Origin of the sequence: Povalibacter uvarum (genome assembly GCF_014202975.1) — a bacterium.
GTDB lineage: Bacteria > Pseudomonadota > Gammaproteobacteria > Steroidobacterales > Steroidobacteraceae > Steroidobacter > Steroidobacter uvarum.
The window spans coordinates 403,700-461,370 of record NZ_JACHHZ010000006.1; the positions used below are offsets into that span (position 1 = coordinate 403,700).

47 protein-coding genes and 1 riboswitch (2 of these 48 running past the window's edge) are annotated in these 57,671 nt (G+C 63.0%); of the genes, 23 read left to right on the forward strand and 24 right to left on the reverse strand.

Features of this window, described 5'->3' with window-relative positions:
• The 3 genes from ptsP to HNQ60_RS24100 form a co-directional block, all read right to left on the reverse strand.
• On the reverse strand, window positions 1–442 hold the 5' portion of the coding sequence (gene ptsP, locus HNQ60_RS24090) for a phosphoenolpyruvate--protein phosphotransferase (protein ID WP_184335333.1). The gene continues 2,078 nt to the left of window position 1, outside the view; only the first 442 of its 2,520 coding nucleotides appear in the window; its start codon is at window positions 440–442; its stop codon lies beyond the left edge, outside the window.
• A gap of 2 nt (window positions 443–444) precedes the next feature.
• Complete coding sequence (locus HNQ60_RS24095; RefSeq protein ID WP_184335334.1) at window positions 445–2,574, reverse strand: family 20 glycosylhydrolase; 2,130 nt, start codon at window positions 2,572–2,574, stop codon at window positions 445–447.
• Window positions 2,575–2,688: 114 nt separating this feature from the next.
• Window positions 2,689–5,382, reverse strand: coding sequence for a TonB-dependent receptor (locus HNQ60_RS24100; protein WP_184335335.1), 2,694 nt, complete (start codon window positions 5,380–5,382; stop codon window positions 2,689–2,691).
• Window positions 5,383–5,632: 250 nt separating this feature from the next.
• Between HNQ60_RS24100 and HNQ60_RS24105 the strand changes: the two genes are divergently transcribed.
• From HNQ60_RS24105 to HNQ60_RS24120, 4 genes are all read left to right on the forward strand, one after another.
• Window positions 5,633–6,367 carry a GntR family transcriptional regulator gene (locus HNQ60_RS24105; protein ID WP_407676466.1) on the forward strand — a complete coding sequence of 245 codons (735 nt, stop codon included), beginning with the start codon at window positions 5,633–5,635 and terminating at the stop codon, window positions 6,365–6,367.
• Window positions 6,368–6,381: 14 nt separating this feature from the next.
• Window positions 6,382–7,389 carry an SIS domain-containing protein gene (locus HNQ60_RS24110; RefSeq protein WP_184335553.1) on the forward strand — a complete coding sequence of 336 codons (1,008 nt, stop codon included), beginning with the start codon at window positions 6,382–6,384 and terminating at the stop codon, window positions 7,387–7,389.
• On the forward strand, window positions 7,389–8,549 hold the full coding sequence (nagA, locus tag HNQ60_RS24115; RefSeq protein WP_184335337.1) for an N-acetylglucosamine-6-phosphate deacetylase: 1,161 nt from the start codon (window positions 7,389–7,391) through the stop codon (window positions 8,547–8,549). The genes HNQ60_RS24110 and nagA overlap by 1 nt, the downstream gene beginning before the upstream one ends.
• 83 nt (window positions 8,550–8,632) lie before the next feature.
• The gene (locus HNQ60_RS24120) at window positions 8,633–9,364 is read left to right on the forward strand and encodes a DUF3025 domain-containing protein (RefSeq protein ID WP_184335338.1); all 732 of its coding nucleotides are present in this window, start codon (window positions 8,633–8,635) and stop codon (window positions 9,362–9,364) included.
• A 2-nt stretch (window positions 9,365–9,366) separates the two neighbouring features.
• Here the strand turns inward: HNQ60_RS24120 and HNQ60_RS24125 are convergent, their stop codons facing one another.
• Both HNQ60_RS24125 and HNQ60_RS24130 read right to left on the reverse strand, forming a co-directional pair.
• Window positions 9,367–10,221 (reverse strand): DUF2182 domain-containing protein, encoded by an 855-nt coding sequence (locus tag HNQ60_RS24125; protein WP_221304419.1) that lies wholly within the window; start codon window positions 10,219–10,221, stop codon window positions 9,367–9,369.
• Window positions 10,172–10,939, reverse strand: coding sequence for a DUF899 domain-containing protein (locus HNQ60_RS24130; RefSeq protein ID WP_184335339.1), 768 nt, complete (start codon window positions 10,937–10,939; stop codon window positions 10,172–10,174). The genes HNQ60_RS24125 and HNQ60_RS24130 overlap by 50 nt, the downstream gene beginning before the upstream one ends.
• 149 nt (window positions 10,940–11,088) lie before the next feature.
• Between HNQ60_RS24130 and HNQ60_RS24135 the strand changes: the two genes are divergently transcribed.
• The 3 genes from HNQ60_RS24135 to HNQ60_RS24145 all read left to right on the forward strand — a co-directional run bounded on the left by HNQ60_RS24135 (window position 11,089) and on the right by HNQ60_RS24145 (window position 13,855).
• Complete coding sequence (locus HNQ60_RS24135) at window positions 11,089–12,306, forward strand: helix-turn-helix domain-containing protein (protein ID WP_184335340.1); 1,218 nt, start codon at window positions 11,089–11,091, stop codon at window positions 12,304–12,306.
• 13 nt (window positions 12,307–12,319) lie between these two features.
• Entirely contained in the window at window positions 12,320–12,949 is a 630-nt protein-coding gene (locus HNQ60_RS24140; protein WP_184335341.1) for a Vgb family protein, read from the forward strand.
• A 69-nt stretch (window positions 12,950–13,018) separates the two neighbouring features.
• Complete coding sequence (locus HNQ60_RS24145; RefSeq protein ID WP_184335342.1) at window positions 13,019–13,855, forward strand: DUF3828 domain-containing protein; 837 nt, start codon at window positions 13,019–13,021, stop codon at window positions 13,853–13,855.
• Between the two features lie 8 nt (window positions 13,856–13,863).
• Here HNQ60_RS24145 and HNQ60_RS24150 read toward each other — a convergent pair whose 3' ends face one another.
• Complete coding sequence (locus HNQ60_RS24150) at window positions 13,864–15,132, reverse strand: hypothetical protein (RefSeq protein ID WP_184335343.1); 1,269 nt, start codon at window positions 15,130–15,132, stop codon at window positions 13,864–13,866.
• Between the two features lies 1 nt (window position 15,133).
• Window positions 15,134–15,949, reverse strand: a complete 816-nt coding sequence (locus HNQ60_RS24155) for a hypothetical protein (protein ID WP_184335344.1) — start codon at window positions 15,947–15,949, stop codon at window positions 15,134–15,136.
• Between the two features lie 132 nt (window positions 15,950–16,081).
• Here HNQ60_RS24155 and HNQ60_RS24160 point away from each other — a divergent pair, with 132 nt between their 5' ends.
• A complete protein-coding gene (locus HNQ60_RS24160; protein ID WP_184335345.1) occupies window positions 16,082–16,411 on the forward strand; it encodes a hypothetical protein in 330 nt (109 codons plus the stop codon).
• Between the two features lie 100 nt (window positions 16,412–16,511).
• Here HNQ60_RS24160 and HNQ60_RS24165 read toward each other — a convergent pair whose 3' ends face one another.
• Both HNQ60_RS24165 and HNQ60_RS24170 read right to left on the reverse strand, forming a co-directional pair.
• On the reverse strand, window positions 16,512–16,898 hold the full coding sequence (locus HNQ60_RS24165; RefSeq protein ID WP_184335346.1) for a bleomycin resistance protein: 387 nt from the start codon (window positions 16,896–16,898) through the stop codon (window positions 16,512–16,514).
• Window positions 16,899–16,914: 16 nt separating this feature from the next.
• Window positions 16,915–17,448 (reverse strand): GNAT family N-acetyltransferase, encoded by a 534-nt coding sequence (locus tag HNQ60_RS24170; RefSeq protein WP_184335347.1) that lies wholly within the window; start codon window positions 17,446–17,448, stop codon window positions 16,915–16,917.
• Between the two features lie 120 nt (window positions 17,449–17,568).
• On the opposite strand from HNQ60_RS24170, the gene pgm reads away from it, so the two are divergent.
• Window positions 17,569–19,212, forward strand: a complete 1,644-nt coding sequence (gene pgm, locus HNQ60_RS24175; RefSeq protein ID WP_184335348.1) for a phosphoglucomutase (alpha-D-glucose-1,6-bisphosphate-dependent) — start codon at window positions 17,569–17,571, stop codon at window positions 19,210–19,212.
• 4 nt (window positions 19,213–19,216) lie between these two features.
• Here pgm and HNQ60_RS24180 read toward each other — a convergent pair whose 3' ends face one another.
• Window positions 19,217–19,678, reverse strand: coding sequence for a helix-turn-helix domain-containing protein (locus tag HNQ60_RS24180; protein WP_184335349.1), 462 nt, complete (start codon window positions 19,676–19,678; stop codon window positions 19,217–19,219).
• Window positions 19,679–19,754: 76 nt separating this feature from the next.
• On the opposite strand from HNQ60_RS24180, the gene HNQ60_RS24185 reads away from it, so the two are divergent.
• Entirely contained in the window at window positions 19,755–20,252 is a 498-nt protein-coding gene (locus HNQ60_RS24185; RefSeq protein WP_184335350.1) for a DUF2938 domain-containing protein, read from the forward strand.
• Between the two features lie 37 nt (window positions 20,253–20,289).
• Here the strand turns inward: HNQ60_RS24185 and HNQ60_RS24190 are convergent, their stop codons facing one another.
• The 5 genes from HNQ60_RS24190 to HNQ60_RS24210 all read right to left on the reverse strand — a co-directional run bounded on the left by HNQ60_RS24190 (window position 20,290) and on the right by HNQ60_RS24210 (window position 30,364).
• Window positions 20,290–22,839, reverse strand: coding sequence for an endo-1,4-beta-xylanase (locus HNQ60_RS24190; RefSeq protein WP_184335351.1), 2,550 nt, complete (start codon window positions 22,837–22,839; stop codon window positions 20,290–20,292).
• A gap of 261 nt (window positions 22,840–23,100) precedes the next feature.
• A complete protein-coding gene (locus tag HNQ60_RS24195) occupies window positions 23,101–25,152 on the reverse strand; it encodes a glycoside hydrolase family 97 protein (protein WP_184335352.1) in 2,052 nt (683 codons plus the stop codon).
• A 79-nt stretch (window positions 25,153–25,231) separates the two neighbouring features.
• On the reverse strand, window positions 25,232–28,816 hold the full coding sequence (locus HNQ60_RS24200; protein WP_221304420.1) for a TonB-dependent receptor: 3,585 nt from the start codon (window positions 28,814–28,816) through the stop codon (window positions 25,232–25,234).
• A 100-nt stretch (window positions 28,817–28,916) separates the two neighbouring features.
• On the reverse strand, window positions 28,917–29,876 hold the full coding sequence (locus HNQ60_RS24205; protein WP_184335353.1) for a FecR family protein: 960 nt from the start codon (window positions 29,874–29,876) through the stop codon (window positions 28,917–28,919).
• Window positions 29,873–30,364, reverse strand: a complete 492-nt coding sequence (locus HNQ60_RS24210) for an RNA polymerase sigma factor (RefSeq protein WP_184335354.1) — start codon at window positions 30,362–30,364, stop codon at window positions 29,873–29,875. Before HNQ60_RS24210 ends, HNQ60_RS24205 begins: the two co-directional genes overlap by 4 nt.
• A gap of 189 nt (window positions 30,365–30,553) precedes the next feature.
• Between HNQ60_RS24210 and HNQ60_RS24215 the strand changes: the two genes are divergently transcribed.
• The 5 genes from HNQ60_RS24215 (at window position 30,554) to HNQ60_RS24235 (ending at window position 39,149) form a co-directional block, all read left to right on the forward strand.
• The gene (locus HNQ60_RS24215) at window positions 30,554–31,279 is read left to right on the forward strand and encodes a DUF6445 family protein (protein ID WP_184335355.1); all 726 of its coding nucleotides are present in this window, start codon (window positions 30,554–30,556) and stop codon (window positions 31,277–31,279) included.
• 279 nt (window positions 31,280–31,558) lie between these two features.
• Window positions 31,559–34,918 (forward strand): TonB-dependent receptor, encoded by a 3,360-nt coding sequence (locus HNQ60_RS24220; protein ID WP_221304421.1) that lies wholly within the window; start codon window positions 31,559–31,561, stop codon window positions 34,916–34,918.
• A gap of 157 nt (window positions 34,919–35,075) precedes the next feature.
• Window positions 35,076–36,626 (forward strand): tryptophan halogenase family protein, encoded by a 1,551-nt coding sequence (locus HNQ60_RS24225; protein WP_184335356.1) that lies wholly within the window; start codon window positions 35,076–35,078, stop codon window positions 36,624–36,626.
• Window positions 36,623–38,122, forward strand: coding sequence for a tryptophan 7-halogenase (locus HNQ60_RS24230; protein WP_184335357.1), 1,500 nt, complete (start codon window positions 36,623–36,625; stop codon window positions 38,120–38,122). Before HNQ60_RS24225 ends, HNQ60_RS24230 begins: the two co-directional genes overlap by 4 nt.
• A 13-nt stretch (window positions 38,123–38,135) precedes the next feature.
• The gene (locus HNQ60_RS24235) at window positions 38,136–39,149 is read left to right on the forward strand and encodes a cupin-like domain-containing protein (RefSeq protein WP_184335358.1); all 1,014 of its coding nucleotides are present in this window, start codon (window positions 38,136–38,138) and stop codon (window positions 39,147–39,149) included.
• Between the two features lie 125 nt (window positions 39,150–39,274).
• Here HNQ60_RS24235 and HNQ60_RS24240 read toward each other — a convergent pair whose 3' ends face one another.
• Window positions 39,275–40,009, reverse strand: coding sequence for an extensin-like domain-containing protein (locus HNQ60_RS24240; protein WP_184335359.1), 735 nt, complete (start codon window positions 40,007–40,009; stop codon window positions 39,275–39,277).
• A gap of 234 nt (window positions 40,010–40,243) precedes the next feature.
• On the opposite strand from HNQ60_RS24240, the gene HNQ60_RS24245 reads away from it, so the two are divergent.
• The gene (locus HNQ60_RS24245; RefSeq protein ID WP_184335360.1) at window positions 40,244–41,227 is read left to right on the forward strand and encodes a transporter; all 984 of its coding nucleotides are present in this window, start codon (window positions 40,244–40,246) and stop codon (window positions 41,225–41,227) included.
• Between the two features lie 13 nt (window positions 41,228–41,240).
• Here the strand turns inward: HNQ60_RS24245 and HNQ60_RS24250 are convergent, their stop codons facing one another.
• Window positions 41,241–41,741, reverse strand: coding sequence for a Cif family virulence factor (locus tag HNQ60_RS24250; RefSeq protein WP_184335361.1), 501 nt, complete (start codon window positions 41,739–41,741; stop codon window positions 41,241–41,243).
• Window positions 41,742–41,924: 183 nt separating this feature from the next.
• Here HNQ60_RS24250 and HNQ60_RS27720 point away from each other — a divergent pair, with 183 nt between their 5' ends.
• A complete protein-coding gene (locus HNQ60_RS27720; protein ID WP_184335362.1) occupies window positions 41,925–42,368 on the forward strand; it encodes a DUF411 domain-containing protein in 444 nt (147 codons plus the stop codon).
• Between the two features lie 180 nt (window positions 42,369–42,548).
• Here the strand turns inward: HNQ60_RS27720 and rlmE are convergent, their stop codons facing one another.
• Window positions 42,549–43,169 carry a 23S rRNA (uridine(2552)-2'-O)-methyltransferase RlmE gene (gene rlmE, locus HNQ60_RS24260; protein ID WP_184335363.1) on the reverse strand — a complete coding sequence of 207 codons (621 nt, stop codon included), beginning with the start codon at window positions 43,167–43,169 and terminating at the stop codon, window positions 42,549–42,551.
• Window positions 43,170–43,315: 146 nt separating this feature from the next.
• Here rlmE and HNQ60_RS27725 point away from each other — a divergent pair, with 146 nt between their 5' ends.
• Together HNQ60_RS27725 and HNQ60_RS24270 are read left to right on the forward strand one after the other, a co-directional pair.
• Window positions 43,316–44,923, forward strand: coding sequence for an NAD(P)/FAD-dependent oxidoreductase (locus HNQ60_RS27725; RefSeq protein ID WP_184335364.1), 1,608 nt, complete (start codon window positions 43,316–43,318; stop codon window positions 44,921–44,923).
• Window positions 44,924–44,963: 40 nt separating this feature from the next.
• The gene (locus tag HNQ60_RS24270) at window positions 44,964–45,683 is read left to right on the forward strand and encodes a TrmH family RNA methyltransferase (RefSeq protein WP_184335365.1); all 720 of its coding nucleotides are present in this window, start codon (window positions 44,964–44,966) and stop codon (window positions 45,681–45,683) included.
• Window positions 45,684–45,696: 13 nt separating this feature from the next.
• On the opposite strand, the gene HNQ60_RS24275 is transcribed toward HNQ60_RS24270, so the two are convergent.
• The 6 genes from HNQ60_RS24275 to HNQ60_RS24300 form a co-directional block, all read right to left on the reverse strand.
• On the reverse strand, window positions 45,697–46,581 hold the full coding sequence (locus tag HNQ60_RS24275; RefSeq protein ID WP_184335366.1) for a methylenetetrahydrofolate reductase: 885 nt from the start codon (window positions 46,579–46,581) through the stop codon (window positions 45,697–45,699).
• Between the two features lie 12 nt (window positions 46,582–46,593).
• Window positions 46,594–47,472 (reverse strand): bifunctional 5,10-methylenetetrahydrofolate dehydrogenase/5,10-methenyltetrahydrofolate cyclohydrolase, encoded by an 879-nt coding sequence (locus tag HNQ60_RS24280; protein ID WP_184335367.1) that lies wholly within the window; start codon window positions 47,470–47,472, stop codon window positions 46,594–46,596.
• A gap of 80 nt (window positions 47,473–47,552) precedes the next feature.
• Window positions 47,553–48,464 (reverse strand): formyltetrahydrofolate deformylase, encoded by a 912-nt coding sequence (gene purU, locus HNQ60_RS24285; protein ID WP_184335368.1) that lies wholly within the window; start codon window positions 48,462–48,464, stop codon window positions 47,553–47,555.
• A 168-nt stretch (window positions 48,465–48,632) separates the two neighbouring features.
• Window positions 48,633–50,048 carry an adenosylhomocysteinase gene (ahcY, locus tag HNQ60_RS24290; RefSeq protein ID WP_184335369.1) on the reverse strand — a complete coding sequence of 472 codons (1,416 nt, stop codon included), beginning with the start codon at window positions 50,046–50,048 and terminating at the stop codon, window positions 48,633–48,635.
• 16 nt (window positions 50,049–50,064) lie between these two features.
• Window positions 50,065–50,141: riboswitch (S-adenosyl-L-homocysteine riboswitch) on the reverse strand.
• Window positions 50,142–50,239: 98 nt separating this feature from the next.
• A complete protein-coding gene (gene metK, locus HNQ60_RS24295; protein WP_184335370.1) occupies window positions 50,240–51,427 on the reverse strand; it encodes a methionine adenosyltransferase in 1,188 nt (395 codons plus the stop codon).
• A gap of 87 nt (window positions 51,428–51,514) precedes the next feature.
• The gene (locus HNQ60_RS24300; RefSeq protein ID WP_184335371.1) at window positions 51,515–52,480 is read right to left on the reverse strand and encodes a carbohydrate kinase family protein; all 966 of its coding nucleotides are present in this window, start codon (window positions 52,478–52,480) and stop codon (window positions 51,515–51,517) included.
• Window positions 52,481–53,153: 673 nt separating this feature from the next.
• Between HNQ60_RS24300 and HNQ60_RS24305 the strand changes: the two genes are divergently transcribed.
• The 4 genes from HNQ60_RS24305 to HNQ60_RS24320 form a co-directional block, all read left to right on the forward strand.
• Window positions 53,154–54,164, forward strand: coding sequence for a diguanylate cyclase domain-containing protein (locus HNQ60_RS24305; RefSeq protein ID WP_184335372.1), 1,011 nt, complete (start codon window positions 53,154–53,156; stop codon window positions 54,162–54,164).
• Between the two features lie 91 nt (window positions 54,165–54,255).
• The gene (locus tag HNQ60_RS24310; protein ID WP_184335373.1) at window positions 54,256–55,806 is read left to right on the forward strand and encodes a malonate--CoA ligase; all 1,551 of its coding nucleotides are present in this window, start codon (window positions 54,256–54,258) and stop codon (window positions 55,804–55,806) included.
• A 58-nt stretch (window positions 55,807–55,864) separates the two neighbouring features.
• Entirely contained in the window at window positions 55,865–56,749 is an 885-nt protein-coding gene (locus HNQ60_RS24315; protein ID WP_184335374.1) for a pirin family protein, read from the forward strand.
• 164 nt (window positions 56,750–56,913) lie between these two features.
• On the forward strand, window positions 56,914–57,671 hold the 5' end (the start) of the coding sequence (locus tag HNQ60_RS24320) for a SulP family inorganic anion transporter (protein WP_184335375.1). It continues 907 nt past the right edge of the window; 758 of the gene's 1,665 nt are visible here — the first part of the coding sequence; it begins with the start codon at window positions 56,914–56,916; the stop codon falls past the right edge of the window.

The window sequence follows — 57,671 nt, forward strand, 5'->3', positions numbered from 1 at the left end:
GCAACGCATCGCCGGCCATGAGCTCGCAGTCGGTGTGCGCTCTGACGATCTCGAACCGGTCGCCGTTCGTCACGATGACCGGCGTCACCAGGCTGGTTGCTTCCCGCGCCAGCAACGCGAGATCGAACGTCAGCAGTCGATCGCCCTTGCAGACTTTCGCGCCGGGTGCAACGTGCAGCTCGAAGCCTTTGCCGGCGAGAGCGACAGTGTCGATACCTACGTGCAGGAGGATCTCGGCGCCGTTTGTCGCACGCACTGCGATCGCATGATGCGACGCCGCGATGGAGACAACTTCACCGTCGCAGGGAGCGACGAGTTGGTTGCCCGTGGGGTCGATCAGGACGCCATCGCCCAGCATTTTCTGGGCGAAAACAGCGTCGGGGGCCTCGTCGAGAGGCGCGCTCCAGCCGGACAGCGGCGACGACAATGTCAGTCGGGACATCGTCACTCCCCGGTGGCTGCCAGCTCGATGCTGTCGATCACCCAGATCGGATCGACGGTCTTGCGCGTGAAGATGAAGCACAGATCATGCTGGCCAGCGCGCGGCGCGATCTTCGCCGGCGGCAGAGAAGTCAGAGTCTGGCTCGTCGCGGGCGCGAGCGGCAATGTCGCCAGCTTCTCGCCTTCACAGCTGTCGAGCCGCACTTCGAGCTCACCCTCCGGCGTTTGCGGCTTCGGCAACGGAATGCCTTTCACATCGTTGCCGATCTGGAAATTGAAAGGCACCTGCCCCACGACCGCGGTCAGGTCGCTGGCCTTCGAAAGGTCCGCGCCCTGGTAGATCCAGCACGGATTCATGATGTCGACGAGGAACACGGCGCGCTCGCCCTGCAGCGGCGCATCGTCTGTCAGCGAAAGCACGAGCTTGTCGCTGCACATGTTCAGCTGATGGCTGTTGCGGCGCTGCGAACCGGCAGCAGCTGCGTTCAACGCCATATCGGTCGGCGCATAGTGAATTCCCAGCGCATCGTAGCGGCCCAGCTGGGCAGGCAGCCGCGTCTGGAAATCCGCCCAGTCGCGCCGCTCGGCCGGCGACCAGGCGACCTCGGCCAGCGCAGCGGCACGCGGGAAGGTCATGTATTCGACCCGCTGTTCGGTTCGCATGTGCTCGGTAAAGATGGGAGCCTGAAGCCCAAGGATATGCTTCAGCTGATCCGGTTGCAGCGCGGCCGGTGCCGGGTCGAACTTGTACACCGACTCCACGCTGATCACCCAGCCGCGGCCGGGCGATGGATCGTTCGGACCGTTCTGTCGATTGTCGAAATACAGTGCAGGCTGCGGCGCCAGCACAGCGTCATGCCCGGCAGTTGCCGCTGCAACCGCGCCATCGATGCCACGCCACGACATCACTGTCGCGTTGGGCGCAAGGCCGCCTTCGAGAATTTCGTCCCAGCCGATCAACCTGCGTTGATGCTGGTTGAGGAATTTCTCGATGCGGTGAATGAAGTAGCTCTGCAGGCCATGTTCGTCCTTGATCCCGAGCTTGCGCATCTGCGCCTGGATTTTCGGCGAGCCCTTCCACTCGTCCTTCACGGCTTCATCGCCGCCGACGTGGATGTATTCGCCCGGGAACAGCGCCATGACTTCGGTCAGCACATCCTCGAAAAACGAGAACGTCGCGTCGTCGACATTGAAGAGCGTGGAGTAGACACCCCAGTCCGCCGGAACCTGCGGCACTTTGGTGCCGGCAACGCCCAGCTCAGGATACGCAGCCACGGCGGCGCTCGCGTGTCCGGGCATCTCGATCTCCGGCACGATCACGATGTGGCGCTCGGCCGCGTACGCGACGATGTCCCGTACTTCTTCCTGTGTATAGAACCCGCCGTAGACGCGCGGCTTGCCGGTGGCAGGATCGATGTCAGCTGCTGCTACCGGACCGGCGGGCACCCGCCATCCGCCGACACTGGTCAGCTTCGGATACTTTTTGATCTCCAGTCGCCAGCCCTGATCGTCGACGAGATGCCAGTGCAGGACGTTGAGCTTGTGCAGCGCCATCCAGTCGATGAACTGCTTGATGAACTGCGGCGACTGAAAATGCCGTGCCGAGTCCAGCATCAACCCGCGCCAGCGAAAGCGCGGCGAATCGTTGATGGCAAGTGCCGGCAGCGCGATCGAATCCGCGGCCGCGCCCGGCGTCATGAGCTGCCACAACGTGACAGCCCCGTAGAAAAGGCCGCGAGAGTCGGCGGCGGACACGACGATTCGCTGGGGGGAGATGCTTAACGAATAGCCGTCCTGTCCGTCCCGGCTCTCGCCAGCCGTGAGCTCGAAACGAATGATTCCGTTCGCATCCGGTTTCGCGGACGCATCGGGTCGCAGCGCGAAGCCGCGGGTACGCTGCATGAGATCGGCGAGATAGCGGGCGGCCGCTTCACCGCCCGAGCCGCTCTCGAATGACACCGGCGTATCCGCAGTGACGACGAACTGCCCGTCCGCCGCCGTCAGTTCCCGGGGTGCCGGGATGATGGCTGCCGGCTTTGCCGGAGCAGGTGCAACTGGTTCAGGTCGCTTGCAGCCCCCGGCCAGCGCAAGAAACACACCGCAAGTCAGGGCGAAGAGTTTGTATTGGTGCATGAGTCATGATCACACGGGATCGACGACCGCGAGATCCCCCTGCGCGATCGCATCCTGACGCACTCGACGTTCAAGAAAAAGGCCCGCAGCCCGGACAGGCTGCGGGCCGGCGGGTCAGAACTTGGCCCGGACGTTGAGGTAGTACTGACGACCGTTGCTGTAGAACGAGCTCGGAATGAACGCGCTCTGGTAGTACGTCAGCGTCGGGTCGTTCAGGTTCAACGCGTCCACGCTGATGTTCAGCCACTCGGTCGGCTTGTAGCTCAGCGCTACCGACAGCGTGCCGAAATCATCCTGGTAGTACGGGTTGGCGCCCGACAGGCCGATCAGGAAGTCGGTGCGGTAGGAGTAGTTCACCCGCGCACCGAACATCTCGTTCTCGAAGTAAGCACCGACGTTGTAGGTGTCCTTCGACGTGCCCAGCAGATTGTGGCTGCCATCCGCCCAGGTGTGCGAGGTCTTGCCATCCGCGTAGGTGTAGTTCGCATTGAAGCCGAACCACTCGCCGATGGGCTGCTCGTACACCAGCTCGAGGCCCGTCACCTGGCCGTTCGAGTTGACCGGCACGGAGACGAGGTACTCTTCGAGCTGATTCGTCAGCTCGCTGTACAGCATCCGCGTTTCGGTACCGAAGGCCACGTAATCCTTCAGGTCCATCGCGAAGGCACCGACGGACACGAGGCCGCGCGGCATGAAGTACCACTCGATGTTGCCGTCGAAGTTGGTGGACAGCACCGGCTTCAGGTTCGGGTTGCCGCCGCCGCCGGTCTTGTTCAGATCCGAACCCCAGCTGGAGGCGCCCAATGCCGAGTAGTCAGGCATCGTCATGGTCTGCGAAGCAGCGAAGCGGAACACCACATCTTCGCTCATGTTGAACTTCAGGTTCGCGCTCGGCAGCACCTTGTTGTGCTCGTTCTTGGTGTCCTGGTAGATCCAGTTGCCGAAGAGGCTGCTCACGTCGGCATTCGCTGCAGACGCGACCGCCTGATACGAGTTGATCTCCTGGTCGACGTTCACGTAGCGCAGGCCGAAGTTGCCGCTCCAGGCGTCGCCAGCAAAATTCGCTTGCACGTAGGCGGCAAGGTTCTGCTCGGTCACCTTCCATTCGCCACCGTAGTTGTGACGGCCGGTCGGGCCGTCGTTGTCCGACAGCCACGTGGAGTTGGCGAGGATCGCTTCCTTCAACGCGGCTGGCGTGAAGTACCACAGGTCGCGCGGGAAGCTGCCGCCGATAGTGCTGCCGAAGTCGCTCGGGTAGGCGGCGGTTTCACCGTTCTGGAGGTCTGACCAGATGTCCCCCGGCGTAGCGCCTTCCGGTGACTGGGTCTCACGCTCGTGGTCCGCGAAGCGGGCGCCGAAGTCGAGGGAGGTCAGCGGTCCGGCGTCGAGATCCTGGCTGAAATCCAGGTTGATCCAGTCTTCCTGATCCGTCGCGATGACTTGCTGGTTACCCCAGGTACCGAAGCTGGTAACGCCGGCGGGCGTGCTGTTGCCGCCGATGTTCCAGTCGAGCGGCGAGCCGATGCCATGAGTCGTCCAGCTGGCGCCGCCGCCGGCGTTCGTGGTCACTTCGGCGATGAACTGGCGATCCGTCGTGCCCTTGCCTTCGGTCGTACCGACCATGACCTTCGAGCGCAGGCTGTCCGTGATCTGCCAGTCCGCATCGAAGGTGATGTAGTTGCTCTTGGCCGTGGCTTCGCGGTAGATCATGTCGTACACCGCGTAGTTCCTGCCGGCGACGCCCGCATACGTTGCGTTCGTCAGCACGCCGTTCTCGACCGTGTAACCGGGCTGAGGCGACTGGATGTTGACGAAGCTGCCGCCCCACAACATGAAGTTGCGGTTGTAGTTGTTGGCATCCATGTCCGAAAGGAAGCCGCTCAAGCCCAGGGTGAGGTTGTCTGACGGCCGGAACTGCACTTCCAGCAAACCACCCGTGCGATCACGAACCTGCTCGAACAGCGTCGAACCCACCAGGCCGGGCGCATACACGCCGACGAGGTCAGGATTGTTGATGCCGACTTCGCTGAGCGTCCCGTCGGCGTTCCGGCCGGTGATGCGGGCGAAGCCGCCCGGAATCTCCTGCGCATCGCGACGGAGCGAGCGCTCCTGCTTGAAGACCTGCAGCAGCACGCCGAAAGTGCCGTCGTCGTTCTTGTAGTTGAACAGACCCGAGAGCTGCGGATCGTACTGGTCGGCCTGGTCGGAATAAACGCTGCCGACGGATGCCTCAACCGTGAGCGAGTCGGAGAACTGCAACGGCTTGCGCGTGCGGATGTTCACGGTGCCGGTGGTGCCGCCTTCCTGGAGCTTCGCGTGCGAGGACTTGTTGACCTCGACCGAGCTGACCAGCTCGGAGGGCAGCAGGCTGTAGCTGACGCTGCGGCCGACGTTGTTGCCCTGGCTCAGAACGAACCAGTCAGCGGAACCGACGCTGTGGCCGTTGATGAGGGTCTGGGTCAGGCTCGGGCTGGTGCCGCGCAGGCTGACGCGGTCGGCTTCGTCGAAACCGCCTTCATCGGCGCTGGACGAGCTGATGTTCACGCCCGGCAGGCCGCGGAGGGCATCGGCCACGTTGTGGGCCGGCAGCTTGCCGACTTCCTCGGCGGTCACGACTTCCAGACGCGCATCGGCGTCGCGCTTCACTTCGAGCGACTGCTGGATGCTTGCGCGGATGCCCGTGACGATGATTTCCTCAACGACGCCTTCGGCTGCCGGTGTGGCCGTCTGAGCCAGCGACGGTGCAGCCTGTTGAAACAAGGCGACCGCAATCGCCGTACCGATCAACGTTGAACGCTTGGTGTTCATGTGCGACCCCTACCCCTGTTGTTTTGTCAGCGGACCAATTGCGGGCCAATATAGTACCAATCGAACGCAAAAGCCAAGCCGGTTCGATACCATTATTTTTCTGGGGCGTCTTTGCATTGTTTTTCAGCAAGTTAACTATCAGGATGCACCACCTTGAGACTATATTGGTATTGCATTGGTAATAAGTTCGGTGGCATCTTCACGCTCGCGTAGACACAACAACAAGGCACCGGAGAATCGCTTGGCATCGCTGTCGCAATACCTTCCGAAGCTCGACGAAAGCCACGATCTGCCGCTGTATCAGCAGCTGCAGCGGGCCCTGCGCGAGGCGATCGAGAAGCGCGTACTGGGACCGGACGATGCGCTCCCGCCGGAACGCGACCTCGCCGACGACCTTTCCGTATCGCGCATAACGGTGCGCAAGGCGATCGACGGCCTGGTCGATGAGGGCCTTTTGGTGCGCCGGCAGGGTGCGGGCACCTTCGTCTGCGCCAAGGTCGAGAAGAATTTCGCGAAGCTGACCTCGTTCTCGGAAGACATGCGGGCCCGCGGACGCAAGCCCCGCAGCGTATGGCTCAATCGCGCGGCCGGCACGGTCACCCCCGAAGAAGCGCTCACATTGAGATCGAGCCCCGGCACGCCGGTTTATCGCTTTCATCGTATTCGTTATGCGGACGACGCCCCCATGGCGCTCGAGTACGCGACTGTGCTCGCTTCGTGCCTGCCTTCCGTCGAAGCCGTCGAAAGTTCTCTTTACGAAGCGCTGGAGAAAAACGGTTCGCGGCCGGTGCGCGCATTGCAGCGCCTCCGCGCCGTGCTTCTGACGGCCGAGCAGGCACAGTTGCTCAAAGCGCAGGAGAAGGAAGCGGGATTGCTGGTCGAACGGCTCGGCTTCCTGAAAGACGGCCGCGCCGTCGAGTTCTCGCAGTCCTACTACCGCGGCGACATCTATGACTTCGTCGCCGAACTCAACGCCAGCACGTGAACAACGACACACGCATGTATCGCGAAGCGGCGCAGGCCCCCGAGGTCGTGCGTCGCCAGACCGAGTCGAACGCGGCGAGCCTGCGCGCGCTGGGCGAAAAGCTTCGCGAACGAGCGCCACGTGCAGTAGTGACGTGCGCGCGAGGCAGCTCCGATCACGCTGCGACATTTGCGCGCTACCTGATCGAAACGCATCTCGGCATTCTCACCTCCTCCGCGTCGCCTTCACTGAGCTCGGTCTATGAGACCGATACCAATCTCGCGGACGCCGTCTTCCTCGTGATTTCGCAATCGGGGAAGAGCCCGGATCTGCTCGCCGCCGCCGAGCGGGCCAAAGCATCCGGCGCTTACGTCGTCGCCCTGTGCAACACGCCGGATGCTCCGCTGACGAAGCTCGCGCATCACTCGATCGATCTTCGCGCCGGCGCGGAAACCAGCGTGGCTGCAACGAAGTCGTACATCGCCTCGCTCAGCGCGATCATCCACGTCGTTGCCGAGTGGACGCGAAATCAGGAACTGATCGCTGCGCTCGCCGCTGCGCCCGCGCAATTGCAACAAGCCTGGGCAGCCGACTGGTCAGCCGCGATCCCCCACCTCCGCTCCGCGATCAACCTCTTCGTCGTCGGGCGAGGCTACGGCCTGGGCATCGCACAGGAGGCTGCGCTCAAATTCAAGGAAACATCCGGCCTGCATGCCGAAGGGTTCAGCTCCGCCGAAGTACAGCATGGACCGATGGCGCTCGTGCGCGCCGGTTTTCCAGTACTCGCGTTCTCGCAGTCGGATGAAACCCGCAAGGGCATCGAAACGCTTGCCAAGGACTTCCTGGGCCGCTCGGCGACCGTGCTGCTCGCTGGAGGCAACGCTCCCGGCGCGGTGCAACTGCCTGTCGTCGCGGCGCACCCCGTCATCGAGCCGATGCTGATGATCCTGAGTTTTTACCGCATGGTCGCGAGCCTCGCGATCGCGCGCGGTTTCGATCCCGATGTGCCGCCGCATCTGCGCAAAGTGACCGAGACCGTGTAATGACGACCGCCCTGATCAACGGCCGAGTGCTGCAATCCGCGGGGTTCGTCGAAGGCCTTGCGGTGCTCGTGCATGCTGGAAAGATCGTGGACGTGTTGCCGGCCACTCACGAGCGCGCACGCGGTGCGGCGCCCCACGATCTTCACGGTCAGCTGCTGTTGCCGGGCTTCATCGACACGCAGGTGAACGGCGGCGGCGGTGTGCTGTTCAACGACAACCCGGGCATCGAGTCGATCCGCGCGATCGGTCAGGCTCATCGCCGCTTCGGCACCACCGGCTTTCTGCCGACGCTGATCAGCGATGACCTGCATGTCGTCGAGAACGCGATCGCTGGCGTACAGGCCGCAATCGACGCCGGCGTTCCCGGCGTGCTCGGCATCCACATCGAAGGCCCGTTCCTCAACGTGCAGCGCAAGGGCGTGCACGATGCAACCAAGCTGCGTGAGCTCGATGAAACCGCGATCAAGCTGCTGACGTCGCTGCACGGCGGGAAGACGCTGATCACGCTCGCGCCCGAGATGACGACGCCCGACATCATTCGCAAGCTGGCGGGCGCGGGCATGATCGTTTCAGCCGGCCACAGCAACGGCACGTACGCCGATATCCGGGCGGCACTGGACAATGGACTGAGCGGCTTCACGCACCTGTTCAACGCGATGTCCCAGCTCACGGGGCGCGAGCCCGGTGTCGTGGGCGCAGCACTCGACGATCAGAAGAGCTGGTGCGGCATCATTCTCGACGGACTGCACGTGGACCCCGTCGTTCTGCGAATCGCCCTTCGCAGCAAGCCTCACGATCGCTTCATGCTCGTGACCGATGCGATGCCGAGCGTCGGCATCGACGGCGACGAATTCATGCTCCAGGGCCGGCGCATCGTCGTGCGCGACGGCAAGTGCCTCGACGAAGCAGGCACGCTCGCCGGCTCGCACCTGAACATGGCCGAAGCCATCGCCAATGCGGCCCGGCTGCTGGATATCGATCTGGCGCAGGCAGTGCGCATGGCGAGCCAGTATCCCGCCGCGTTCCTCGGACTCGATAACGAGCTGGGCAAGATCCAGCGCGGCTACCGCGCGAGCTTCGTCGTCGCCGACGACGAGATGAACGTGATCGAAACCTGGATCGACGGGGTGCGGGCGGATCAGAGCAGCCTGGCGGCGTAAGGCCGCTGTGTCATTCCCGCGAAAGCGGGAATCCATCTTGCTCGAGACATGGATTCCCGCGTTCGCGGGAATGACAATGAGACATGCCCTCTCCCGCTCAACTCCTGGCTGGGATACACCGCCCCCCTCCCTGGCTGCTGCCGCACTGGCATCTGCTGGAACGGGTCATCAGTGATTCAACTTCGCAGTCCGTTGCCGCCGCGCTGAACTCCGCGCGAACCGAGCCCGTCCCCGTACGCTTCGTCGACCCTTCAGCTCATCTCACCAGCGAAGCCTACGAAGCGTTCATCGCACGCACGGCAACCGTACCGACCCGCGACAACCAGCACGATCTGTTCAACGGCCTGCTGTGGCTCACGTATCCACAGACGAAGCGCCGGCTGAACTTGCTTCAGGCGCAGGAGATCGAACTGCGCGGCACGCCAGGTCCGCGCGGACCGTTGCGGGATGCGCTGACACTGTTCGACGAGAACGCAGCGCTGCTGAAAGCACCAGTGGAATTGATCGACTCGCTGCGTCGTCGCGACTGGCAACGGCTGTTCGTGAGCGACCGCTCGCTGTGGCAGCAGGCACGCGTGTCGCTCTTCGGCCATGCGCTGCTGGAAAAACTGATGCAGCCACGAAAGGCGATCACCGCGCACGTCTGGGTCGTCGACGACATGACGGATGAAACGCTCGCATCCAGCCTGACACCGGAGCGGCTGACAGACAGACCGTTCCTGCCCCTTCCCGTGCTCGGCATCCCGGGCTGGTGGCCCGACAACGAAGGGCCAGCCTTCTACGACGATCCAGAAGTCTTTCGACAGCGCCGCTGAAGTCAGGTGGTCGCGGCAACCAGCGCGTCGAGCGTCAGGAACCATCCGGCAACGACCGCAACGACCCCGTTGACCTGCGCCGCTCGCTTTCCCGAAGGCGCAACACGCTCCGACGTGATGGCAACAGTGACGATGGCCATCGCAACCAGATCCATCACGCCGATCACGAGCAGGATGAGCATCAGGTTCGCGCAACAGGCGGCGCAACGCACAGCCAGCTTCACGCCGTCTCGCCAGGCCGAGTCCTCACCGGCGGTCGAAAGGCAACGCGGCGCGGCGCGGCAACAGGCAAGACAGCGTTGCTTGATGGCGGTGAACTGAAACGCCCCGCACAGCACGAGAACTAACCCGGTCAGCGCAGGAACTGCCTGCGCCAGCGATGCGTGCTGCATCTGCGCCTGTGCCAGCCCGATACCGAGCGGGAAGATGATCGCGCCGGAAATGCTCCACGCAATGAAGTACGCGGTGCCGGCTGTGAACGTCTTTCGCCCGAGGTCCGCCACGCCTCTTCCGACCAGAGCGCGGCGATAACGCGACAGCATCGGCATCAGTGACGGCAGCATCATCGCGACCATCATCACGCTCCACATCGCGATGAACGAGAGCGCGGCGCCGGACCATTCCTGGCCCGGCATCCGCATCCACGTCATCGACATGGTCCAGTCTCCTGGCATCGGCATTCCGCTCATGCCCGCCATCGATCCGCACCACACGATCGTCGTCGCCGCGCTGGCGAGGAATGCCAGCGCAGCAACGCCGACGAAGGCACGGTCCGAGACCTGCGACTTCACATGCAACATGGCCAGCTCACGCGCGACCGTATTCATCGTTGCGACGCCACCAGACGCCTGTTTCATTGCGACCCTTCGGCGCACGGTCGAGCCACTGATACATGCCCCAGAGACCATCGAGTCCGCGGGCATACGTCGAGTAGGCGTGATACACGACGCCGCCCTCAAGGACGAACGCGCTCAGGCCGGGGCGATCGCGAGTGAAGGCAGCGGCGTCGGTGCCGCAGCTGGCAGCAATTTTCACTACCGGCTCGGGCACATCGGTGAGCTCGTCCATCGCGTGGCCGTTGCGACGATAGTTGTACTCGATCGTCCCCGCCCGCTGCTGCTCCTGGCGGAAGGACACGTTGAAGTCGAAATTGAAATCGTTGCTGAGCGAGGAGACCCAGGGAAAACTCCAGCCGAGGCGCCGCTTGTAACCCTGCAATCTTTCGAGCGGCGCACGCGATGCCGCGATCAGCCGTACATCGTGATTCTCCAGATGGACAGCAGTGCCGTTGAACCCGTCGGCGATTGCCGAACACGAAGGGCACCCGGCCTTGTAGTCGGGGCCGAACATGAAGTGATACACCATGAGCTGCGAGCGTCCTCCGAACAGGTCCACCAGGGTCGCGCCGCCCTCGTCGGTTTCGAACCGGTAGTCCTTGTCGACCTTCACCCATGGCAGCGCCTGCCTGCGGCGGGCCAGTTCGTCGCTGCGCCGGGTCAGATCCTTCTCGGCCTCGAGCAGCTCGAGGCGGGCCCTCAGCCATTCGTCGCGTGTTGCGGTCGCGTGAGTCGTCATCGAAGTCTCCTGTGATAAGAACTACTGCACGCCCATCGAGCCGATTCGGCGCGACGCGCCAGCGCGCTTCGTGAGATAAATCTATCGGCGGCGACTCAGGAGGCGGGAGTGACAAGTGTGACGGGATTCGGACGGAGCAACGCAATCGCATGGATTCGTTGATCACGGCTGCGGCGCGTGCGCTCGCGACGGGCGATCCGCTCGGCGCTTTGAAACGCATCTCGCTGCGGAACGATGCACCCGCGCTGGCACTTCGCGGCATCGCGATGGCGCAGCTCGGCGATCTGACACGAGCCAGATCGCTGCTGCGCGACGCGACGCGCGCCTTCTCCCCCAGAGAAGCAGTCGCCCGCGCGCGATGCGTCGTGGCCGAAGCCGAAGTTGCGCTCGCTGCACGCGATCTCAACTGGCCCGGGAAGGCCCTCGACTCGGCGCGGATCGCGCTGGAGGAGCACGGTGACCACGCAAACGCCGCTCACGCGCACTACCTTGCGATCCGCCACCTGCTTCTGCTGGGAAAGCTGGACGATGCCGAACGAAGATTGACGGGTATCGATCCCGTGCCTCTGCCGCCCGCGGCGCGAGCCATTCATTCGCTGATCGCGGGAGGCATTGCGACGAGACGCCTGCAAGCGAAGGCGGCACGGACATCTCTGGCGCTGGCAAGCAGCGCCGCGCACAAGGCAAACATCCCTGCATTGATCGCCGAGGTTGCGAGCGCTCAGGCTACGCTCGACGCACCCGCGGCTCGCTTGTTCGCGAGAGGTGAACAACGCGTCCTGCGTCTCGACGAAGTTGAAGCATTGTTCGCCTCGAAGGACCTGGTCATAGACGCTTGCAGGTACATCGTGCGCGACGCAAGCAACATGATTTCCCTTGCGAGGCGGCCTGTGTTGTTCGTTCTAGCAGGCGCACTCGCCGAAGCCTGGCCCCACGACGCGCCCAGGGAAATCCTGATCGCGCGCGCATTCCGAGGGAAGACCGCCGATGAATCCTATCGCGCACGGCTGCGCGTCGAGATCGGACGACTTCGCAAGGCACTGCGTTCCGTCGCCGATGTGAATGCAACTCCGCGCGGTTTCGTCCTCGCACCCCACAGTCGCCGGGATGTCGTCCTTCTCGCCCGACCGATCGATGAAGAACACGCCGAAGTACTGGCGCTCCTCGCGGATGGCGAATCCTGGTCCAGCTCCGGCCTCGCGCTTGCACTCGGCGCAAGCCAGCGCACTGTGCAGAGAGCGCTCGACGCCCTTGCTGCGGCAGGGAAGGCGCAGGCGCTCGGTCGCGGGCGCGCGCGAAGGTGGACAACCCCGCCGGCCCCAGGATTCGCGACGACATTGTTACTCCCGGCGCCTCCGCCGGTATGACTAGGATGCTTCCATGAAACGAACAGCAGAAATCATTGCAGAACACGGCCCGTTTCCCGGGGTCGACTCCGTGGGCGGGGTGACTTACGACGGCGAGAACGTCTGGTTCGCCTGCGGCGACAAACTGAACGCGCTCGATCCCGCCACGGGCAAGACAGTGCGGTCGATCGAGATCGCCGCGCACGCCGGCACCGCATTCGACGGTCAGCATCTTTTCCAGATCGCCGAGAACCGGATCCACAAGATCGATCCGCAAACCGGGCGTGTCCTGGCGACGATTCCCGCTCCCGGCGGCGGCGGCGATTCAGGGCTCGCATGGGCCGAGGGCTCGCTGTGGGTCGGGCAATACCGGGACCGGAAGATCCACCAGATCGATCCGCAGACCGGCAAGATTCTCCGCACCATCGAATCGAATCGGTTCGTCACCGGTGTGACGTGGGTCGACGGCGAACTGTGGCACGGCACGTGGGAAGGCGACGAAAGCGAGCTGCGGCGGATCGATCCGCGGAGCGGTGAAGTGCTCGAGCAAGTCGAAATGCCACCGGGCACGAATGTATCGGGACTGGAATCCGACGGCGGCGACAGGTTCTTCTGCGGCGGAGCGCGCAGCGGCAAGGTGCGCACAGTGCGTCGACCCAGATAGCGCACCCGACGCGACCGCCGTTGGTACACTCACGCGCCATCGCTCTACCAGCGGAACGCGGAGTGTCGCTTGATCCATCGTCGGCTGATTCACAAGAAGGTTTTCGTTCTCCTGTCCGTGCTGGCTCCGCTCGCCGCGCAGGCACAAGTGGCTGCGAACGAAACGCTTCGCCTGGACACCAGTGTCGCTTCGCCGTGGGGTAAACCGCTGAGTCCGGCGATGCCCGCCGGCACCCCAATGAAAGTGACACCGACGGCACTCGATGGGCCCGCTCCGCTGAAATGCACCGGCGCGAATCACACGTTCATTCGCACGTCCGCCGAGGGCCTGTTCGAAGGTAACCTCCCCGCACCCGCGGAGGAAAGTGCGAAGCGACTCGGCCTGCCTGAAGGCGTCATCACGCAACGCATCTCCTGCAGCAACGGCAGTTTCGACGTGCATCGCGCACCCGACGGTCGCGCGTGGATCGGATTGGACAACGCGGTGCTGCTATGGGATCGAACCAGCATCGCTGCCTCGCCGGAAGCGATCGTTCAACTGCTGCTGATCCAGCACATGAGTGGCAACATGGCGCTGTCACGCGAGAGCGTGGCGAGTCAGCGAGAATGGCTCAGTGCTCGCATCGTGGAGCAGTTCGATGGATGGTTCACCCGCACTGCCGGTAACGACGAGGTTCCCGAACTCAATGGCGATCCCTACACGGACAGCCAGGAATCGCCGGAGAGCTTCGAATTGTCGGCAGCATCGGTGAAAGGCAATGAAGCCGAAGTCACCGTCACCTTCCGTGACGCTGCCGATGCACGCTATCCGGTGCAATACCTGCTTTCACGAGTCGATGGCACCTGGCGCGTCGACGACCTTCGGTATCGCGACGGCGAACGGCTCTCGCAACTGCTTCAGCGCTGAACCGTTCGCTACTGCAACATCGATGGCCGCACTTCGCCGCCGACGATACGGCCGGCGAGGAGCTCAGCCTCCCATCGGGCACACTCCTCGAGCAGCGGAGCAATACGGCGCGCGTCATCCAGCGCCGGCGGATGGAACCAATGTTCGCCGAGGATGATGTGAACCGAATCGCGCGCACCTGAGGTCTGATCGAGTCGCGCGACGACTGCTTCCTCGAACGGCAGCAGCGGGTATTCCTCTTCCATCGTCGCCTGCTGCAGACCGCTGCGCTGCCAGCGACCCAGACCCGGATTCCAGTACAGCATCTGCAGGTTCAACGCAGGCAAGCCATCGCGCGTCGGGCCCGGATACTGCTCGGGCTTCAACACGAATGACAGCTGCGGCCTGCCCTGTCCATCGGTGTTTGCCTTCGCCGCGCCGTGCGGCAAGGGCACCGCTGCGAGGACGCGCATCACTCGGACCGCGGCGCGATCCTCATCCAGCCACGCGGCAACACCTCGCCCGAAAGAAGTCGCGCCCGCTGCCGGCGGCTGCAATCCCAGCGGCGCCAGTGCTGTGAATACGCCTTGCAAGTTCTGATCACGCAACCGATCGAGGCGAGCCTGCACGCCTCCTGTCTGCGCGAAGAACTCTGCCAGCGTCGGATGCAACTTAAGCTTGTCGAGTGTCCCGCGAAGCAGTGCCAGCGCTTCCGGCTGTTTCATCCGGCGCTGCCACACGAAGAAATCGAGCCGCACGCCGCGCGTTGCATCGAGCATGACGATCGCCCAGCGCGGTTCGTGCGCGGTGCCGAAATGATCGTTCATCTCGAGCACGCGCCAGCGATAGTGATCGTCACCACCGGCCTGCCAACGCGGACTGTCGAACGCAATGGTGTCACCGGTCGGCGTGTAGTAGCGATCGATGCTGAACCGGCGCAGCGCTTCCTCGGGCTTTTCACGCATCGAAGGTGGCAGCAGGACGATGTTCAGCACTTCAGGATCTTTCGGATAGCCGCCCCAGTCGTTGCTGGGGTCCTTGGTGAAGCGGAAAGCAAGCGTGGCTCGCTCATCATGGCGAGCGAGCTGTTCGGCAGGGGAAAGTGATCGGTCGGCGCCGTCGAGGCCCAACGCACGATAGCCTCGCGGCAAGACAGCGGTCGCAAGCCCGTACAAATCTCCCGCCGCGGCCGTAGCGGCAGCCTCGCGTTCGCGTGCGTGCGCCCTGGAGAACAACCAGGCAATCCCGACGACGAAGCCGAGCGCGACGGCGCAACTCACGAGAACCACACGCGTCATATCAAAGCCCTTGCGCCGGAGCGGGGCCCAGCTCGGCGAGAATGCGGTCGCGCTCAATCGACCGGGCTGCGCCTTCGCCACCGCTCGTTGCACTCGCGGCGTAGGCTCGCGCACAGGAAGCAGCCTTCTTCCACGCGTCCCGCGCGACGTCGGTCTCACCCTCGGCACGAGCACGTCGCAGTCGCTCCATGTGCAGATCTGCCTGCACGAGCAGTGCCTCGGCGCGATCTCCATCGCGTTCGACGACTGCGATGGCTTCATCGAGGCGCCCTTCATCGCGCAGCGCCTTCGCGCGCGACCACCATGACTCAGGCTCGTGAGCCGGAGGTTCCAATCTCTGATGCGATGTGCACCGGAAACTCAGGCGCATGAGATCCCAGACCGCGGACAGTCGCTCGTGATCGGCCGCGGGTCCGTCGATCAGCAACTCCACGACGGAATCATTGACCTGAATCCAGGCGGCGCCGACCCGTTTCGCGTCGCCCGCCGTCGACCATCCTGCGAGCGCCGGGAATCCATTCCAGCGCTCGTCGTTCTCAGGCAGCTCGTTCAGGTGATGGAGCTGCGCCCAATACACGACGGCCGGAACGAGGCCTACCGGCAACTTCATCGCTGCCGCGGCAACACGCAACCGAATCTGTCCGTCCGCACTCGACGCAGTCAAACGCGGCCGCAGGAAACCCTCCGCGGCAGCCGGCGGCGATTCGCGCTGAACTGTCCACCCAGCCGGGAGGTCGAGGTTCAGGGAAACCCCGGCGTCGTCGAATTTCCACTCGAAGCTGTCGGCTGGGAGATCGGTGGGCGAAGGATCGGGCATGGTGTTTCGCGTTCTTGTGCGGCGAAGGATAGCCTGTCGCCGCATGAGCTTCCCTGCCCCTCCAGAGCCATTGCAACGGACTCGGGGATGAAGCACGCTCGGCGCCCGCCTCGCTGACCGACCGGAATTCAGATGCACTTGCCCCGCGTGTTCGCCTTCGGGTCGCTCGCACTTGTTCTGGCGATTCATTACGGCGACACGGCTCAGGGCAAGGAGAGTCCGTTCGCGCTGTCGAGCGGCGTGGGCTTCAACTGGTTAGATCCGGAATCCGCTCGATGCGCGCGCATCGCGGCCGCTAACAGCAAGAGATTCAAGGCTTGCGAGTTCCGCGATTCCGGTGCCTTTGGGCTGGCGTATGCGTACTACTCGTGCCCAACGGACGACGGTGCCGAGTTCCTGGTGTTCAGGTCGAGCAGTGAATGTCAGGAAACGCTCGAGACCATGCAGGCGAATGCGCCGTGATTGTTCTTCCTGTGGGGCCCTGATCGCTACGCGATGACGTCCGACTAAAGTCGGACCCACAACAAGCCCCCTGCCGCTCCCGATCTCAGTGCGTCTCGACTCACTCGTCCCGATTGAAGTCGTGGAACACGCGCAGCAGATTGCCGTCGGGATCGGCGACAGTGAACTCCCGAAGCTTCCACGGTTTGGATTCCAAGGGCGAGACGACCCTGGCATTGCTGGCGCTCCACCGCGCATGGAGCTCATCGACTTCCTGATTGCTGTCGAGGTTCAGCCACACCAGGATCGGCGCACGGTTGCCGTACTGTTCGCGAAACGCGGCATTCGTCAGGAACATCCGGCAGTCGCCTTTCGAGATACCCGCGATGCCATCTTCCCGCGCCACCCAGTCGATGGTGAAGCCCAGGCATTTCTCGTAGTACGACGCAGCGGCTTCGATGTCCGCGACCGGAATTTCCGGGACAGCGCCGGGGAACGCACTGGACATCGTTGATCCCTCGTGCCTACTTCAATGGGCGATGCTGATCCGGTCCCGCGCTGGCGAATGAGTAGATGCGCCACTCCCTGCCATTGACGGGCCGCAGCTCTTCGACGACGTCATCCGAGTATCTGGCAACCGCCTCCGCCCAGAACCGGCAGCCGCCTGTGTTGCCGATCGACACGCGCACCGTCCACTTGCCCGGAAACCGATCCCACAGCAGGAATGCGGCTTCGCGTCCGACGCCGCTGCGGCGATGCCGGCGAACGACGAAGAACTCGGCGACGTCGAATACTTCCGATTGATCGAGGACAGATGCCATCCTCGCGACGAGCGCGAACCCCGCGATGTGGCTGCCGTGACGGATCAGGAAGGGAAATCGTCGGTCGGGCTCGGACCAGTACAGCGACAGCTTGGGATTGCCGAACCGGGCATCGCTGCCGAGCTCCAGCGAGAAAACATCGCTCAGGTCGTGCGCGTAGAGCTCCCATAGATTGGAGATCAACGGCGCATCCGACGCAGCCGCGGGCTCGACCGTCACTTGTGTCGACTCGACCATCCCCATGAATTCCAGACGTGCGATCCGCAGCCACCTTAGTGCCGCGACCGTTCGAACGTCAACGCCATGGCGCGGTGCATCTTGCTACCATCTGGCGAACGCGCCCCGCCGGAGACCCGCATGCCCCTTTCACCGCTGGCCGGTAAACCGGCCCCCAAGGACATCCTCGTCGATCTCGCCCGCCTCGAGCGCGAGTACTTCGAGCGTAAACCGGATGTCGGCAACCCGGTGGAGAAGGTCAGCTTCGGCACCAGCGGCCATCGCGGCTCGTCACTGAAGGGATCGTTCAACGAAGCCCACATCCTCGCGATCACGCAGGCAATCTGCGAATACCGCCGGTCCCAGGGCATCGATGGGCCGCTGTACGTTGGCAAGGACACGCACGCGCTCTCCGCTCCCGCGCAGCAGACCGCGCTCGAGGTTCTTGCGGCGAACGGCGTGCAGACCATCATTCAGGCCGGCGACGGATTCACTCCGACGCCCGTGATCTCGCGGGCCATTCTCGTTCACAACAGTGACAACAACGCGCGTCGCGCCGACGGCATCGTCATCACACCGTCGCACAACCCACCCGAGGACGGCGGATTCAAGTACAACCCGCCCGATGGCGGCCCGGCCGACACGCAAGTGACGAAATGGGTCCAGGATCGTGCGAACGAACTCCTGCGTGGCGGCAACAACGACGTCAATCGCCTCGCGTACGTGCTCGCGATCCAGGCAGTCCAGCAGGAAGACCTGGTCCAGCCCTATGTCGACGACCTCGAAAACGTCATCGACATGGAGGCGATCCGGTCCGCTTCCTTGAAACTCGGCGTCGATCCGCTGGGCGGCGCTGGCGTCGGCTACTGGGACCGGATCGCGAGCCGCTATCGCATCGACATCGATGTCGTAAATCCGCGTGTCGACCCGACCTTCTCCTTCATGACGGTGGATCACGACGGCAAGATCCGCATGGACTGCTCCAGCGTCTACGCGATGGCCAGTCTCGTCGGACTCAAGGACAAGTATCAGGTGGCTTTCGCCAACGATGCCGACGCGGATCGGCATGGCATCGTGACACCGAGTGTCGGTCTGATGAACCCGAACCACTATCTCGCTGTGGCCATCCGTTACCTGCTGACGCACCGCCCGCAGTGGCCCGCGACAGCGACGGTCGGCAAGACGCTCGTCAGCAGCAGCATGATCGATCGGGTCGTCGCGAGCCTGGGCCGCCCGCTGTCGGAAGTGCCCGTCGGTTTCAAATGGTTCGTGCAGGGCCTGTTCGACGGATCGTTCTGCTTCGGCGGTGAAGAAAGCGCCGGCGCCAGCTTCCTGCGTCGCGATGGCCGCGTGTGGACCACCGACAAGGACGGATTGATTCTCAACTTGCTCGCCGCCGAGATGACCGCGCGCACGGGCAAGGATCCGGGTCAGCACTACCGCGAGCTCACATCGCAATTCGGCGCGCCACAGTACACACGCATCGATGCGAAGGCGACTCCTGAACAGAAGGCGCGGCTCGGGAAACTGGCGCCGACCGATGTGACCGCGAAGACACTGGCAGGCGATCCGATCACTGCGCGTCTGACGAATGCACCGGGCAACAATGCATCGATCGGCGGACTCAAAGTCGTCACTGACAACGGCTGGTTCGCTGCGCGCCCGTCCGGAACCGAGGACATCTACAAGATCTACGCTGAGAGCTTCCGCGATGAGCAGCATCTCAACGCCATCGTGAGCGAAGCGCAGCAGATCGTGCAGGCCGCGCTCGACAAGCCCGCGTAGCGGGCTACTTCGATTTTCGCTTGAGTGAGCGCGCCGCGGACGATTTCTTCGAAGACTTCTTCGTCCCTTTTCGATCGGTGTGAGCTGCAATGTTCAGCAGCCGGCGGAAGGTAGGACATTCCATGTGGCTGCGCGCAGGGCACACCGCGGCGTGGCGCAGCCCGTCCCGCATCGACTGCAGTTTTCGAATCGACCGGTCCAGTTCGTCGGCTTTGTCGGCGAGCACCTTCCGGTCGACGCGCGGCCGGCCGTCTGCCGCAAACATGCTGGCGATTTCATCCAGGGACAACCCAGCCGAGCGGCCGAGCGCGATCAGCGCCAGTCGCTCCAGCACGCTGGGATCGAACTGCCGGTGCAGACCTCGCCTGCCGACAGCCGCGATCAATCCCTTCTGCTCATAGAAACGCAGCGCGGACGCCGGAACGCCGGACCGCTGCGCCACCTCTGTGATATCGAGATCCCGCACCCTCTTGACCTCAAGTCGACTTCAAGTGGCACTGTGAAGCCTGGGCCGATCGCAGGCAAGTCATCCGGAGATCGCTTTGAACCATCTCGTCCACACCGCGCTCATTGGGATCGGCGCGACCGCAACGATGGATCTGTGGGGAATCGTGCGCGCCCCATTGATGGGAGTTCCCGCGCCCAACTACGGTCTCGTTGGCAGATGGCTCGCCGGCATGCCCAGCGGACGGTTCCGGCACGCGTCAATCGCCGCGGCGCCGGCCGTGCGCGGAGAGCAGTGGATTGGATGGATCGCGCATTATCTCATCGGCGTCCTGTTTGCCGCGCTGCTGCTCGCCATCGTCGGCATTGATTGGATCGGAGAGCCGACGCTTCTGCCTGCGCTCCTCGTCGGCGTCGGCACGGTCGCCGCACCGTTCCTGATCATGCAACCAGGCATGGGCGCGGGTGTCGCCGCATCACGTACGCCGAATCCGAGAGCTGCGCGCGTGCAAAGTCTGCTCACGCACTTCTTCTTCGGCCTGGGGCTCTACGTCAGCGCCTGGGCCGCGCACCTTCTCCATGCACCGGGCGGCTGAGCGAGCGGGCAAATCGCCCGCTCGCTCTCGATCAGTCTCACTGCACCGAAATGTCGTCCAGATAGACATCGACTCCGGCGGTCGTGCCCTCGAAGAAGATCGCCACGTCGACGATGTCGCAGTCGGGAATCACGAGATTCGCCGACAGCTGCGTCCAGGTATTCGGCACGACTGCCGAATTGTTCTGCAGCCACGGATACGTGTTGTGGCCGGGCGGAGCAGTTGCCGCCGAGCATTCGATCTTAGCGGCGAGCCGCGCAGTGTCATTCGCTGCTGCGGTGTGCAGCGCCCATGCACTCACTGCATACGTCGTGTTCCGATCGACGGCACTCGTCAGGTTGTAGACCGCGAACTGGCTGGTGTTCGGTCGATTCGTCGCTTGCAGACTCTGCAAGCCGTTGCGCGCTCGCGTCGTCGTCGCGCTCAGCGTCGAACCATTCCAGGAACTCCAGCCCGCCGTGCCGGACTCGAAACCTCCATCCGTGATGAGGTTGTTATTCGGCGGCACGACCTTCACGTCATCCACGTACACATCGAACCCTGGCGCAGTGCCCTCGAGGAAGATCGCGACGTCCGTCGGTGTGCAACCAGCGGGTATCGCCAGGTTTCCGGAAAGCTGCGTCCACGTGTTCGACGCGACCGCGGTATTGTTCTGCAGCCACGGATACGTATCCGAAGCACTGGCGCACGCAAGCTTCGATGCGAGACGTACTGTCTGATTCTCCGTGCCCGTGTGGAAAACCCACGCGCTCACGGCATACGTTGTATCTGACTCCACGACGCTCGTGAGGTTGTAGACGGCGAACTGATTCGCGTTCGGCCGGTTCGTCGCGAGCATGCTCTGCAATCCGGTGCGGACTTGCGCCGTAGTCGTCATGAGTGTCGCGCCGTTCCACGAACTCCAGCCCGCGACGCCGCTTTCGAAGCCGCCATCCGGCAGCAGGTTCACGTCCGAAGGCGGTTGCGGCTTGCCGAAGCGCACGCTGTCGACATTGGCAACGCCCGGTGCCGTGTTGAATCGAATGTAGACGTCGTGACTGCCCGTCAGCGCGGCCCAGGGCTGTTCGATCGTGTCCGCACTGTTCCAGCTGCCCGTCGGCGGCAGATCCACCGTCAGCACAGGTGTTCCCTGCATGCCGTCGATGAAGATCGAGATGCTGCCCGGGTCGGTGTTGCCCTTGGCGTAAGTGATCCAGAACGTGTCCCAGCCCGCCTGGAATTCAACACCCTTGAAAGCGATCCAGTCGCCGTCATCGGTGTAGGCAACGATGTTGCCGAGCGCGGCAACACCCTGTCCTTCATCGTAGAGCTCGGCCTCCAGTGTCACGCCGAACTCCGTGCCTTGCCAGCCCGCCGGCACGTATTCGGGAACCGTGCAGGAATCGCCACCGCCCTCCATGTAGCAGACGATCCAGTCCATGGCAGGACGCGTGGTGCCATCGGAGCGCACGAGGTGGGCATTGGTCCGCCACATCGCGCCCTGTCGGTAGCCCCAGTGCGTAATGCCAGCGACCGCGGGATGATCCCAGAACACCGTGAAAAGATCGCGCATCACGTTGGCCTGACGCGCATCGTCCGCGTAGTTGAGATCGAACTCGGAGATGTAGATCGGCAGGCCGGTGCTCGCGAGCGTATCGAGATTCGTCGCGACCACGGGCACATCGGCGCGTTCGAGGAAATGTGCTTGCTCGCCGATGCCGTCGATCAGTCCACGCTCCTGCAGCAGCTCGACCACAGTCATGTAGTTGGCCGTGAACTGCTCCAGCATCAGCGTGTTGTATTCGTTGAGGATGAGCTTTGCGTTGGGGAAATGATGCCGCGCCATCTCGAACGCTTTGATGACCCAGTCGTAGCCGGTTTCGCCCGCGCCGCCCAGCGCTTCGCGATACCCAGCCGGTGCGTTCAGCGGTTCATTCACGACATCGATGAGATCGATGTGCGGATAACGCGCCGCGACTTCGGCCATCCATTCCTCGATCTCTTCCAGCTGCTCCTGCGGTGTCAGCGCACCGATCCAGCCGGGCTGCTGCTGGCCCCAGATGAGCGTGTGGAACTTGAACGGCAGACCATTGGTCCGTGCGAAGTCGTAGGCCGCGTCCAGCGCGGTCCAGGTCATGACATCGCGCGTGGCCTCGACGCTGCCCCACTTGCCGGAATTCTCGGGCGTGATCTGATCGAACCACGTCAGCAGGTTGGTGTAGTCGTCCGCCGAACCGGTAGCCGTTCCGAAGAACTTGATCTGATCGACCGTCACAATGACCGTGTCGGGCTTGCTCTTGCGTCCGAACGTATCCGTGACGACGAGGCTGAACGTGAGCGCCAACCGCACGTCGGTCTCCGGTGCTACGAAGGTCAGCACGCCCTTCTTCGACACCTTGAACGCGACCTTCGGTCCGCCTGTCTGGGTCCACTTGTACGTTGCGAGATAGCCGCCGGGATCGTTACTCGAAGCCTTCAGGACGACATTGCTGCATTCATCCACAGCCTGGTCGGGCCCGGCGTTGGCTACCGGTTCGGGCAATGGGCAACCCGCGAGCACGAGCGATGCTGCGGCGACAGTCGCATAGGCAAATAGCCGGAAACGCATGACAAAATCCCTCTGCATGCCCGCTCGGAGCGGGTCGTCGCCAGCCGATGGTGTTTATCCCCCAAACGTCCCTGCGCTGGCTGCCAGGTTTGATGGTAACGCTACCATTGCTGTGGATGCCGGCACAAGGGCGACTTGAGAGGTCAACGGGAGAGGCGATGAGCAATGAGCAATGAGCGGCGAGCCAGAGGCGGAGTCAGAACAGGCGGCGGCAGGCAGATCGCGCTCAAAGGTCCACCCCAGCGCAGGTCTTCCTCTGGCTCATCGCTCATCGCTCGCAGCTATCGGCTCCGCCTTGAACCTGATCGCCGTCCCGCCACCTGGCGCAAGCTTCAGCGTGAGCTGATCCGTCGCCGATACCGACTGACGCTTGATCTCGTAGGCGATCGGGTGAGTGCGATAGTCGGCCTGCGGCGCGTCGCGATAGATCTGCGCTTCGTAGCGGCGCTTCGGATCGAGGAAATCGAGCGACACGTTGAGTGTGCGCGGTTGCTCGTCCGTCAGCACACCGAGATACCAATCGCTACCGCCGCGTTCCTGGCGCGCCACGGCGATGTAGTCACCGATCTTCGCATCGAGCGTACGCGAACGCTCCCAGTCCGTCGGCACGTCGCGAATGAACTGGAAAGCATCGAGATGCTTCTCGTAGTTCTCGGGAAGATCCGCAGCCATGTGCAGCGGGCTGTAGATCACCACGTACAGCGCGAGCTGGTTCGCGAGGGTGGATTGCACCCGCTTCGCCACGGTCGGCTTGCCGCCTTCGGTGATGTCGAAAATGCCCGGGGTGAAATCCATCGGACCCGCCAGCAACCGCGTCAGGGGGAGGATGACGACATGTTCGGGCGGGTTCGTTGGATCACCCCAGGCGTTGAACTCCTGCCCTCGCGCCCCTTCGCGCGACATCAGATTGGGCCAGGTGCGGCGCAGCCCCGTGTCCTTCACGGGCTCGTGCGCATCGATCGCGATCTTGTAGCGGGCCGCCGTCTCGGCAACGAGCTGGTGATGGCGGACGAGGTACTGGCCGGCGAACCATTCGTTGTGAGCCGCACCGTCGGGTGTGCTGCGCTGGATGGTTCCATTCGGCTTCACGTAGCCGGTCTTCACGGAAGTGACACCGTATTTCTCGTACTGCTTGAATCCCGCCTCCAACTGCGATTCGTAGTTCTGGATGGCGCCGGCCGTTTCGTTGTGGCCGATGAGCGAAACTCCCTTGCGGCGCGCGTAGGCAGTTACCTCGGCGAGATTGAAGTCAGGATAGGACTTCGTGAAGCTGAAGTTGGCGCCGTTGGCGATCCAGTCGCCATCCCATCCCGTGTTCCAGCCTTCGACGAGCACGCCGTCGAATCCGTACTTCGCGGCGAAGTCGATGTAGCGCTTCGTGTTCGCCGTCGTTGCACCGTGCTTGGGCCCGCTGCCCCACGTTGAGCGATTCAGATGCATCTCCCACCAGATGCCGACGTACTTCGCGGGCTTCGCCCAGGAGACGTCGCCGAGCTTGTTCGGTTCGTTGAGATTGAGCGTCAACCGCGAATCCGCCAGACCTGCCGCCGTTTCCGACACGAGCACGGTGCGCCACGGTGTCTGGAAAGGACCTGTGCGCCGGACCTTGATGCCGTCCGACCACGGCATGAGATCCGCCTTCAACGTTCCCGTCGCCGTGCGCTCGAGCGTCATGCTCGCGTAGTCGATGAGTGCGGCTTCGTGGATCGACAAGTAGAGCTGCGACGACTCCAGCGTCAGCGGTGTTTCCGCCTTCGTGATCCGATCGAGCGGCGTGCGCTCGTACAGGTACTCGTCGCGTTCCTTTTCGTAAGCCGGAAACCACCACGCATCGTAGGCGCCCGCCGGTTTGAACTGCGTGAGCTCGTCTGCGATCGCAACCGCGCGTCCGGCGGGAACGCCCATGAAGTCATAGCGAAAGCCGAATCCATCATCGAAGGCACGCACGACGATGTCGAACGCACTGGTGTTCTGCGTATCGCCCCGCAACGAAACCCGCATCTCGTTGTGACGATCGCGGATCCGCCGCTCCTCGCCCCAGGGCTGTTCCCATGTCGAATCACGCGACGCGCGTTGCGCGGTACCGGCTACGACGAGACGCGGCACCTTCTCTCCTTCGAAGACGAGTCCGAGCGCCGATCGTTGCAGGACCGGATGGCCCTTGCGAGTAACCTCGTAGTACGCGCTCCCATTCTCGGTGAACACGCAGACCTGCAGGACATTGCCTGGGGAATCGACGCACTCCGCGGCGACCACCTGCGAAACACCGGCAGTGGCAAGAAGGGCGAACACTGCCCACGTGGAACTCTTCAAGTCGATACTCCTGGACGGCGAGCAGCTCGATTCACCTACCGTTGACGTGCGAACAGGCGGTTTTCCTCAACGCCGGCGGTCAGTATTTGAACCGGAACCCGACCTGGAAGCGCCGGTCGCTGCGGATCCAGGCCGAATCCCGTCGCACAGAAGCAGCGCCGGGAGTGAGTTCCGAGTCCCCGAACACCTGCTGCTGGTTCACGGTGGTGGTGTTGAGCAGGTTCGAGCCTTCGACGGAGAGCTCGAGATTGCTGCCGACCTTGAAGCGGATCGATCCGTCCAGGTAGCCGCTCGATCGCTGCCACATCGGCAGGCCGATGCAGCAATCGAGATTGTTGGTCAGGAAATCCGATCGCCAGCTGTACGCGAGGCGCGCACCGATCCGCCCGTATTCGTAGAGCGCAACGATGTTGTACGAATCATCAGAAATACCCGCGAGACGATGCGAATCGATGACTTCGCCGTTGACCTGCAGGCCGCCGCCGAAACCGACCGTGCCACCGGGAACGTAGCCGGGCTGCACCGCGAGGTTCGAATTGTTGATGCCGTCCTGCTTCACGTGCGTGTAGTTCAGTTGCGTACCGAGACCTGACCACGCGCCGGGCAGGAAATCGAAGAAGGTCTGGAAAGCCAGTTCGACACCGCGCAACCTGCCGCCGCCCTCGCCGTTGCGAGGGCCTCGAATGAGGACGGTCTGTGTCGTCCCATTGTTCTCGAACTCGCGCTCGAACTCGCCAAAAGCGATGCCGCCGTTCAGGCGCTTGTAAAACAGGTTCACCGTGAACGAACTGCTGCGGCCCCAGTAGTTCTCGTAGGACAGGTCGACGTTGTCCGAGGTGATCGGCTCCAGCGCGCCGAACCCCGAATCCGCGCTGAACACGAATCTGTAACCAGTGACGTTCTCAGGCGTGTGGGGTGCCTCCGGCGATCGATAGATCACATACGGAGAATCGGCGGAGGTATTGAGCAGCGGCGACTGGATGCCGACATAGTTGCGCAGCAGCCCGAAGTCCGGCCTCGACAGCGATCTCGACACCCCGAATCGCACGAACTGATTGTCGTCGAGACCAAAGCGCACGTTGAAGCTCGGCAGAAAATCGTCGTGAACCACGTCGAGATCGTTGTCGACGCCGCCGCCGCTGCTGAAGGCAAGCAGCTCCGGCGTCAGCCAGCACGAGATGTTCGTCACTGAGTTTGCAGCGAGCGGCGTATTGCACGGCGTGGCCGCCGCGGTCGTGTACCAGGTTGACGTCGGGAAGGACACGCCGCCATTGCTGGTCACTTCCGTCCGCACGTATCGCACGCCGATGTTTCCGCGCACGGTGATGTTGCCGAAGATCTTCGCATCGTCCCCGCCGAACCTGAGCATCGCGTAGGCCGCCTGCGTGATCTCATCCACATCCAGAACCTCCGGATCGATGAAGCAGCCTTGCGTATTCATCGTCCGCTGGCACAACGGTACCCAGGGCATCGGCGAACCGGTGGTGGCGCCGCTCAGCGCCTCGATCTGCTTGTCGCGATCCGCGAGCGTCGCGCGATTGAGGAACACCATCGGCCCGTTCTGGAAAACGGCACCGTCGTAGAAGTCGCCGAGGCTCGTCACTTCCCAGATACCCGCACCGTAACCCTGGAACATGCGCCCGGGCTGACCGCAGGAGTCGGGATAGGCCGACGGCGTGGTGTTGTCGATGTTGAATCCCGGACCATTGCAACTCCATGGCGCTGCAACCGGCAGCCAGTTGTAGACGGAGTAGCGCACCTTCTGTTCGCGATCCGCGTGTCGCACCCCGATCTTCAGCGTGTCGAGCCAGCCGTGATCGTCGATGTCGAACTCCAGATCGGCACGCGCCGCCAGCTCTTCCGCCTCGTTGTCTTCGTAGTGATCCTGGATGAACGGAATGAAATAGTTGTGCGGGTTCGAAAGGAAGCCCGACGCGTAGTTGACGTTGGTCCCGGGCAGAAACCGGACACGCGGTGTGCCCTTAGCGCTCGTGCTGTACTCCACGTTCGCCATCGTGCGGTTCGATACGAGTATGTCGTAATTGTCCGTCTCGGCGTCGATGTGCTGCAGGTCGAAGGAGGCATGCACCTGGTCAGTGATGTCCCATCTGAGATTCGCGGACAGGTCGCGAGTCCCTTCCGAGTGATCGAAGTTGCGAGCCTCGTTGCCGACGTAGACGCCCTGCCGGTCCGACGCGCAGGAACCGTCGCCGCAATAGTTCACGAACGGCAAGCCCGGCACCGCGGAGCCGAAGTCGATATTTCCCTGGGTGCTGCCGCCGAGCCAATCGCCGGATGGCTGAGTCAGCACGCCGGAGCGCAACATGCCATCCGGCCCGAAAACGAACTGCGGCGTCCCAGGAGCCGGCGCGATGTAGGCCGTGCTCTGCGGCGTATAGCCCGGCGCCGCCCAAAGACTGTAGAGAGAGACGTTCGAGCTGCGTTCGAGCCACGCGTTGTCGTACTGCGAATCCATGTACTGCAGCGTCGCGCCGACACGCTGGTCGCTGCTCTCGAACTGCAACGCCGCCGATGCGCCGTGGCGCACGCGGTCATACAGCACCTGCGAGAAATTCACCTGATTCGGAATGTACTGCCAGTTCGATCCGCCATACGGCGTCGCGCCGCAGGGAATGGTGCCGTCCGGACCAATCACTGCTTCACCGTTCGCGTCGTTGTTGCCGGCGCTGCAGAACGTACCGATGCGCTGCATGATGACGCCCTCGGTCTGCGTCTTCACATGCGAGTACGCGTAGTTCGCCATCACGCCGAAGCGACCGACGTCGGTATTCCACACGTTCGTGTAGATGCCGGACGCTTCGTAGGTCATGTCGTCGCTGCGATCGCCGTAGTTCACGCGCCCGGTCAGCGATATGACCTGCTTGTCCGCATCGAAGGGCAATCGCGTGCGCAGGTTCACCGTGCCTGCGATGCCCCCTTCGATCATCTCCGCCGTCTGGTTCTTGTAGGCGTCGACACCCGCCATCAACTCGGGTGAGATGTCGTTGAAGTTGAGTCCGCGGTAACCATCGGCGGAGAAACTGTCGCGACCGTTGAACTCGGTGCGAACGAACGTGAGGCCGCGAATCAGGACGCTGGCCGGCTCGGCGGAGAAGTGCGTGCTGTCATCGTTCGACTGCAATCGCGAGACCGTCACGCCCGGCACGCGCTGCAGCGCCTCCGCAACGGACTTGTCAGGAAACGCGCCGATGTCCGTCGCGGTGACCGAGTCGACGAAAGTATCGGCGTCCTTCTTGATCTGCTGCGAGGTTTCGAGGGATCGCCGGACGCCGACGACGATGACTTCTTCGAGATCGACGCCCCCGGCGACCCGCACGCGTCGCTGGCGAACGATCAGCGCACCGGTATGGTCGGGCACGACCTCCAGATCGGTCTCAGCGATCAGCAATCGGGCGGCTTCTTCGGCCGTCATCGTTGCATCGAGGGAAACCGATCGCAGGCCTTCCACCGCGTCGGGCGAGAAGAGGATGTTCGTGTTCGTCTGGCGCGAGAGCTCGCGCAGCGCAGCGTCGACGGACTGCGCATCGATTCGAATGCTGACGGCGGCCTGCTGCGCAAGCGTCGCGCCTGCGGTGGCCAGCGCTGCAACAGCGACGGCACACGGCAGCGCGCCGCGAATGGCGCGGCTCAACTTCGACGACATGCCCTCCCCCCGGTGCTGCCGCTTCTCAACTCATTCATCGATCCGGCCGCGCCTGTCGGGGCCGGATTGGACATGTTCTTTCCGTCGCTGACGATGATCCTCAGGTCGTCGTCGACGATGTCGCGGACCGCAGCGTCACGCGATTGCGTTCAAGGCCGACGCGTACGGGCAGCAGCACCGATACCGATGTCGCGAACGCCTCCGCATCGCCGACGCTGTAGTTGCCGGAGATCGGCATCTGCGCGATTTCAGGATCCAGGATTACGATCGGGCGGCGCGTGTAGCGATTCATCGCGGCGACTGCTTCGGACAACGGCTCCTCGAAGAACGCCAGCCGGCCATGGCGCCAGGCGATTGCCTGCGAAATGACCGGCCGCTCATCGCGCACGATCCTGTCGGTGTCGAACACCAGGCGCTGTCCCGGCGCGACGATCCGCGGGACAGGCAGCGAATCGATTTCCTCGGCGCGAGCGACCGACAGCGGGCCTTCTTCGAGCAGCACGGAAACGATCGCGCCTTCCCGGCTCACGTCGAAGTGCGACCTCGAGGCTGAGATCCACTGATCGCCCGCGATCACATGGAACGGCCGGGTTGCGTCATCGGCAACGTCGAAATGGGCGCGACCGCGCCGCAGCTTCACACGCCGCCATTCATCGGTCATCGAAACGTGGATCTCGGTATCCGTGTCGAGCGCGACGAGCGTGCCGTCTTCGAGCGAAACCTTGCGTTGCTCGCCGATCTCCGTCGCATACGTGGAACCGGAGCGAAGATAGACAGCCAGACCCGCGACGGATGCAGCGGCGAGCCCGACGCCACCGCGCAGGACGTGACGACGGCTGATGCGTGGCGCGCGGATCGATGCGCGTTCGGTTGCACCCGCCATCTCGAAGATGGAATTCGTGAGCTCGAAGGCTTCGCGATTCAGGTTGCTGCTCGCGAGCCACGCGCGGAAGCCGCGCTCATCATCGGCCGTCCTTTCTTCGGAGCGTAGGCGGGCGAGCCACGCGGCCGCTTCGGCTCGCGCAACTTGCACAGCGCTGTTGGAGGACTGCCCGCTCATTCGCTTTCGACCCAGTTCACGAGGAACAGGGTCGCCTTCGCGATGTGCTTCTCGACCGCGCTGACGGTTATGTCGAGTTGGGCCGCAATCTCCCGGTACTTCAAGCCATCCACACGATGCAACAGGAAAATCTCACGCGTTCGGGGGCCTAGCGATTCCAGAGCCGCCATTCCCCTTTCTAGACGTTCTCGCGCGGCCAAAACCTCAGTGTGGAGGGGCTGTCCGTCGGAAATATCCAGCATTTCCCCGATATCGATCGGGGATTCCCTGCGGACCTTGACCTTCCGGCGCTCATCGATCGCCAGGTTGGTCGCCGTGCGGACCAGGAAAGCGGACGGATTGTCGACGGTATTGCGCTCTTTGTACTCGGACAGGCGGATGAATGCCGAATGCAGCAGGTCTTCGGCCGTGTCCGCACCGCCGACCGCGCGACGCACGGTCCGCAGGACACTGGCCCAGCCTTTTCGGTTTGTCGGCAGATCGCTCATTCTTCGTGTATCGCCCTGCACCTTCACGTGCAGCCCCTGTGAACGAAATATGACGCCGCGTCGACGATCGCACAAGAGCAACGTGGACGACTGTGGCGCAACTCTCTGCGCCGCGCGATGATGCAGCGCCTTGCGAGAACACTCACTTCACAGAACGCCACACTCCCATCCTGCGATGGACGATCCTGAATGAGTTCCGTTGCCGCCACTGACGGTGCCCTGCTCATCGGCCGGAACATCGAAGTCCGCCTGCAGCAGGTGGGTATCGAGCAGCAACCGCTGATGATCGTCGATCACATGCTCGACGACCCTCACGCCATGATCGAAGCCGCGCGCACCACACAGTTCTATGTGCCTGAGCACACGAACTATCCCGGCATCAACGCGCGGCTGCCCGATGCGTATTACCGGACCGTGATCGCCACGCTGCGCGGTCCGCTCGAAGCCGCGTTCGGCCTTTCCCGTTCAGCTCACCTGAAGTACTTCGGCTTCTTTGCCCTGGCGACGACGCGCAGCGATGCAGCGCGGCCGATCCAGAAGATTCCGCATCACGACTCGCCCGATCCGGGCAGGCTCGCGATGGTTCACTACCTCTGTCAGGGCGCATTCGGCGGCACCGGTTTTTTCAGGCACAAAGCCACTGGTTTCGAGTCTGTCGATGCGACGCGACGCGACGCTTACGTTGCCGCAGCCAGTCGCGAGCTTGCTCAAAGCAGCGACACCGCCGCTTATGCGGGCCCCGTCATGGCCAACTACGAAATGATCGGCCGCGCCGAAATGATCTTCAACCGGCTCATCGTCTACCGCAGCCACGTCCTGCACTCGGCGCTTCTCGACGATGTCGCGGGGAGCGCCGATCCCGCCAAAGGGCGACTGACGGCCAACGGCTTCCTAGAAGCCACGACCGGTCCCTAGAAGACATACGTCCGCCATCCCCGACGACAGATTCTTCGGTTTCCCCCACTGAGGTTTTCCCGGGTCTGTTTCGTCTCTGACCTTGGGGAGATGTCGTCCTCATGCTGGTGACGCTAACACGCACTGTGAACACGGCTGCGACACTCAACGACAATCGATATCCGCCGCCGCGCTGAGGAAACACCGAACCCCAATCGTCATAGTCACCGGAAAGACGTGCGTTGCGTTGTCAATCGCCCGCACAGAATCACTATGACCTTCGTAAAAAGGGGAACTCTAATGTCCATGAAACCCATGGGGACACCCGCGGCGCGCGGGAGTCGCAATGCGCTCCTGCGCAGTGCGGTACGGCGCGCTGGTGCGCCGTTGCTCACGCTCGCGACGGCTGGCGTCGTCGGCTCTGCCTGGATGCAGACCGCTACCGCGCAGGAAGTCGAGGAAGTCGTCGTCGTAGGCCAACGCCAGTCGATGGAGACTTCGCAGCAGATCAAGATGGAGGCCGACACGTTCGTCGATTCGATCACCGCAACGGACATCGGTGCCTTCCCGGACAAGTCTGTCGCAGAAGCGTTGCAGCGCGTGCCCGGCATCACGGTGTCGCGATTGCAGTCGAGCGACGACAGTACGCACTTCTCGGCCGAACCGGCCAGCGTGCTGATCCGCGGCCTCACGTTCGTTCGCACCGAGTTCAACGGTCGCGACAGCTTCTCCGCCGATGGTTACCGCGGTCTCAACTTCAACGACATCTCGCCGGAGCTCATGGCGGGCGTGGACTCGTACAAGAACCAGACGGCGGAGATGATCGAAGGCGGCATCGCGGGCACGGTGAACCTGCGCACCCGCCTGCCTTTTGATTCCGACGGCCAGGTGATCTCGCTCACAGGTCGCGCCAACTACGGCGACCGCAGCGACGACACCACGTACGAAGCGTCCGGCATCTACAGCAACGTGTGGGACATGGACATCGGCCGCATCGGCGCGATGATCAACTACGCCTACTCGCACGTCCGCACGCAGACCGAAGGCGTTGTCATGCAGCGCATCGGCGCCTTCTGCAACGGCGGCAACAACGATGCGAGCGGCAACCCGATCGTGAATGACGACGGCACGATCCCCTGTACGTCGACGCCGTACGGCGGCACGGACTGGCAGTACATGCCTCGCCAGGTGAACTTCTCGCAGGTGCTTTACGACCGCGAGCGTCACGGCGGCTCGGCGGCACTGCAGTTCGAGAGCGCCGACAAGACCGTCATGGCAACGCTGCAGTACATCGACTCGAAGTACGACAATCCGTGGCTCGAACGCAGCTCGAACGTCGGCTTCTTCGATCTGTGGGGCGCAGCCGCCTACTCACCGCAGACGAGCTCGAACATCGGGCCCGCGGATGGCACACCTGCGTTCACGTTCGGCCCGAACGGCATGCTGACCTCCGGTGTTCTCACTCAGCCGTCCGGTGGCTGGGGCGGAAGCACGGCGGACAACGCCGCCCGCGGCTCCGTCGCGCCCGGCGTTCCCTTCGTGAACTACTGCGGCGCTGGCGGATGCGCGACCAACCGTCAGGGCCTGGACATCACGAACGAAGCCCGCAACTTCGGTCACACCGAAGGAACGCGCGACATCTCGGCAAATCTGCGTTGGGACATCGGTGACAAGATGCGCGCGACTTTCGATGCGCAACACATCGAGGCGGAAACCAACAACTACGACATCCTCGTGGCAAGTCGCACGATGGCGGACGTGCAGTACAGCGTGAACGGCGACGGCACACCGAACATCAAGCTGCTGCCGGGCTCCAACATCAACTACGCCTCCGGTGGTTTCGCGAACCCGCACAACTACTACATCCCGTTCATCCAGGATCACTGGGAAGACAATGACGCGGAGGAGAACGCATTCCGTGCGGATCTCGAGTACGACATCTCCGACACGGGCTGGCTCGACTCGCTGAAGGTCGGCGTGCGTCATGCGGATCGCGAGCAGAAGGTGCGCTACTCGACCTTCAACTGGTCGCCGGTTGCGGCACCCTGGAACTGCAACGGCCCGGGCTTCAACGTCGACAACACCGCTCCGTCGAACTACGCCGCCTGCGGCGACGCAGGTCGTCAGTTCCTCGGTTACGGCGCAGGCATCTGGGAATCCACGCCGCTCGATGGCTTCTACAACGGCAGCGTTTACGACAACGGTCCGCTGGTGTACCTGAATCGCCCCACTCTCGCGAACCGCGATGCGCACATTCAAGCGCTGAGCGGTGCGACGACGGGATCGCCGATGGCCTGGAATCCGCTGTGCGATCGCGCAGCCAACACCGAAGGCTGCTTCGTTCCGTCCGAACTCGTGAATGTCGATGAGACCAGTAAAGCGCTGTACGCGATGCTGAAGTTCGGCGGTTCGGACACCACGCTGTTCGGCGCGACAGTGCGCGGCAACGTGGGTGTGCGCTACGTCGAGACCGACGTCACCAGCAATGGCGGCGTGTCGTTCCCGACACCCGTCTGGTACAACAACGCCGCATCCGTGCCCTGCGGCAACCCGCTGCCGCCGAACGCCGTCACGAACATTTCGTGCTGGCTGACGCCCGACCTGCTGGCCTTCAGCAACGGCGGCGGCGCGGACAACGACCTGAGCACGACGTACGAGAACTGGCTCCCCAGTTTCAACGTTCGCTTCGGCTTCCTTGAAAACCAGTTCGTGCGCTTCGGCTATTCCCGCGCGATGTCGCGTCCGGACTTCGGTCTGCTGCGCAACTTCGTCGGCATCCAGGCGCCTGTGCTGAACGTTACGCCCGATTCGCCGTACGTGATCCGCAACTCCGCGGGTGCCGTCACCGGCTACAACTTCGTGTTCAACGCGGACTCCGGCTACGGTGCACTGAAGCCCATCACGTCCGACAACTTCGATCTGTCGTACGAGAACTACTTCGGCAAGAGCAGCTCGTTCACGGTCGGCCTGTTCTACAAGAAGATGAACGGGGCGATTGCGTACGGCGAATTCGACCGCGAGTTCGACAACAACGGAACGACGCAGGTCGTGACGGTTCGCGGTCCTCGCAACGGCGAAGGCGGCGGCACGCTGAAGGGCGTCGAAGTGGCGTTCCAGACGTTCTTCGACTTCCTCCCCGGCGCCTGGAGCGGCCTCGGTACCCAGCTGAACTACACCCACGTGGATCAGTCGGGCATCAGCAACTCGAACCTGTCGGTGCAGCCGGGCTACGCGGCCGGCGGCACGATTGCGTTCGGCGGCGGCTTGCAGGTCAACGGCGCCGTGCTCGACTCGCATCGTCTGGCCGGCATCTCGGATGACTCGTACAACGTCGTGGCGCTGTACGAGTACGGTCCGATCGGCGCGCGCCTGGCCTACAGCTGGCGTTCGGAATTCCTGACCAACAACCTCGACTGCTGTATCGGCCTGCCGATGTGGCAGAAGGCGAGCGGCTATCTCGATGGCTCGATCCGCTACCAGATCGGCGACAACATCGAGGTGTCCCTGGATGCGTCGAATCTCCTGAACACCACGACGGTCAATCAGCAGCAGGTCTTCGGCGATTCGGCGGCGACGCCGGGCGCCAAGCCGGTGCTGATCGATTCGGCCTGGATCAGGAGCGATCGTCGCTACCAGCTCGGCTTCCGCTTCAAGTACTGATGAAGCGGTCAACTCCCCGTCACTCCCGCGAAAGCGGGAGTCCATCTTCCGGATGGTTTCCCGCTTCCGCGGGAAAGACGGGGAGGATCTTCTCCGCAGGTGGTCGCGCGGCTTGCGACGCGCGTAAGATCGCGCGACCACTCTGCTCCAACGGAACATGACCTCTCCTCTCCGCATCGTCATTGTCGGTGGCGGCTCAGCCGGCTGGATGTGCGCTGCGGCGCTTGCACGCGTCCTGCATCCCGCCCGCTACAACATCACACTCATCGAGTCCGATGAGATCGGTACAGTCGGCGTCGGCGAGGCCACGCTGCCGCACATCAAGACGTTCAACGATCTGCTGGGCATCGACGAAGCCCAGTTCATGCGCGACACCCAGGCCACGTTCAAGCTCGGCATCGAGTTCAGGAACTGGGGACGCACCGGCGATCGCTATATCCATCCCTTCGGTGTGTTCGGCGAGCCCTGGGGCGGCGTCGACTTCCAGCATCATTGGGTGCGCGCGAAGCAAGCCGGACATGAGTTGGCCCCGTTCCAGGAATACTCCTACGCGATCGCCGCGTGCCGGCGTAACGCGTTCGAATTCCCCAATACCGATACCAAGTCGATCCGCTCGACTTACGCCTACGCGTATCACTTCGATGCGGGTCTCTATGCCAGCTTCCTGCGCTCATGGGCAACTCAGCGCGGCGTGCGTCGCATCGAGGGACAAGTCGCGAATATCGGACAGCACGCGCAGTCCGGTGATATCGAGACGCTGACGCTCAAGTCCGGTGAAAAAATCGCGGGTGATCTCTTCGTCGATTGCACCGGCTTTCGTTCGCTGCTGCTCGGCACGACGCTCAAGGTGCAATGGGAAGACTGGAACCAGTGGCTTCCCTGCGATCGCGCGCTCGCCGTTCCCTGCGACCGTGCCGGCGAGTTCACTCCCTACACGCGCTCGACATCGCAGACCGGCGGCTGGATCTGGCGCATTCCGCTCCAGCATCGCACCGGCAACGGCTATGTGTTCTCGAGCCGGTTCCTCAGCGAGGACCTGGCGCGTGAGAGGTTGCTCGGTGCGCTCGACGGCGCTGCACGGGCGGAGCCGAAGCTGCTGAAATTCAGTGCCGGCCGCAGGGTGCGGACCTGGAAGAACAACTGCATTGCCGTCGGGCTCGCGAGCGGCTTCCTCGAGCCGCTGGAATCGACCAGCATCTTCCTGATTCAGGCTGCGGTGATCGATCTGCTGCGGCTCATGCCGACGCCGGAATCGGCTGGGCGAATCGATCCCCGCCTCGTCGCAGAGTTCAACCGCTTGAGCGATATCCAATACGAGCGCGTGCGCGACTTCCTGATCCTGCACTATCGCGCGAACCATCACGAAGGCGTGCCGCTGTGGGACCACGTGCGGACCATGCCCATCCCGGACAGCCTCGCACACAAGATCAGCCTGTTCGAATCGCGCGGCCACGTGCCGTTCTACAAAGATGGCCTGTTCTCGCGTGACAGCTGGTTGTCTGTGCTGTTCGGACAAGGCCTGATGCCACGACACTACGACGCTCTCGCCAACGCGGTGCCGATCGACGATCTCGATGCTCGACTGCGCGAGTTGCACGCCCGAATTGCCTCGAACGCCGATGCAATGTCGTCGCATAGCGAGTTCATTGCGCACTACTGCGGCGAGACATCCTCCCGAGCAACACAGACGAGCGCCGCCGCGTCATGACTGCCGCCATGATCAATGAGGTAGTGATCGTCGGCCGCGACGTCCCGTTATGGCTCGCAGCCGGCGTCATTCAATCCGCTCTAGGATCGAACGGCGTGAAGGTCACCGCTGTCGAATTGCCGTCGCGATTGCGCGAGCATGACGTCTGCGCCTCGCAACCGGCGCTCGAAGCCCTGCACCATCGACTGCGGATCGATGAGTCCGTACTCCTCGCCGCGACCGGCGGCGTTTTCTCCCTCGGCCAGAACTTCGTCGATACGTCGAAGTCCACACCCCCGTTCTTCCACGCATACGGGACGTACGGCGCGCCAATCGATCAGAAAGCGTTCCTGCCTTTCTGGCTCATGGCCCGCAACTTCGGCCTGCAGATTGCGTTCGAAGATTTCTCACTGACGGCCGCGGCCGCGAAGCATGGCCGCATGCTGATTCCCGACGCGGCGACGGAAACCTACGGTCGTACGGACTACGCCTATCATCTTCCCGCACGCGGCTACGCCCGCTGGCTGAGGAATCTCGCGGTAAGACGCGGCGTAACGGCAGTTGAATCCAATGTCGTGCGAGCCGAGCTCGATTCAGACGGCGCTTCGATCGCAGCCGTGCATCTCGAGGGCGGCCATCGCGTCGGGGGGCAGCTGTTCATCGATGCCTCCGGAAGCGAAGCATCGCTGATGTCCGCTCTCGGAGTGCAGCGCGAGACGTGGCGCGGCTACTTCGCAGCGGATCGCCAACTGGCAGCCTCCGCTCCTCCGTTCTCCTCCATTCCCCCCTACGCCGAAGTGCGCGCCTGGAGCGAGGGCTGGCTGTCTTTGATTCCCGATCGCACTCGCACACACATCGTTCAGACGTATTCGAGCAACGAGCGCAGCGACGACGAAGCGCTGCGGATCGCCTCCAGCATCGCAGGCCTGCGGCTGAGCGACGCAACCGTGATGAACTCCGATCCAGGCCGACTACAGGCCGCATGGGAGCGAAACTGTGTAGCGGTCGGTGAGGCTGCGTGTACTTTCGATGCGATCCACTGCGTCGATCTGCAGGCCTTGCAGCTCAGCCTCGTGCATTTGCTCTCGCTGTTCCCGGTGAGCAGCGATCTCCAGGCTGAGCGCGCGGAATACAACCGCATCTCGCGACAGGCGTTCGAGAGGATTCGCGACTTCCAGTCGGCCTTTTACGTGGCCAACCGCTATCCGCGGTCCTCGTTCTGGACCCAGGCACGCGACGCCCACCGTTCCACCGAACTGACCCACAAGGTCGATACGTTCCGCGCCCGCGGTGAAGTGCCTCTGTACGAGAACGAATCTTTCGCTCTCGAGAGCTGGCAGGCATTGTTGATCGGTCAGGGCGTAGTGCCGGAGAGCTACGACCCGGCAATCGAACGCACATCGCCCGAGCAGATGAAGCACGAGTTCCGCCGCATCCTTTCCTTCATCAAGGAGAAGGTGCAGGAGCAGACGACCCACGATTTCTATCTCGCAAACGTCTGCGCGGGTCAGCGGTAGACGAGGCCGCGGCATGCAAGACCTGAACGCCCTGCCACGCGTCGCCGTTCGCGAATCTATTTCGCCGCAGGACTTCGCTGCGGTCGTCGCCGGCGAAACGCCTGTTGTACTGAAAGGCACGATCGATCACTGGCCAGCGTTGGGTGCGGGGCGCGATTCCCCCGCGCGGATGAACGCCTATCTCAAGTCGATGGACATCGGCGCGCCCGCATCGGTCATGGAGGCGCCCGCCAGTACGAACGGCTGGTACTTCTATGCACCCGACATGCGCGAGTTCAATTTCTCGAAGCGACAGGGCGGCATTCGCGAGACGCTCGACCGGATCGAACAGCTGATCGGCCAGCCGAACGCGCCGTTCCTCGCGATCCAGATGCTGCCGATCCTGAGCCACCTGCCCGAGTTCATGCGCCAGAATCCTTCGACGCTGCTGCCCGGCCACGTCATCCCTCGCCTCTGGGTTGGCGGGCCGCTGCGCACGCAGACGCACAACGATCGCGATCACAACATCGCGTGCGTTCTGGCGGGACGTCGGCGCTTCCTGCTTTTTCCGCCGGAGCAGGTCGCGAATCTTTACGTAGGCCCGCTCGACAATCCGCCGCCGCTGTCGCTGGTGAATCCGGAGGCGCCCGATATCGACCGCTTCCCGAAGTTTCGCGACGCGCTGAATCACGCCAGCGTCGCGTATCTCGAACCCGGTGACGCGTTGTTCATTCCGAAGTACTGGTGGCATCACGTCACTTCGCTCGACCCGTACAACGTGCTGGTGAACTACTGGTGGGGCGACACAGCAACGGGTCTCGAGAGGGCGAATGATTGCTTCCTCACCGCACTGCTGGCGCTGAAGGATCTGCCGCCGGGTGAACGCGCCTACTGGAAGGCCATGTTCGATGCTTATGTGTTCCGGAGCGAAGGCGGGAATCCTGTCGCTCATATCCCGCCGCATCTGCAATCGACGCTGGGAACGATGAGTCCTTCGCTGCGCGCGAGACTCAAGCAGCAACTGAAGATGGCGTTTCTGAAATCCTAGTGTCGAGCGCGAACCCGATGCTGGTACGCATCTGCAGCGGCGAATCTGTCATCGGCCGAATCAGGGATTCGCGAATCTTCTAAGAGCGGCGTACACACCAGCGAACGAACACACGGCGACGGCCGCTATTGCCTGCCACCAGCGGACTGGGCTGTGCGGCAACGAATGCCGGGCGTCCGGAACGACCCCCGATCGAGGTGGAAGTGGTCTCGATGCGCCTCGTTGTATTCGGGACCGTATACCGCATCGAAGAACTGGCAGGCGCCGTCATGGACTTCCCGGAGGAACTGCCCTTCGACGCTGTCGCTTTCCCAATCACGAACGACACGGATCCGCTTGTCGCCGATCACAAACCCCGCCACGTCCAGCGCATCCGCAGTTGCGTGGTGACTCATCCTGGCGTTGGGCCGGCCGTACACGCTGCGACATGAATAGCTGCCGAAATGCTCGAGCTTCGCCACCGGCTCGCCCAGGAGACGCAACGCAGCCGGCTGAACGACATGCTTTTCCCAGAGCGCAAGCGACAACGCTTCGCGGCATGACACGGCGAACGCCGGACCAACCTCCATGGTCGTCCGATGAACGCGGACCGCATTTGTGTAGCCACACCCCGGCCGAGTGACGTGGTCCTCGATCGCCACGTACTGCCAATCGGCCTGCGTGAGCGCAAGCTGGCATGCCTGCGCGTCCGCCGACGCACGACCAAGTTTGTATCTCGTCAGCAGGTTCGGAGTCTCGCGGATCGACAGCGGCGCCCAGGGATCGAGGCGAGGAGGGATTTCGAGGAGCCCGTAACGCACCGCGCCAAGCAGCGCGATGGCAAGAAACGGCACCGCGATGAGAATGATCCGGGCGAGCATGAGTACGAACACAACGCACGGCGAACCGTACAGGTCCCGCCATCAAGCGAGCAGGAACAGCCAAACCAGACGCTTCCCGTCAGTTTTCCACTATAACGTCGCATTTGCGCAAAGCCGGGTTCGGCAGCAAGAAGTGGAGTGCTGCCCTTCCCGTGTTTACCGATCATGGCCACACGCCGGTCGTACGGCGATCAGCAAGGAATTCCAGTGCGCAGCTCAAGCTCAGATAAACACATGCAGGCCGCCCTGTTCGGACTCATCGCGACGGCTTCGATCGGCGACGCAGTGGGGAGCGAAATCTCTTCGGTGAAGCAGTCGCTCGACGATGCGTGGTGGACGGGCCCGATCGTCACACCAGGAGCGGGCACCCTGCCCCAGGGTCATGCGCTCATCGAACCGTACTTGTTCGATGTCGTCCGCTACGGTCGCTTCAACAACGAGGCAGACCGTCAGAGCGCGGACAGGACGCACAGTTACGGCTCGCTGACCTACATGCTTTACGGTCTCACCGATCGCTTCACGATCGGCGCGATTCCGACGTTCGGCTACAACGATGCGGGCAACGGACTCGACAGCTCGGGCGTGCAGTTCGGCGATTTCACGATCCAGGGCCAGTACCGGCTGTCGCAGTTCCGCGAAGGCAGCCGCACGCCAACATCGTCCATCGTCATCCAGCAGTCGTTCCCAACCGGCAAGTACGATCAGCTCGGCAATCATCCTGGCGACGGTTTCGGTGCCGGTGCGTACACGACGATGATGGGTCTCTACTCCCAGTACTACTTCTGGATGCCGAACGGGCGGATCCTGCGCACGCGGTTCAACCTGACGTATGCGTTCTCGGGTGATGCGGACATCGAGGATGTCAGCGTCTACGGCACGGGCGAAGGATTCCGGGGTGAGGCGAGCCCGGGCGATGTCTTCTCGGTGTACTCATCGCTGGAGTACAGCATCACGAGCAACTGGGTCTTCGCGATGGACCTGATCTACCAGCACGACGCGAGCACAGGATTGCACGGCACCCAGCCAGATCCGATCACGGGCAGCCCGCAGGCAGTGGACGAGGATTTCGGCACAGCGTGGCGGCTCGGCGTTGCGCCAGCTATCGAATACAACTGGAATTCCCGCGTCGGCCTGATCGTCGGCGCGCGCTGGTTCTTCGCGGGACGCAACACGGGCGCGACGATCACGCCCGCGATTGCGATCAACATGGTCTATTGAGCGGGCTACCGGCTCACTGCGCTCTTGCTTCTTCGAACGCCTTCGCGTCGGCCTCCGGCGTCGTCCGCCAGCGGTAGTCTGTCACGATGCGCCATCCATCCGGCTGCTTGCGCGAGATCACGTGAGAGCGGGCGTGCCCGACGCGCCGCTCGCCGCGAGCATCCGTGATGATGGTCTGCAGGACTCCACGCTCGGACGCATACGATCCATCCGTCGTCCGGTCCTCGAACCGCACCTGCATCTCGATGCGAGTGCCCGCCCGCTGCAGCGGAGTCATCACGCGAACAGCGTCTTCGATGTAGGCGTCGTATCCGAAGAAGCGCTTGCCGTCGACAAATATGGAGTCCTTCGCGCGGACTGCGCCGTACAACTCATGATTGAACGTACTGACGCCGCGAACGAACGGCTGCCAGATCGCGCGATCGATCTCCACCCATGTCTGTGCTGAATCCGAAGCCGCCAGCGCGGGAGGACCTGTCAGCAGCAACGACAGACTGAGAACGCACCAACGCATACTTCCTCCTCCAGGCCTGGTAAAGAGCCGAGCATGCCGGAAGCGTTCCCTCCGGTACGGCGGAATGCGACGAAGCAGGTCGCAAGCGCGATGAAACCCGGACGCTCCTGACGCGTCGTACGCGTACTGCATTCGCCACCGAATCGGGATAGGCTTGCTCACCCGAATCGAGAGGACCCGTCGATGAATCGCAGAAATCTGCTCCTGCTGCTGGGATCGGCGCCGCTGTGGGCTCGCGCGGCTGGCAAACAGACGATCGTCGTGCACAAGACGCCGACTTGTGGATGCTGCGGCGTGTGGGTCACGCACCTGGAGACGTCCGGCTTCGCAACCCAGGTCCACGACATGGCCGACGTCACGCCCGTCAAGACACGACTCGGAGTTCCGCCGCGCCTTGCGTCCTGCCACACGGCGGAGATCGAAGGGTACTTCGTGGAAGGCCATGTGCCTGCGGCGGACATTCGGCGAATGCTGAGTGAGAAACCCGCCGCGCGAGGCATCGCAGTTCCCGGCATGCCCGCGGGATCACCAGGAATGGAAGTGCCGTCAGGCCAGGTTGATCCCTATGACGTCCTGCTCGTCGGCAAGGACGGCAGCACATCCGTGTTCGCGAGTCACGGCAAGTAGATAAACGCGATTCCAGCACGATCGGAATCGACGGGTTCACGCGACCCGGAACGACGCGGTACTGCGACTGGTGCCGCTCATTGCCTTCGGCTTCGATCGTGAGGAGATAGTCGCCTTCGATGAGATTGACGAAGGCGAACGACGGCCCCGCGGCATCGTCGCGATTCTCGCCCGACACGATCAGCCCTTGAAGCCTTTCGCGACCAGATAGATCTCGCGGGATCGCGAGCGCGACGCGGCGGGCTTGCGGATCGACACCTTGTCGAACGAAGTGCGCACTTCCTTGATGTACGACTCCGAGCCCGAGCCCTGGAACACCTTCGCCACGAAATTGCCCTTGGGCTTGAGCACCTTTCTCGCCATGTCGAGGGCAAGCTCGACGAGGTACATCGACGATGCCTGGTCCGCCGATGCGATGCCGCTGATATTGGGCGCGATGTCCGAGATGATCAGATCCGGCTTGCGCTCGCCGAGCGCTTCGAGAATCTGGTTGAACACCGCCTCGTCCGTGAAATCGCCCTGGATGAAGTCGACGTTGTGGACGTGATCCATCGGCAGGATATCCGTCGCGATCACTCTGCCCTTCTCGCCGACGATCCGCCCGGCCACCTGCGACCAGCCGCCGGGTGCCGAACCCAGATCCATCACGAGCATCCCGGGGCGAATCAACCGATCCTTCTCGTTCAGTTCGATGAGCTTGTAGCTGGAGCGCGCGCGATAGCCATCCTTCTGCGCCTGTTTGACGTAAGGATCGCTGACGTGCTCCTGCATCCAGCGGTGACTGCTCTTCGATCGGGCCATGAAAATATCGGGGAGGTATCGCAACGGGCTGGCCGGGATTGTAGCCGGTCCCGGCCACGAACCGGCCTGAAAATGGGCTTTCCCGCGGGGAAGTCCGCTAAAATGCGAACCTCCTTTGCCGGACAACACCCGGCCGGAACGTCGACGTGATCCGCATAACCGAACTCTCCCTGCCGCTCGACCACGCGCCCGAGGCGTTGCGCAAGGCAATCGTCAAACGACTGAAGATCAGCGACCCGGAGTTGCTCGACTTCAGCGTATTCAAGCGCAGCTACGATGCCCGCAAGAAAACGAGCGTCATCACGTTCGTCTATATCGTCGATCTGACGGTCCGCAATGAAGTCGCCGTCCTGCGCCGCTTCGCCGACGATCCTCACGTACGCCCGGCGCCGGACACGAACTACCATCCCGTTGCTCAGGCACCGGCAGGCCTGACCGAGCGGCCAGTCGTCATCGGCTTCGGTCCGTGCGGACTCTTCGCAGCACTGATTCTTGCGCAGAACGGGTTCAAGCCGATCGTCCTGGAACGCGGCCGCGATGTTCGCAAACGAACGAAGGACACCTGGGGCTTGTGGCGCAAGAACACGCTGACGCCAGAGTCGAACGTGCAGTTCGGGGAAGGCGGCGCGGGTCTCTTCTCGGACGGCAAGCTCTACAGCCAGATCAAGGATCCGAAGTTCTACGGCCGCAAGGTCATGCACGAATTCGTGCGCGCGGGCGCGCCCGAAGAAATCCTGTACGTCAGCAAGCCGCACATCGGCACCTTCCGACTGACCGGTGTCGTGTCACGAATGCGCGAGGAGATCATCGCGCTCGGCGGCGAAGTCCGGTTCGAAAGCAAAGTCGTCGATCTCGTGATCGAGAACGGTCAGGTCGAAGGCGTGACACTCGAAAACGGCGAAACGATCCGCACACGACACGTCGTGCTCGCGCTCGGTCACAGCGCGCGAGATACGTTCCGGATGCTGGTGCGCCGCAAGGTCTTCGTCGAGCCGAAACCGTTCGCCATCGGCTTTCGCATCGAGCATCCGCAATCAATGATCGATCGCGCGCGCCTAGGCAAATACGCAGGACATCCGGAACTCGGCGCCGCCGACTACAAGCTCGTGCATCACGCTTCGAACGGACGAGCGGTTTACAGCTTCTGCATGTGCCCCGGCGGCACCGTCGTCGCCGCGACGTCGGAGCCGCAGCGCGTCGTAACGAACGGTATGAGCCAGTACTCGCGCAACGAGCGCAATGCCAATGCCGGTATCGTCGTCGGCATCGATCCGGAGAAGGATTTTCCCGGTGGGCCGCTCGCCGGCGTCGAGCTGCAGGAACGGCTCGAATCGCAGGCCTATGTCCTCGGCGGCAGCGACTACAGCGCGCCCGGCCAACTCGTCGGCGACTTCGTTCGCGGCGTCGCGTCGCAAGCGTTCGGCGAGGTCGAGGCCTCCTACAAGCCTGGCGTGAAACTCGGAGATCTCGCCCCTTCGTTGCCTGACTACGCGATCGAAGCCATTCGCGAAGCGCTGCCGGCGTTCGGCAGGCAGATCCGTGGATTCGATCGCGACGATGCCGTACTGACCGGTGTCGAAACACGAACCTCGTCGCCCGTGCGCATCACCCGCCACAATGAGACGTTCGAGAGCCTGAACGTCCGTGGCCTCTATCCCTGCGGCGAAGGTGCCGGCTACGCGGGCGGCATTCTTTCCGCCGGCGTCGACGGCATCAAAGTCGCCGAGGCGGTGTCCTTGTCGTTAGCCCCGTGATCCGCGTGGAAATCCGATTCCGACTCCCAGCGAACCTCCCATGAAATTCGACGACATCAAGAAGCTCCATCAGAAGAAGTACCGCGACGAGCTCGGTCACTTCCTCGTCGAAGGCGAACACCTCGTGCTGGAGCTGCAAAAGGCAGCCGCGACTCAACCGGCGCTGCGAAACTCGAAGCTCTATGTGACCGACGGGCATGAGAAATGGAGCAGCCCGTTCGAAACTCACGTCGTCAGCAATCGCCGGATGGAAGAAATGTCGGAGACGCGGACGCCGCAAGGCATCGTCGCGCTCGTTCCGATCCTGCCGGCGCCAGCTGCGAACGCGACTACGCGTGCGATCTATCTGTATGAGATTCAGGATCCCGGGAATCTCGGCACTGTGTTGCGAACGCTGGCATGGTTCGGAAATCTGCGCTGTCTGCTGAGCCCGGGGAGCGTCGATCCGTACAACTCGAAGGTGCTTCGGGCCAGCGCCGGCGCGATCTTTCACGTGCCGGTCGAAACCGACGTGCCCGTCGCGGCGCTTGCATCGCGATTTCGTCGCGTCGGGTGTCTGGATATGCGAGGCGAGAGCCTTCAGTCACCGGGATTCAGGGAATGCGATTGCTACGTCTTCGGCAACGAGGCGCGCGGTGTGCCGCGTGCCGACCTTGAGCCGCTGAAAGCGAGCTTCTTTTCCATTCCCGGCAGCGGCGCCATCGAGTCGCTGAACGTCGCTTCGGCGGTGAATATGTGCGTGTATGAGATGAATCGCTAGTCCGTCAGCAACGTCAACGTCGCACACCGCTCGCTTCCAGTATGCCCGGAATGTGCGCTTCCCATCCCATCGCCATCAGGTGCACGCCAGCGCAGTGCGATTTCACCTCGGTGACGATGCGGGCACAGATATCCATGCTGGTCTTCAATTCGGCCTGAGCGTCGCCGGCGACACGATCCATCTCTGCGATGAGCGCCTCGGGCACCGCGATGCCCGGCACGTTGGCATTCAGCCAGTTCGCCATCTTCGATGACTTCAGCGGAATGATACCCACGAGAACATTCGCGTCGGGTTTGAGCGCGTCGACGAACCTGCGCAACGCGTCGGCGTCGTAAACGGCCTGGGTCTGCAGGAACTGCGCGCCCGCATCGATCTTGCGCCGGACGTTCTCGACTTCCCGCTGCAGGTCCGGGCACCCGGGATTCGCCGTCGCACCGAGGAGAAGCGAAGGACGTCCCTTCAACTCGTTGCCGGCCATGTCCCGGCCTTCCTTCAGCGATCGTGCCGCCTGCAGCAGATCGATCGTCGACAGGTCGAAAACCGGCTTCGCTTGCGGATGATCCCCGTTTGCCGGCGGATCGCCGGCCATGAAGACCATGTTCTCGATACCGAGCACCGCGGCGCCGAGGATGTCGGCCTGCAGCGCGATGCGATTTCGATCCCGCGTCGTGAACTGAACGATGGGCTCGTGACCTCGATCCTTGAGTACCTTCGCGACTGCAAGCGGCCCGACCGCAAGACGCGCTCGTGGCGACTCGGTGAGATTGATGCCATCGACGTAGCCGCGCAATGAGTCGGCCTTCGCAAGCAGATCGGAAAGGTCAGTGCCTTTCGGTGGCGTCAGCTCTGTCGTCACCGTGAAGGTGGACGACTGGAGTTTGTGAGAAAGCGAGAGCATGTGGCGCTTCCGTCACCTCATCCCCGCACGCTGCGTGCCCGTCGCATATCTCTCCGCCGACAGGATCGTGTTGTGCAACAGCATCGTCACCGTCATCTGGCCAACGCCGCCCGGTACCGGCGTGATGTAAGACGCCTTTTCCTTCACGCCTTCAAAATCCACGTCGCCGACGATCCGTCCATCCGGCAACCGGTTGAAGCCCACGTCGATGACGACCGCTCCGGTCCGGACGATCTGCGGCACGATCAGATTCGGGACACCCGCCGCCACGACGAGGATATCCGCGAGCAAAGTGAAGTGCCCCAGGTCGCGCGTCTTTTTGTGGCAGATGACGACCGTTGCGTCCTGCTGCATCAGCATCAGTGCCGTCGGCTTGCCCACGATGTTGCTCGCGCCGACGACGACGACATTGCGGCCTTCGACCGGAATGTTTTCGTGCTCGAGGATTTTCTGCACGCCATACGGCGTGCACGGCGAGAACACGGTATTTCCCGTAACGAGCCCGCCCATGTTGTAGAGATGGAAGCCGTCGACGTCCTTCTCGACCGAGATCGCCTCGAGCACGCTCGACACGCGGATGTGCGGCGGCAACGGCAACTGCACGAGAATGCCGTGAATCCCGGGATCGTCGTTGAGCGCGTAGATGCGCTCGAGGAGCTGATCTTCCGGCGTCTGCGAGGACAGCTCGATCAGATCAGACCGGATGCCGGCCTGCTGGCAGGCCTTGATCTTGTTGCGCACGTAGCTGCGCGAAGCCGGACTGTCGCCGACGAGAATGACCGCGAGCCCGGGCGTTACCCCGTGACGCGCCTTCAGATCATCGACCCTCAGGTGATACTCGGCGCGAAGCTTGGCGGCGATCGCGGTGCCGTCGATGATTTTGGCGGACATGGAGAAAAGCCTCTAGCGGCGAGCTGCGAGCGACGAGCCGGAAAGGGACATCAGACAAATCGGGGCACAGCGACGGCGGCTCACCGCAGGACGACGGTCTTCACGTCGTTGATGAAGACGCGGCGTTCGGCGTGCCAGCGCACGGCGCGATTCAATACGACGCTTTCGAGATCGGCGCCGATGGTGACCAGGTCTTCCGGCGGCATCGTGTGATCGACGCGCGCGACTTCCTGTTCGATGATCGGACCTTCGTCGAGATCGGTGGTGACGTAGTGCGCCGTCGCACCGATCAGCTTCACGCCGCGGGCGTGCGCCTGGTGGTAGGCCTTCGCGCCTTTGAATCCCGGCAGGAACGAATGATGGATGTTGATCGCCTTGCCACCGAAGTACGCGCAGGCATCGGCTGTCAGGATCTGCATGTAGCGCGCGAGAACCAGCAGGTCGGCTTCCGTTTTCTCGAACAGCTCGATGATCCGCTTCTCCTGATCCGCCTTGCGCCCGTCGATCACGGGGAAATAGTGGAAGGGAATCCCGTGCCACTCGGTGAGGCTGCGCATGTCCTGATGGTTCGAAACGACGGCGACGACTTCGATCGGCAGCGTGCCGGTGCTGTATCGATGCAACATGCTGTTGAGGCAATGCCCATGCTTCGACACAGCGAGGACGGCGCGACAACGACGACGGCCGTCGTGGAACCGATGCACCATCTTGAAGCGCGCACCGACAGTCTTCGCGAACTCGCGATCGAGCTCCGCAAGCGACGGCGTACCGTGACCGTCCGGATGAAAAACCGTACGCATGAACGACTTCACCGTGTACGGATCGTCGAAGTGCTGCGCCTCGGTAATGGAACAGTTGTGAGCTGCCAGGAAACCCGAAACAGCTGCGACGACACCGGTCGTGTCCGGGCACGACAGCGTCAGCACATTGCTGTTGGTCTTGTCGCTGGAGGCGACAGGGGCAGGAACCGGAGTATGAGAATGATCGGGCATTGTCGGGCAGCTGGCGCAAGATCGCCCCCACCCTGCCCTCCCCCGCGATCGCGGGGGAGGGATGTTCTCTATGACAGCGCGGGAGCCGGAACCCCCTCACTCTGCCTGCGGAAGCACTGGAAGAAAAGCGTTCTGACTATCCGCCATCCGCTATCCGCCCTCTACTTCTCAATAACGGTAGTGGTCGGGCTTGTACGGCCCTTCCTTCGCGACGCCGATGTACTGAGCCTGTTCATCCGTGAGCGTCGTGAGCTGCACGCCCAGCTTCGCGAGCTGCAGACGCGCAACCTTCTCGTCGAGGTGCTTCGGCAGCACGTACACGCCGATCGGGTACTTCGCCGTGTTCGCGTAGAGCTCGATCTGCGCCAGCGTCTGGTTCGCGAACGACGAGCTCATGACGTACGACGGATGACCCGTCGCGCAGCCCAGGTTCACGAGGCGGCCTTCGGCCAGCAGGATGATGCGCTTGCCATCCGGGAAGATGACGTGGTCGACCTGCGGCTTGATGTTCTCCCACTTGTACTGCTTCAGTGCGGCGACATCGATCTCGTTGTCGAAGTGGCCGATGTTGCAGACGATGGCGTTGTTCTTCATCTTCTTCATGTGATCGTGCGTGATCACGTGGAAGTTGCCCGTCGTGGTCACGAAGATGTCGCCCTTGTCGGCGGCCTCTTCCATCGTCACGACGCGATAGCCTTCCATCGCAGCCTGCAGCGCGCAGATCGGATCGATTTCCGTGATCCATACCTGTGCCGACAGCGAGCGCAGCGCCTGGGCCGAACCCTTGCCCACGTCGCCGTAGCCGGCAACGATCGCGACCTTGCCGGCGATCATCACGTCGGTTGCGCGCTTGATGCCGTCGAGCAGCGATTCACGGCAACCGTAGAGGTTGTCGAACTTGCTCTTGGTGACCGAGTCGTTGACGTTGATGGCCGGGAACGCGAGCTTGCCGTCCTTCGCCATCTGGTACAGGCGCTTGACGCCGGTCGTGGTCTCTTCCGACACGCCCTTGATCTGCTTCAGGCGGGCCGAGTACCACTTCGGATCCTTCTTGAGGTAGCGCTTGATCGAATTGAAGAGGCACACCTCTTCTTCGCTGCCCGGCTTCGCGAGCACGCTCAGGTCGGTCTCAGCACGCGTGCCGAGGTGCAGCAGCAACGTGGCGTCGCCGCCGTCGTCGAGGATCATGTTCGAGTAGCCGTTGTCCGGCCATTCGAAGATGCGGTGCGTGAACTCCCAGTAGTCGTCCAGCGATTCGCCCTTGAATGCGAACACGGCGGTGCCGCGCTCTGCGATTGCGGCGGCAGCGTGATCCTGCGTCGAGAACACGTTGCACGAGGCCCAGCGGACTTCCGCGCCGAGCGCCTGCAGCGTCTCGATCAGCACCGCGGTCTGAATCGTCATGTGCAGCGAGCCCGTGATGCGCGCGCCCTTCAGCGGCTGGCTCTTCGAGAATTCTTCGCGAATCGCCATCAGGCCGGGCATTTCGGTCTCGGCGATCAGGATTTCCTTGCGACCCCAGCTCGCGAGGGACATATCGGCAACGTGAAAGTCGCCTGAAGCAGGTTTGACAACAGCGCTCATGATCATCTCCGTTCAAAGTGGAAGGGCGCCGTTGCCGTTAGGCAATCCCGCCGAGCCTGGCAGAGGATTTCTGCTGCAGCGCCCCTCGGCGAGTGGAAGGCAAGTATTCTAACCGTGACCAGGGACGGGTGACGTGTGACGGGAAGAAACACCGTCTTTCCCGTCACTCGTCCCCCGCCACATTCCCTATATCAGCCGTTCGCCGCCCGCTTCACCCCGGCATCCGCGGCGAGTGCGTCGGCCTTATCCGTCTTCTCCCACGAGAATTCCGGCTCCGAACGACCGAAGTGACCGTAGGCCGCCGTCTTCTGATAGATCGGACGCAGCAGATCGAGCATCTGGACGATGCCCTTCGGACGCAGGTCGAAGTGCTTGGCGACCAGCTCTTCCAGCTTCTCATCCGACACCTTGCCGGTGCCGAACGTGGTGACCATGATGCTGGTGGGCTTCGCGACGCCGATGGCGTACGACACCTGCACCTGCGCCTTCGTGGCGAGCCCGGAAGCGACGATGTTCTTTGCAACATAGCGGGCAGCGTAGGCAGCCGAACGGTCGACCTTCGACGGATCCTTGCCGGAGAACGCGCCGCCGCCGTGGGGTGCCGCACCGCCGTACGTGTCGACGATGATCTTGCGGCCGGTGAGACCGCAATCCCCCTGTGGACCGCCGATGACGAAGCGACCGGTCGGGTTGATCAGATAGTTGATCTTCTTGCCGATCATTTCCTTCGGCAGGACGGGCTTCACGATCTCTTCGATCACGGCTTCGGCCAGTGCGGCGTGCTCGATTTCCGGGTGATGCTGAGTGGACAGCACGACCGTGTCGATTTCCTTCGGCTTGCCGTCGACGTACTTCACCGTCACCTGCGACTTCGCATCGGGACGCAGCCAGTTCAGCTTGCCGGCCTTGCGCAGCTGCGCCTGGCGCTCGACGAGACGGTGGGAGAGATAAATCGGCAGCGGCATCAGTTCCGGCGTTTCATCGCATGCGTAGCCGAACATGAGCCCCTGGTCGCCGGCACCCTGGTCGAGGTTCAGGCCGCGGCCTTCGTCGACACCCTGCGCGATATCGGGCGACTGCTTGTCGTAAGCGACGAGCACGGCGCAACCCTTGTAGTCGATGCCGTAGTCGGTGTTGTCGTAGCCGATGCGCTTGATCGTTTCGCGGGCGATCGACTGGTAGTCGACGACGGCGTTCGATGTGATCTCACCCGCCAGCACGACGAGGCCCGTGTTGCACAGCGTTTCCGCGGCGACACGCGAGTACTTGTCCTGCGCCAGGATGGCGTCGAGGATCGCATCGGAGATCTGGTCGGCGACCTTGTCCGGGTGACCTTCCGAGACGGATTCCGATGTGAACAGAAAGCTTGCGGAGCTCATAAGATTTTCCCTAGGTCTCGTTGCCTGTGAATACGAACGGGTTTAACGATTGAAATTCGGTAGTGGATCCATTGCGCATGCGATGGATCAGACGCTGGCCTTCGGCGACAGCGGCCGGCCGAAGCTGGCCTGGAAGCGCTCTTCGAACTGCGACGCCGTGAACGTGTGATTCTGGGTGCCGCGGGTTTCGATCTTGATCGCTCCGATGAGCGACGCGATGCGACCCGTGGTTTCCCAATCGAGGCCGTGCAGCAAGCCGTGAATGAGACCGGCACGATACGCGTCGCCGCAACCGGTGGGATCGACGACCGCCGAGGGCTTTGCCGTCGGGATCACGATCTCGCGACCCTTGGTGTAGATCACGGACCCTTCGGCGCCGCGCGTCACGATCAGCGCGTCGACCTGGCCGGTGATGTCGGAGGCGGAAAGCTTCGCCTTTTCCTGCACGAGCTGCCACTCGTAGTCGTTCACGGCAACCCAGGTCGCCTGCTTGATGAACGCGCGGAGATCCTCACCACTGAACAGCGGCAATCCCTGGCCCGGATCGAAAATGAACGGGATGCCCGCGGCCGCGAACTGCGCCGCGTGCTGGATCATGCCTTCGCGGCCGTCCGGCGCAACGATGCCAATCCCGATGTTGCTGGCATCCGCCACGCTGTTGTGGTGGGACAACTGCATCGCGCCCGGATGAAACGCCCAGATCTGGTTGTCGTCGAGATCGGTCGTGACGAAGCCCTGCGCCGTATGTTCGGTCTCGATCACCTTCACATGCTCGGTCGGCACGCCGTTACTGGCCATCCAGTCGCCATAAAGCCCGAAATCCTTGCCGACGGTCGCCATGGGCAGGCCGACGTCGCCGAGCAGCTTCAGGTTGTACGCGATGTTGCCCGCGCAGCCGCCGAACTCGCGCCGCATCTGCGGGACGAGAAAGGAGACATTCAGCATGTGGATCTTGTCCGGGAGGATGTGATTCCGGAAACGATCCTGGAACACCATGATGGTGTCGAAGGCGACGGAGCCGCAGATCAGTGCGCGTTTGCTGTTGATGGTCATGTCTGACGAAAAAAACTCCATTGAGGAAGGCGCGATCGAATCCGAAGTGCGCCCTGTTGCCTGGCGATGCGGGACCCTGACGGTGACCGCGCGCCCGGGTAACCCGGGTGCGGGCCGGGCACGTTGTCTACGCTGCCGGACCCTCGCTGGCGGGGGCGAATTGTAAAGTAAGCACAGGTCGTCCCGCAGCCGATTTCCGGGCTATTGCGACGGGATTTCCCCTGAACCGGGGCATTTTGCAGGTTGCGGCGCATGGCAAATGCAACAGTCTGCATAAGGCCATAACCGTCGTTCATCGACGCGTTGCCGATGAGGCAACGGGTCCCTTCCCGTAGCGCAATGCCACGGGGTCGGTGACTGGGCGAGTCGAAAGCGCGCTTCCTGTTGTAGAAGAAAAAGCATCGATGCATCCGATCGAATCACGGCCAACGATCGAAGCGCACGATCGGGCACTCCGACCCGAAAGCACTGGCTCCCTGGGAGCCCTGAGTCATCCCCAACGCCCGGACCATCCGTATCAACGACGATGCGACCGTCGACGTTTGTCGGCAATTTATGCGCGCCCTTCCTTGTACGGGTTCGCCTTAACACTCCTCGCTGAAACCCTGTCACCCATCCGTGCGTTAACAGCGGCGACCACCCGTTATCCGGCCCTTCGAAGCGACGCGAATTAATGACAGAACCGATCAGCACGTCTGACGTCACTCCGGACGGACATAATCCGGAGTCGCCAGAGTCCACGGACGCGGTATCGATACTCATCGTCGAAGACGAAGGCATCGTCGCGCAGGACCTGCAGGAGACCATTGTCAGGCTCGGCTACCGGGTAGCAGGCGTCGCGGGCGAGGGCGTCCAGGCGGTCTACATGGCCGACGAGCTGCGGCCGCAACTGGTCATCATGGATGTCGGCCTGCGAGGCGACATCGACGGCATTCAGGCGGCCCAGATGATCCAGGAGCGCGCCCGCATTCCAGTGATCTTCCTGACTGGGCATCGCGACCTCGATACGCTCGACCGGGCGGTACGCACGGGGCCGCTGGGATATCTCGTCAAACCCTTCCAGGAAGTCGAGCTGCGCTGCTCGATCGAAGTGGCGATCCACAAGCACCGGGCGGAGATCGCGACGCGTGAGCGCGAAGAAGCGCTGCGCCGGAACGCCGATCTGCTCGTCAGCCTGTCGCTGGTCGACGAGCTCACGCAACTGCGCAATCGTCGCGGATTCTTCGAGCTGGCGGAACAGGCGCTGAAAGTCGCGCGCCGCGAGCGGCACATGCTCGGCCTCTTCTTCGTCGACCTGAATGGCCTGAAGCAGATCAACGATCATCTCGGCCATCTCGTGGGCGACCAGGCTCTGCGCGACACCGCCGATGCGTTGCGCAGCACGTTCCGTGAATCGGACATCGTCGCCAGGCTGGGCGGGGATGAGTTCGTCGCACTCGCCCATGTCCAGAACGATACGAGCACGCTGCGCGAGCGACTGCGTGAACAACTGGCGGTGCTGAACGCTGGCGCGGGACGGCCCTACAAGCTCGACGTCAGCATCGGCACGACCCTGGTGAATGCCGCCTCCAACGAAACCATCGAAGCGTTGATCGCGCTGGCGGACGCCGACATGTACGAGGAAAAGCGCGCTTCGAGCGGCATCCGTTACGTAGGCGACTTCACCAGCACGAGCGGCGTATAGCGAGCGAACGGGACGCCCGTCCCGCCTCCGCATGGCTTAGAGCGCATGCGCGGCTATCATTGGGCCTGCTTCCAGTCATGCCGGGCCGACGATGCCGTTCTCCGCGCCTTCCCCCCTCGATCCTCTTCATTGGCTCGATCGCGTGTTGCAACACGAGCCGGGGCGCCCATTTCTCACGACGCCCGGAGGTCGCACGCTGACTTACGGAGACTTTGACAGCCTGTCGTCGCGCCTCGGGCAGGCGCTGCTGAAGCGCGGCGTCGAGGTTGGCGATCGGGTGACGGCGCAGGTCGACAAGTCGCCCGAAGCAGTCGCGCTGTACATCGCCTGCCTCAAGGTCGGCGCGGCGTTCGTCCCGCTGAACACGGCGTACACACTCGTCGAGCTCGAGTATTTCCTTGGCGACGCGCAGCCGCGCGTAGCAGTCGTGCGGCCCCAGACGCTGGCCGACGTTACTCACCTTCCAGCATCGATTCAGTTCGAAACCCTGGATTCGACCGGCGGCGGATCGCTCATGGACCTTGCCGCACAGCCTGAAAATGCGAGCCTGCCTGCCGCGATCGCGCCTTCAGCGCTCGCCGCATTGCTGTACACCTCGGGCACGACCGGACGATCGAAAGGCGCGATGCTCACGCGAAGCAACCTCGCTTCGAATGCGGTGACGCTCGCTTCCGCATGGCGTTTTACCGAGCGCGACGTGCTGCTGCACGCCCTGCCGATCTTTCACGTGCATGGACTTTTCGTGGCAGTGAACACCGTTATGGCCTCAGGCAGCTCGATGCTGTTCCTGCCGCAGTTCGACGCCGCCGAGATCCTGCGCCAGCTATCGCAGGCGACGGTGATGATGGGAGTACCGACTTTCTATACGCGACTGCTTCAGCAGCCGTCGCTCGGCCGGGACGCCGTTCGCGGCATGCGCCTCTTCGTCTCCGGCTCCGCGCCGCTGCTGCCCGAAACGCACCGCGAATTCCATGAGCGCACGGGTCACGCCATTCTCGAGCGCTACGGCATGAGCGAGACGCTCATGAACACGTCGAATCCCTATGAAGGCGAGCGCATTCCCGGCTCCGTCGGGCCCGCGCTGCCCGGTGTCGAAGTGCGAATCACGAATCCCGAGGATGGCGTGCCGCTCGATGCCTCGGACACGATCGGCATGATCGAAGTGCGTGGACCGAACGTGTTCAGCGGCTACTGGCGCATGCCGGAGAAAACAGCCGCTGAATTCAGGGCCGACGGATTCTTCATCACCGGCGATCTCGGGCGCATCGACTCGCGCGGCTATGTCCACATCGTGGGTCGGGGCAAAGACCTCGTCATCACGGGCGGCTACAACGTATACCCGATCGAAGTCGAGGCGGAGATCGATGCCCTGCCCGGCGTCGTCGAAAGCGCCGTCATCGGCGTACCGCATCCGGATTTCGGCGAAGGGGTGACTGCGGTCGTCGTGACGAAGCCGGGCGCCGCGGTCGACGAGGACTCGGTGCGCAAAGCCCTCCAATCGCGGCTCGCGAAGTTCAAGCTGCCGAAGCGCGTCCTGTTCGTAACGGAACTGCCAAGGAACACGATGGGGAAGGTGCAGAAGAACGTGTTGCGGGACACTTACCGTGGGTTGTACGGTACGGAGGAGGCGGTTAGCGGTTAGCGGTTGGCGGTTGGCCAGAAACGCTGCCGACCGCGCCCACCAGCGATGGACGAACTTCATGAGCGAACTCTCCAATCCTGCGGTCGAGCTGATCATCGTTCCGCCGACGCGCGACTTGGGCGGGTTCGAGGTCCGGCGGGCACTGCCGAATCGCCGCCGTCACATGGTCGGGCCGTTCATCTTCCTGGATCAGATGGGGCCTGCACGATTTCCGGTGGGCGGTGGCGTCGACGTCCGGCCTCATCCTCACATCGGTCTCGCGACAGTCACGTACCTCTTCGAGGGCAGCCTCATGCACCGTGACAGCGAAGGCAACGCCATCGAGATCACGCCGGGTGCGATGAACCTGATGACCGCGGGCCGTGGCATCGCCCACTCCGAACGAACGCCGGCCAACGTGCGCGGGCAGTCTTCGCCGCTGTTCGGCATTCAGAGTTGGCTGGCATTGCCGACTGCCCATGAAGAAGTCGCACCGTCGTTCCAGCGCTTCACGGCCGACAGCCTGCCCGCCATCGAAGACGGCGGCTTACGCGCCCGCGTCATTGCGGGATCCGCTTTCGGCCAGCGCTCGCCGGTTTCGACTGCATCGGAATGGCTGTACGCCGAGGTCAATCTCGACGCAGGTACGAGCGCACCGTTCGAAGCGGACCAGGAAGAGCGCGGTGCCTACATCGTCGAGGGCGCAGTCGAAGTTGCCGGCGACATTTTCGAGGCGCCGCAGCTGATCATCTTTCGCCCAGGCGATCGCATCACGATCACCGCAGTCCGCGATTCCCGCCTGATGCTCCTCGGCGGCGCCGGAATCGACGGCCCACGCTACATCTGGTGGAACTTCGTCTCCTCCAGCAAGGAACGCATCGAGCAGGCCAAAGCAGACTGGAAAGCAGGTCGCTTCAAGGCGGTGCCGGGAGAGACGGAGTTCATACCGTTGCCGGATCTCTAAGAATTAGATGGCGGATAGCGGATGGTGACTAGCCCTCGTTCGTCACTCCCGCGCAGGCGGGAGTCCATCCCGGTCGCTCAGATGGATTCCCGCTTGCGCGGGAATGACGGCGGCGTGCGCATTCCGGCTATCCGCCATCCGCTAGCCGCTAGCCGACTTCCCCAATGATTTCCCTCCTCGAAGCACATCGCGCCGGACTTCTCTCCCGGGTGCACTGGACACGGAATATCGTCGCGGGAGCGATCGTCGGTGTCGTCGCACTGCCGCTGGCGATGGCATTCGCGATCGCATCGGGAGCGAAGCCCGAGCAAGGCCTCTACACGGCGATCGTGGCAGGACTTCTCGTTGCGATGTTCGGCGGCAGCCGCGTCCAGATCGCCGGGCCGACCGGCGCCTTCATCGTCATTCTCTCGGGCATCACGGCTCAGTACGGCATCGATGGCCTGCAGATCGCCACGATACTCGCGGGACTCATCCTGCTGTTGCTCGGCATGGCGCGGCTCGGCGCAATCATCCGTTTCATTCCCGATCCGGTCATCGTCGGTTTCACGGCGGGAATCGCCGTCATCATCTGGACGGGACAGTGGCAGTACTTCTTCGGTCTGCCCGGCGTGAGCGGTGAGCACTTTCACGAGAAGCTGCTGAGTTCGTTCGCTGCGTTCCCGAAACTGCACATCGCAACCACGGCGATCGCGACGCTGACGCTTGCGGTGGTGATAGCCATACCGCGCATTCCGGGATTCAAACGAGTACCGGGACCGCTGGCCGGGCTCGCGGTCGCAACGCTCCTGATGACTCTGCTTCACCCTGAAGGCGTGGCCACGATCGGCTCTGCTTTCGGCGGCATTCCGCGCACGCTGCCCAGCTGGCAATTCCCCGAGATCACCGCCGCGAGATTGATCGAACTGATGGGTCCCGCCTT

Excerpts from the sequence above, each read along its gene's own strand:
- HNQ60_RS24095 (WP_184335334.1), bottom strand. The coding sequence starts at position 2,574 with ATGCACCAATACAAACTCTTCGCCCTGACTTGCGGTGTGTTTCTTGCG.
- HNQ60_RS24100 (WP_184335335.1), bottom strand. The coding sequence starts at position 5,382 with ATGAACACCAAGCGTTCAACGTTGATCGGTACGGCGATTGCGGTCGCC.
- HNQ60_RS24110 (WP_184335553.1), top strand. The coding sequence starts at position 6,382 with ATGTATCGCGAAGCGGCGCAGGCCCCCGAGGTCGTGCGTCGCCAGACC.
- nagA (WP_184335337.1), top strand. The coding sequence starts at position 7,389 with ATGACGACCGCCCTGATCAACGGCCGAGTGCTGCAATCCGCGGGGTTC.
- HNQ60_RS24120 (WP_184335338.1), top strand. The coding sequence starts at position 8,633 with ATGCCCTCTCCCGCTCAACTCCTGGCTGGGATACACCGCCCCCCTCCC.
- HNQ60_RS24125 (WP_221304419.1), bottom strand. The coding sequence starts at position 10,221 with ATGAAACAGGCGTCTGGTGGCGTCGCAACGATGAATACGGTCGCGCGT.
- HNQ60_RS24130 (WP_184335339.1), bottom strand. The coding sequence starts at position 10,939 with ATGACGACTCACGCGACCGCAACACGCGACGAATGGCTGAGGGCCCGC.
- HNQ60_RS24135 (WP_184335340.1), top strand. The coding sequence starts at position 11,089 with ATGGATTCGTTGATCACGGCTGCGGCGCGTGCGCTCGCGACGGGCGAT.
- HNQ60_RS24140 (WP_184335341.1), top strand. The coding sequence starts at position 12,320 with ATGAAACGAACAGCAGAAATCATTGCAGAACACGGCCCGTTTCCCGGG.
- HNQ60_RS24150 (WP_184335343.1), bottom strand. The coding sequence starts at position 15,132 with ATGACGCGTGTGGTTCTCGTGAGTTGCGCCGTCGCGCTCGGCTTCGTC.
- HNQ60_RS24155 (WP_184335344.1), bottom strand. The coding sequence starts at position 15,949 with ATGCCCGATCCTTCGCCCACCGATCTCCCAGCCGACAGCTTCGAGTGG.
- HNQ60_RS24160 (WP_184335345.1), top strand. The coding sequence starts at position 16,082 with ATGCACTTGCCCCGCGTGTTCGCCTTCGGGTCGCTCGCACTTGTTCTG.
- HNQ60_RS24165 (WP_184335346.1), bottom strand. The coding sequence starts at position 16,898 with ATGTCCAGTGCGTTCCCCGGCGCTGTCCCGGAAATTCCGGTCGCGGAC.
- HNQ60_RS24170 (WP_184335347.1), bottom strand. The coding sequence starts at position 17,448 with ATGGTCGAGTCGACACAAGTGACGGTCGAGCCCGCGGCTGCGTCGGAT.
- pgm (WP_184335348.1), top strand. The coding sequence starts at position 17,569 with ATGCCCCTTTCACCGCTGGCCGGTAAACCGGCCCCCAAGGACATCCTC.
- HNQ60_RS24190 (WP_184335351.1), bottom strand. The coding sequence starts at position 22,839 with ATGCGTTTCCGGCTATTTGCCTATGCGACTGTCGCCGCAGCATCGCTC.
- HNQ60_RS24200 (WP_221304420.1), bottom strand. The coding sequence starts at position 28,816 with ATGTCGTCGAAGTTGAGCCGCGCCATTCGCGGCGCGCTGCCGTGTGCC.
- HNQ60_RS24205 (WP_184335353.1), bottom strand. The coding sequence starts at position 29,876 with ATGAGCGGGCAGTCCTCCAACAGCGCTGTGCAAGTTGCGCGAGCCGAA.
- HNQ60_RS24210 (WP_184335354.1), bottom strand. The coding sequence starts at position 30,364 with ATGAGCGATCTGCCGACAAACCGAAAAGGCTGGGCCAGTGTCCTGCGG.
- HNQ60_RS24215 (WP_184335355.1), top strand. The coding sequence starts at position 30,554 with ATGAGTTCCGTTGCCGCCACTGACGGTGCCCTGCTCATCGGCCGGAAC.
- HNQ60_RS24220 (WP_221304421.1), top strand. The coding sequence starts at position 31,559 with ATGTCCATGAAACCCATGGGGACACCCGCGGCGCGCGGGAGTCGCAAT.
- HNQ60_RS24225 (WP_184335356.1), top strand. The coding sequence starts at position 35,076 with ATGACCTCTCCTCTCCGCATCGTCATTGTCGGTGGCGGCTCAGCCGGC.
- HNQ60_RS24230 (WP_184335357.1), top strand. The coding sequence starts at position 36,623 with ATGACTGCCGCCATGATCAATGAGGTAGTGATCGTCGGCCGCGACGTC.
- HNQ60_RS24235 (WP_184335358.1), top strand. The coding sequence starts at position 38,136 with ATGCAAGACCTGAACGCCCTGCCACGCGTCGCCGTTCGCGAATCTATT.
- HNQ60_RS24240 (WP_184335359.1), bottom strand. The coding sequence starts at position 40,009 with ATGCTCGCCCGGATCATTCTCATCGCGGTGCCGTTTCTTGCCATCGCG.
- HNQ60_RS24245 (WP_184335360.1), top strand. The coding sequence starts at position 40,244 with ATGCAGGCCGCCCTGTTCGGACTCATCGCGACGGCTTCGATCGGCGAC.
- HNQ60_RS24250 (WP_184335361.1), bottom strand. The coding sequence starts at position 41,741 with ATGCGTTGGTGCGTTCTCAGTCTGTCGTTGCTGCTGACAGGTCCTCCC.
- HNQ60_RS27720 (WP_184335362.1), top strand. The coding sequence starts at position 41,925 with ATGAATCGCAGAAATCTGCTCCTGCTGCTGGGATCGGCGCCGCTGTGG.
- rlmE (WP_184335363.1), bottom strand. The coding sequence starts at position 43,169 with ATGGCCCGATCGAAGAGCAGTCACCGCTGGATGCAGGAGCACGTCAGC.
- HNQ60_RS24270 (WP_184335365.1), top strand. The coding sequence starts at position 44,964 with ATGAAATTCGACGACATCAAGAAGCTCCATCAGAAGAAGTACCGCGAC.
- HNQ60_RS24275 (WP_184335366.1), bottom strand. The coding sequence starts at position 46,581 with ATGCTCTCGCTTTCTCACAAACTCCAGTCGTCCACCTTCACGGTGACG.
- HNQ60_RS24280 (WP_184335367.1), bottom strand. The coding sequence starts at position 47,472 with ATGTCCGCCAAAATCATCGACGGCACCGCGATCGCCGCCAAGCTTCGC.
- purU (WP_184335368.1), bottom strand. The coding sequence starts at position 48,464 with ATGCCCGATCATTCTCATACTCCGGTTCCTGCCCCTGTCGCCTCCAGC.
- ahcY (WP_184335369.1), bottom strand. The coding sequence starts at position 50,048 with ATGAGCGCTGTTGTCAAACCTGCTTCAGGCGACTTTCACGTTGCCGAT.
- metK (WP_184335370.1), bottom strand. The coding sequence starts at position 51,427 with ATGAGCTCCGCAAGCTTTCTGTTCACATCGGAATCCGTCTCGGAAGGT.
- HNQ60_RS24300 (WP_184335371.1), bottom strand. The coding sequence starts at position 52,480 with ATGACCATCAACAGCAAACGCGCACTGATCTGCGGCTCCGTCGCCTTC.
- HNQ60_RS24305 (WP_184335372.1), top strand. The coding sequence starts at position 53,154 with ATGACAGAACCGATCAGCACGTCTGACGTCACTCCGGACGGACATAAT.
- HNQ60_RS24310 (WP_184335373.1), top strand. The coding sequence starts at position 54,256 with ATGCCGTTCTCCGCGCCTTCCCCCCTCGATCCTCTTCATTGGCTCGAT.
- HNQ60_RS24315 (WP_184335374.1), top strand. The coding sequence starts at position 55,865 with ATGAGCGAACTCTCCAATCCTGCGGTCGAGCTGATCATCGTTCCGCCG.